The organism is Sphingomonas sp. Ag1 (genome assembly GCF_000980895.1).
Taxonomy (GTDB): Bacteria; Pseudomonadota; Alphaproteobacteria; order Sphingomonadales; family Sphingomonadaceae; genus Sphingomonas; species Sphingomonas panaciterrae.
Genome location: NZ_LAZX01000084.1, coordinates 57,456 through 104,003 on the forward strand (window position 1 = coordinate 57,456; position 46,548 = coordinate 104,003).

A 46,548-nucleotide genomic window follows, 5' to 3' on the forward strand; every position below is an offset into this window, starting at 1 on the left:
GCGGCCGAGGGCAAGACCGGCGGTGCTGCGCGCGCGATGGCCGAGGAGCGCCGGGTGCGGCTCGACCCCGGCGCGCGCGCCGACCGGTTCGTGGAGAGCTGGCGGGGCCTGGCGCGCGAGCGGGCAGGCGGGGACCAGGCGCGGGCGGAAAAGGCCACCACGCGCATGGGCGCGATGGCCGAGAGCCTACGCCGCGACCCCGAGCTGGCAAAGGCGCTGGAGTGCCGCGCGCCCGAGCTGGAGCTGGAGCTGAAGCTGGAGCGCGGCCGGAGCATCGAGAAATCGCTGGAGCAGTCGATCGGGATCGGTCGCGAGCGTGACAGGGGCATGAGCCGATAAGAGGAAGACGTGATGGCGGATGACGAAGGGCCGAGTGAAGCCGCGCAGGCGTTCGAGGAGCTGCGCGCCGAGGTGACGCTGATGCGCCGCGCCGTCGAACGTCTGACGGCCGAGCGCATGGAGGTGACCGAGCCGCCCGACTATTCCGAGACGCTGGGCGTCATCGCTAACAACATCACCGCCACCGCGCAGCGCGTCGATATGCTGGTCAAAAGCCCTATGCTGGCGATGACGCCCGAACAGTTGGCGGGACGGATTACCGCGGCGGCGAGCACGGCGCGCCAGGAAGACCGGCAGACGATCGCTACGGCGCGCACCGGCCTGGAGGACGTGACCCGCCAGCTTCACGGTTATGTCGTATCGGCGCGGCGTGGTGACGAGCAGAACCGCTGGCTGATGTGGACCGCGATCGGCGGGATCGTGGTCGGCATGATCCTATGGGCGGTGTTCGCTGGCATTGTCGCGCGCGCCGTGCCCGCGAGCTGGCAATGGCCGGAGAAGATGGCGGCCCGCTCGCTCGACCTGCCGATGTGGGAAGGTGGTCAGCGTCTCATGCGGACCAGCGCGCCTGACGCTTTCGCCAGTATCGCGGCGGGAGATCGGATCGTTACCGCAAACCGGAAGGCGTTCGAGGCGTGTCAGAAGCGCGCGGTGAAGGCCGACACTGCTGTGGCATGCACGATAAAGGTTGGGAGATGAGAGCGCCAGCTACCAGGATCACATCACCCTAGCCGTTCAGGTGGGGCTTGGCTTGCATCACAAGCTTGCAGTCAGATGCAACGACGATCATCATGGCTGCTGAGCGCAGCTGCCAGACCCTATGCGTGCTGGTAAGCCTTGAGATCAGCGCGGTTCTGCTGCGATCACATAATCCGCGCCTGACGCCAGCGCGCCTTCCGCCTCGATCAGCGCCAGCGCTTCTGTCCGCAGCACCGCGGCGTGTGCCTCCAGCGCTGCGGCGAGCGTGCGGTCTGCGAGCCGGGTAATGCGCGGGGCGCACATCGCGATCTGCGCCTCCACGAAGCGTGCGCCGAAGCGGATCGGGAAGCGCTCTGCCGCGATCGGCTCGAAGCCCGAGCGGCGCAGATTGTCGATCACCCATTCGGCAGGATATTCACGGTATGGGCGCTCGCCGGCGAGCAGCAGGCAGGAATCGCGCAGTCGCCCGATCCGCCATACGATACGCGCCGGCGCCTCGGTGGGTTCGTCCGCGGGCACGTAGGGGTCGAGCCCGACCACATAGAGCCGCCCGCCCGTTAGCGGCCGCAGCCGCGCGAACAGGCGTTCCTGGAAAGCGCCGCCTACGGAGACGGTGGAGGTGTCGTTGTACGAGCCATGCACGCGATCCTCGCCAAAGGCAGAGGGCACGCGGTAATCGTCGCTCTCGCGGTGAACGCCCTCGACGCGCAGCGCGAAATTGCCCGCGCCCGCGGTGATCCCCCCGACGAGCGAGCGTTCGTCGTCAGCGGTGCCGAGCCGGCCTTCCGCCACGCCCTCGATCCCGTTCACCGGGATGGCGGTGGGGATCTTGGAATCGAGCAGATTGACCGCGCCGCCAATCGCGCCGCCACAATACAGCAGCGTTGCGGGGCCACGCAGGACCTCGATCCCGCGCAGCAGCAGCGGCTCGGTGACCACCGCATGGTCGGGCGAGACGCGCGAGGCGTCGGCGATTTCCGATGCGTCGGACAGGATCTGCACGCGCGGCGCCGTCTGGCCGCGGATCACCGGACGGCTGGCGCCACCTCCGAAATTGTCGAAATTGACGCCCGGTTGCCCCGCTAGCGTCTCACCCAGGGTGGCGGTGCGGCGATGCACCAGCTCGTCGCCGGTCAGTGTCACCACCGGCGTCACCGTCTCGTCGGCGCGCTGGCGCAGCGGCGATGCGGTGACGAGGATGTCGTCGGCGCGATGCGCGCCATCGGTGCGCGCTGTGTCGGCCTGTGCGTGCGCGGGCAGCGCCGCCAGCGTGCCCAGCGCCATCGTCGTCGCCGCACCCGTCAGCAGAATGGTTTCCGTGATCATATAAGCCCTTCCCCGGAACAGCGAGGGGTTATGTCACAAGATATCATTACGCTCAATGCCGGCGAGGTAACGAGATCTAAAACAACAAAGGGGGCCGCAGCCCCCTTTGCGAGCGTCGATGCGCTCAATCATCTGGTACCGCCCTCGTTGTGACGCGGACGATACCAATGAGTCTTAGTTGCTGTCCGCGTCGTCGTCGCTGTCAGCGATCACGACGATGCCGGCGATAACCGCGGCAGCGGCGAGAACGGCGATGATGACGCCGCCGCCAGCTGCCTTGTCCGCCTTCGCGGAGGTGGAAGCCACACGAGCCGACTTGGTGACCGAGAGCGACGACGCGGAGTTGGCAGGAGCAGCTGCAACCGGAGCCGCGACGAGAGCAGTGGCAGCGACTGCTGCGAGGTACTTGGAGATCATGGAAGGCCTTTCCAAAAATGAGGCGCCGCAATGGATCAACGCACGACCAATGTCGATCCGTTTCGTGGGTGTGTCGGGTCGATGTGAACTATATCACAGAGCCTTAGGGAAGCGTGCGGTGCTTCGTCCGCAGCGGCCCCGTTGTGAGCGCCGCGCTCTTCAAAGGGAGCTCGAAACAGGCGCAGCGCTCACGATCGACCCAAGCTGTTACTAGGTGCCGGCGGTGCCTGTTCGGCCAATTACCCGAGTAACACAAGAAACATTTCAGAAGGCAACGGATCGGCGTGGCTGCTCGCCGCGCGGCCGAAGCCCGCGCACGATGTTCTGCGTGGCAAATGATTTTCCTCTTTCGTTCTGCCGCCGATTGACTCAGAATCATGGCCATGCCGATCCGCCCCGACCATCGCTGGCTGTATCCGATCGACTGGCGCGAGCTCTCGCACTTCGTCCGCTTCCAGCGTGCCAAGGGGCGGTGCGAGCATTGCGGGCGGCCGCATGGCGCACGGGTGCGGCATCTCGGCGACGGGCGCTGGTATGACGAGGAGCGGCGCTGCTGGCGCGACGATCGCGGGCGGCGCGTGCGCGGGCTGGTTTCCCCGGAGCGCATGCCGCGGCAGCTGCGCCTCGCGGAGCTGGCCGGCGAGCCGGCGCTGCCGTCCACCCGTGTCGTGCTGGCCAGCGCGCACCTCGACCATGATCCCGGCAACAACCATCAGCGTAACCTGGCGGCGCTATGCCAGCGCTGCCACCTGGCGCACGACCGCCCCGAGCACCGTCGCCGCCGCTGGGCCACCTTGTTTCGCCGCCGTGCGCTGGGGGATCTTTTCCTCGGCATCTATCGCTAGAGGCGTCGATCTGTATGCGTGTCGACATGTTCGCGCGGCCCTAAGATTATCGGAGCTGCCGCCGAGCGATGCACTTTATCCCCTTGATGCGTGTTATGCCGAACGAGACAACAAAGGGGAGTTTCTTCATGCGCTCAACGATGCTTGTTCCGCTTGCCGCCTGTGTGCTGCTCGCCGCCTGCGGCAAGGGCGAGGACAGCGTTTCCATGACCAATGCATCGCTGGAGGATGTCGCCAAGGCGCAGACCGCCAAGCTCCAGCCCGGCCAGTGGGAAATGCGGATAGAGCAGGTCAGCAGCGAGACCAGCGGTGGATCGGGCAACCTGCCCCAAATGCCGAAGGTTCCCGCCAGCAGCACCAAGGTCTGCTTGACCGAGGAGCAGGTGAACAATCCGCAGGGCATCCTGGGCGGGGCATCGCCGATGCAGAAGAACTGCGTCTATGACAGCTTCACCATGGCGGGCGGCAAGATCGACGCGAAGATGCGTTGCACCATGGGCGACATCAAGGTCGAGGGAACGAACAGCGGCACGTTCAGCGCAACCGAGATCGCCTCGGAATCGCACACCACCGTCACCGGCCTGCCGGGCGGGATGACAAGCAAGTCGCATCTCAAGATGAACGGCAAGCGGCTGGGCGAGTGCCAACCGGGCGACCTGAAGGCCGGTGACACCAAGGCACCCACCGCGACAAGCTGAGGCGGCGCAGTCCCGCGCGGCATGGAGATAGGCAGCCCGGCCGGGGCGATCTGTTCCAGGGCGTCCATCGATCGGTGGACACCAGGCGGAGGTCGCCGCATCCTGTACGATCGTGGCGACCAGCGGATCGGCAAATCGTTCATGTACCGTTCTTCGTTCCTCGATCGGCTCGTTCGGCGTTTGCGGGCCAACCGGCGCCCGCATCCCCCGGCGTCACCCACGCGCGAGTTGATGCCGCAGCCCGCCGACGATGCCGCGCCGCATCGCCTGCCGGCCCCGGACCCGACCCCGCTTCTGCCACTGGTCCGGCGGTTTGCGGCTCCCGGCTTCAGCTTCGGAACGTGGCAGGGTGGGGAGACGCGCGACGGGGTGATGCAGATGTCCTTTTTCGCGCTGTCGCCGGACGGAGAGGCATTCGTGACCGCCGCTTATCAGGGGCATTGGGTCCGGCCGGAGATCGACTGGTCGGGCTGGGCGTCCGGACCAGCCTACAAGAGCTTGCGAGGCGATGCCAATGCGCTGGCCGGGGCCAGCACCGACAAGATCGCGCATTTGCTGATCACGCTGATCCGCGGTGATCGCTGCAACGAGGGGATGCTTGCCACCGCGTTCGACTAGGGGCTGCTGATCCGCATCCTGGAGCGGTTTGCCGTGCTGGCGCGTGAGGGCGCAGCCGGGACGTTCACCCGGGAGCAGTGACGCTGGCGGCTATTGTGATACGTCACAGGTCGCTTGTCAGATGTGTCAACATGTAGGTTTGTCGGCACGTCTATACGTCAGGTTCCGTTCCGTCCGACTCCGCGATCGCTTCGACGTCCTCAAACACTTCCAGTGCGACGTTGACGAAATTCTCCGCTTCCAGTTGGATCAGCGGGATCGGGGCGTGCGCGGCATCGATCCGCTCGACCTTGTCGGCGGAGATGCGCACGAGGAACCGGTCGCAGTTACTCAGCACCAGCATGCGGATCGCGCGATTGTCATCGAGCGCGATATTCTCGACGATCCCTTCGTATGCGACGTTGGCTCCCTCATGCTCGAGCGTGGTGACGACATAGGCGATGATGAAGCTGTTCGCTGGGCGCGCCAGATCGACCCAGTGCTTGAGCCAGCCGAAGCTCGCCGCCTCGCGCAGGTCGCGCACCCAGCGCCAGCCGCTCGCACGATAGGCGACCAGTGCGACGATCAGCGCCGGCAGCAGCAGCGCCACGAACCAGGCGAGGAATGCGCCATCCCCTGGCACGCCGGCCGAGCGGCCGTTGGTCAGGATGACGCGATAGACGTTGGGATCGAAGGCGAGCGCCAGGCACTGGCCGCTCCACCGGCACAGCCCCGCCTGCACTACGAACAGCGCGGACAGCAGGATATGCCCCAGCAGCGCGCCGAAGACGATAACCAGCAGGCTGAAGGTCGATCCCGGCTTCTCGGGCGCCTGCGAAATGAGGTCGGAACGTTCGCCGGCGCGCAGGCCAGCCCATAATCCGAGACCCGGTGCTAGCAGCAGCAGCGCCAGGAACAGGGTGTAGCTGAAGCTCACGTGGACGGCGGTCTAGGCCGTCTTGGTCGCGGCCTCGGCGTCGTTCACGGCGTATCGGCCATCCACGGCGCTGCGCACCACGAACTTCCCGCCCTCAAAGGTCGCCGCATCCTTGGCCGCCTTCCAACTGCCGAAGCGAGCGCGGACGATATTGGCGGTCTCGATCGACTTCTCGGTGTTGACGCGCATGCGGGCCTCCGAGGAGCAACATAAGCGGTCCGGTCACCCGCGGCAATGCGCGCGTCGCCGTGCATGGTTTCACGGCATTCACTTGGGATCGAACGGCGTGATCCTCGCTCCTTCCACCTTCCACATGCGCCCCTCGCGGGTGGAAACCAGCACCGGCATGCGCATGCTGTAGGAGGTGAAGACGTGGATCTCGGTCGGCGCCGGGTCGAGCAGGTGGTTCACTGTCACCCCGACCGGCGTCGCGCCCGCGGGAAGTTTGGGCCGGGTGATGTTGAGGCAGCCGACGCTATAGGGGCGCGATGTCACCACGGTGCCGTCCGGGCCGACGATCACCCGGTAATGGCCGCCCACCGGATAGCTGTCGGCATCCTGCCGGGCCGACAGGAGGTATACCGCCACGGGTCTGGCACCGCGGGGCGGCAGCACCACGGTGTTGAAGGGCAAGGGCGTACACGGCTTGTACGCCCGCTCCGCCGCGTGCCGCGCCGCGATCTCGCGTGCGCGGGCCAGCACCATCTGGGCGTCCGTCAGGGCCACGGGGGTGGCGAGCACGTCCTGCCGGACGACCTTGCCGTCGCGCACGTCCGCCACGAAGAACGCCCGCGCTTCGGCCGCCGTGCCGCGATAATAAGTGACGCGCAGGATCTGCGGATCGGCCGCTTCGACCACATAGCCGCCCAGCGCGCCCAGCCGGTCCTTTGCGATCGCGGCGGTCAGCGCGTCGCTGCTCACCCAGGCTGCGCGATCGAAGGCATGAAGCATGGCGCCGATCGCCGATGCCTGCGCCATGCGCTGCTCAACGGTGGGAGCATTGGCCGCAGCAGGCGGGGCGGCTTCCCCGGCCTGTGCGGCGACCGAGGCGAGCAGGATTGGTGTCAGCAGCATGAAGCGTCTTCCTGTTCGCGCGTGAACGATATGGTTTGCGGCATGGCAGTTCCCTGTCGCGCGAGCCATAGCTGTAGCCGCTCGCAGACATAGCGGCGTCTGCGCGTCATCGGGGCGATTTATTGGTCACGCTACACCTGGCGGGACGGCCTCGACAGGTCGGTTGTGACACGATGGTCACGCTGAACCTGAGCAGCGAGGCTGTCGGTAAGACGATCGCCCCAAAAGCACGGCTGAGGCGTTGACCCACCTGAACGGGGGAGGGACGCCGATGTGTGCTGGTGACGACGAGAAGTGGATGCGGATGGCGATCGACGTCGCCCGCTCGAAGGGCTCGGACCCGTCCACCTCTCCCCTCGGGTGCGTGATCGTCCTGGATGGCAAGGTGATCGCGGCGGAACGCAACCAGACCCAAGAGCTGCCCGACGCCACCGCGCATGCCGAGATGATGGCGATCCGTCGAGCCCGCGAGGGCACCGGCGAACTGGAGTTGCGCGGTGCGACGCTCTACTCGACGCTGCAACCGTGCGGGATGTGCACGATGGCATCGATCTGGTCCAAGGTCGGCCGCGTGGTCTACGGTGCAGGGCGCGACGACGTTCACGCCATGTATTTCGAGGCCAGGCACGTCGATACACTGTCGTTCATCGGCGATGCTTATCGCGACGATATCGAGATCGAAGGCGGGTGCCTGCGCGAGGAGTGCGCCGAACTCTACTACGGTCCCGCTGCCGATCTACCCGAGGAGGAGCAGGCCAACCTATGAGCGATGTCGTCAACGTGAAGACCGCCAGCGCCGATGAACTGGATGCAGTTCCGGGCTTGCAAGGTCACGGGTTCGAGATCGTCCGCTACCGCGGCGAACGAGGGCGTTTCACCGATCTGCGTCAGCTAGAGGAGGTGCCGGGCCTGGCGGGAAAGGTCGATGGCAGCCGTGCCGCGCTCAGCGTCGGTGAAGGCTAACCTTCAACTGCTATCACAGCGGGGCGATCGCCAGAAACGTCGTGACGACGGTCCTGTCATCGACTGGCTTGTGCAGCACCCGCATCGCCGGCGAGCGGGGCTGAAAGCTGCGGGGCTCCCCCGTCAAATCTCATGGCTGATGGATCGTTCGGCGAAGAACTTGCGCAAGCAACCTTCGCCCAGAGAAGACAGGCGCAATACATACAACTTGACGCACCCTGCAGGTGCGCCGCGAATTGTATGCGGCGCCTCTGGCGAGGCGCTTGGATCGTCGCTGCGCGCCGAGTGTGGCACCGCTCACGCGGGTGCCAGCGCTATCGCGGGGGTCGCGGCTTCGCCGCCCTCGTGGCGGGCGTGGGCGGCCCTTTACGCTTCGCGATAGTCCTGCAGCGCGAACGGGTTGAGGAACTGGCGCCCGCGCATCAGGTCGCGATCGACCACTGACAGTCCGGCCTCGTCGCAGACCGCGTCATAGCGCGCCGCGATGACCGCGATCTGCCGGTCGATGATCGCGTCCGCCTGCGCGCGATCGAGCAGGAAGACGCCAGCGGCATCGACGCACAGCGCAAGGTGGCTGTCGCGCCGATTGCCCCGGATCAGCATGGCCTGACTGGCCTCGCCGCCCGCCCGCGCCTGCGGGCAGATGTCATAGGCCGGGGTCAGCGTCAGCGCTTGTCCGTCCCAGAAGGCCGAATGGTTGCGGGCATGATCGTCGGTGTTGCCGCACAGGATGTTAAACACCAGCCGACCGAACAGCTCATGCAGCGTCTCGCGAGGCGCGGCGAAGCGGTGCCGGACGATCTCCGCCAGAACCTCGTAGCTGGCATAGCGGGCCATCAGCTCGTCGAGTTCGAGCAGGGTCAGCGCCGACACCATTGCGCGGCGCGTCCAATCTCCTTCGGTTGCAATCCGGTCGAAGCGTTCGACCAGCAGCACATCCTTGCCCTGCGCGCGCACCAGCCGCACCGGAGCGACATCCAGCCCGATCTCGCCGGCGAGCCGCATGGCGACGAACTCCGCCTTCACCACGTCCTGCACGTCGCCGATCGCCGGGAACTTGGCGACATATTTGGTCGTGCCGTCGGTCAGGAACGCCTTGGGCCGCGCGCCGCCCAACGAGCTGCCGTGGTGCAGCGCCAGATCGAGGTCTGGGGTCAGCGGCACTCCGGCCTCCACCCGCTCGGCAGAGCGGATCAGCTCCTCCAGCGTCGCGGCGGTCGAGGATCGCGCGACATAGTCGGTCGGCGAGGCCTGGAAATCCAGCGCGCCGGTGCGGTCCGAACCGCTTTCGAGCAGATAGCTGAGCTCATCGATTCGATCGACGTCGCCGTCCCGCGCCTGCCGCCCGAGCAGCCGGTTGAGAATGACGCGGCGTCCCCAAGCGTCGGGTGCGGCGTCGCGCAGGCTGCTGGGCATCGAGAGGCCGGGCAGCGGCGTGATCACGCCTGTGACGAGCGGGAGTTCGGGCAGGAAGAGCGGGATCGCGTCGTCCCGCGCGAGGTAGCTGCGGCCGTAGTTGAACAGGAGCCGCTGGCGATCGCGGAAGATGCGGCCGGCGACCACCGGCTCGATGCGTTCGGGCAGCCAGACCCAGACATAGGCCTGATCTGCGGCCTGATTCGCCATCAGAAATCGTCGTCCACCGCCGCACGACGGTTGTGGACGGCCCCGGGCAGCAGCGCAAGCCGGTCGGCTACGCGATGCGCCTCCTGCGCCAGCCCGTTCTCCTCGAAGCCGAACAACGGCACCTTCAGGATCGCGGCCAGCTCGAACACCGTCCCGATCGCACAGCCTGGTTCGCCCCGCTCCACCCGGCCGAGCAAGGCGCGCGAGATGCCGGCACGTGCGGCAAGATCAGCCTGCGAGATGCGCTGCTCCGTTCGCGCCATGCGGATGGTGTTGGCCATTAGGTTCAATGCCTGTTCGGCGTAACGAGAGTGAGCTGTCATTCTCGGTAGTATGCCTCATATATGCAACATATCAAACGGAATGAAACTAATATGCTACATACGGTGCCGATCGCCTATGGTTATTTTGGTGAAGTGAAGGATCTGAAAGATGGAAGGTCGGCAGTCGCCGGCTGAACCCTCGGTAAGCGCCTTCTTCACCACCGGCCATGGCCGGTCATTCCCCAGCATCTGCGTCCGTCAGCCGACCGCATCAGCGGCGCGGCATGACGGCGCACGCATGGAGTTCATCATGCTACCGACACCCACCATCACGACGTTGAGCATCGCCCGGCTTGACATAGGCTACCGGCTCGGCCTCGGTGTTATTGGCGGCGTGTCGGCCGTCCGCAGCGCTGCGGACGACGAACTTTCCGCTTTCAAAGCTCGCCGCGTCCTTGGCGGCCTTCCAGCTGCCGAAGCGGGCCCGGACGACATAGGCGGTCTTGATCGACTTCGCAGTGTTCACGCGCAAGCGGACCTCCACGGGTCAACATAGGCGCTACTGCCACTGGCGGCAATGATACGGACGGGTGATGGGTGCCAATTCTCAAGGTACGTCGATCCGTATGCATGTCGACAGCCTGCTGCGCTCCATCTCTCCTGCACGCCTATGAGCCGGGCTCGCAGGGGCGTAATCAAGATCACAGCAAAGCGTGCCCTGTGATATGGTAAGCGCGAGAAGAGAAATCGGCACGGCGGTTATCGCCGGTTGTGACGTAACAAGGGGGCATGATGGTCCGAAAGGCGGCCGAGCGGATCTGCTGGCAGAGGTCATCGAGATCGCGCATAGTCATGCCGCATCTCGCCCGCACTCGCCAGCCGATCCGCCCGGCTTGTCATTCAGCTTTACGAACCTAGTGCCTCACGGGCAGCCGCGAGTGCGGCCTTGCCGCCCTTGCGCGTCGTCTTAACTGCAACATCAATGGCGTGCTCGACCGTATGTCCCGCTTTGCGGCCGAGCCCGATCTTCTTTGCCGCCTCGCGGCGGGCTTCCGAATAATTTTCCGCGACCATCGGGTAATCAGGCCTGAGATTGTAGCGCTGACGGTACTGATCCGGGGTGAGCCCGCAACTCGACAAGTGCCGGCGCAGCGTCTTGTAGGGTTTTCCGTCTATCATCGATATAATGTATTCCTTAGATGCCAAAGACTTGCGCGCCGAAACGGCCGGCACATACTTCCGAGAGGCTTCTTGAGCTATGGGTTCCGCAGACGCTCCACTAAGCCCAGAAACAGCCGCGTGCATCGAGGCAAGGAATGCCGGCACATCGTCGACGGTGGTACGGGTATTGGGATTGCTCAGCCAGGCGATGGTGAGTTCGGTCGCTAGAGTCACGTTATCGATGTCGTCGCTCATAATTACTCCGAAAAAAGGGGTACTGGTTTTGATACGTTGTCGGTCTACAGAGGCGGCGGTGTCGGCTCCGTCACCATTCAGCGCAATACCGGTAGCCTCCTGGTCGAGCGCTTCCGCGTCGAATGAGCGTCGCTGCGGTGTTTCCAGACGCCAGCGTGTTAGGCGTCGTCGTCGCGCCGCGCTGACCAGCCTTACACACGAACAGCAATTATAGGATCCCCAACAAAAGTTGCAAAAACACGGTTAATAGCGTTTAATATGAGTGAGCTGCCAAAGAGTATGCAGAGAGGATCAAACTGGTCATGGAAAAGATAGTTGCCTACGGTTTGATCGCATTAATTCTGATTGTCGGTCTGCCGATCGGTGCGCGGACTTGGCAGCGTCGCCGCCGTCTCCAGCTGCGTCGTAGAGGTATCAAGCGTCACGGGCACTGAGTGAATTTGCCTGTTTGTGATTGAGTACGCCGGTGACCATCGTCGGATGGCGGCACTGTTCGTGGAATGACTGCGTGGAAGCGGGCGATTAACGTGACGTGCTTCCGCCATGCCCCCTCAGCGACGAGGCTCGTGCCGTTTCGGGACTCGTCCCTCCGCGTTCCTCAAGCTCTTTCCCCGAAATCTAGTTAGCACATTCTTATTAACTTTCGGGACGTGGCTGTGAAACGATTCGCCTTCGCATTGATTGCCGGTCTAGCGCTTGGCACTGCTCCAGCGACAGCATCAACGATAGTCCGTGGAGCTTGCGCGTCAGTGAGTGACTCTGCCGGCTGCCTGTTCAAGGGTAATATCAATTCGAACAGCGGCGGAAATGCCAATAGCTACGTTACCGCTCAGAACCTGTACAATGCATTGGTCACTGCCGATCGAAGCATAAGCCTTAATCCTCTGGGTTCGACTGATGACGATAACTTCAGGTCTATCGGATCGCTCACAGGTTCAGGAACGTCATCGGGCACTTGGACACTCGATGGTTACCTCGTCGACTTCATAGCGGTGAAGGCGTCCAATTCCTTTGTGCTATACCAATTGGACAAACCGGCCAGCAGCGGCAGTTGGGATACCTTTGACATCCCCTTTCGCAAAAACGCGTTGGACCTGTCGCACATCGTGTTTTTCGGCGATGTGGTCACCGCGGTTCCCGAGCCAGGCACTTGGGCGCTGATGCTCGTAGGTTTCGGCTTTGTTGGCCATGCCATGCGCCGGAAGAAAGCAAAGATGCCGCACGCGCAAGCTGCCTGACGGATCGGGGCCGGTAGATAGACTCGTACAGCGATCCGGCTTCCTGCGACTGGCGGGGTAGTTCGCGTGCCTCTAGTTCAAGCGCCAACCGCCAGCCTGCGGGTATCGGCCGAATAGCGCTGGGGCACTAGCGCTGAATAACGCGTACTCCGCGCCTTTCATACCGCTACCAAGAAGAGGCAAAGTACGTTCGATGGTTAGCCCAATCGAATAGCTCTCGATCTTAGAGTACGATTGATCTAGCAGGCTCACCCTCGCGCCACGGGTGAGCAGTAGGAGGCGATCGAAGAAGTCGGTTTAAAATCGACCGCGCTCGCTGACGATTGCCAGGAGCGCGTCAGGAGAGGATGCTTCTCATCATGACCGAAGACGACGCCGTGCGGCTGCTGAATGAACGTGTCAGCCTTTTCGCACGTGAGATTGCTGCGCTGTCGGCGCCGCCACGATATTGAACCGCGCCGGGTTTGTCGGAGGCCCCAACTCCTGAGAGGAAGGGGCTATGACGAGCAAGACGACGAACAAGTTCTCACCTGAGGTACGCGCCCGGGCGGTGCGGATGGTGCTGGACCACGAGAAGGATCATCCGTCGCGCTGGGCGGCTGTGGTGTCGATCGCGGCGAAGATCGGGTGCGCGGGCCAGACGCTGCACGAGTGGGTGAAGAAGGCCGAGGTCGACAGCGGCACGCGCGCCGGGGTGCCGAGCGACGTCGCCGACCGGATGAAGGCGCTGGAGCGGGAGAACCGCGAACTGCGCCAGGCCAACGAGATCCTGCGCAAGGCGTCCGCATATTTTGCGATGGCGGAGCTCGACCGCCGAGCGAGGTGATGGTGTCGTTCATCGACGCGCATCGCAAGGTGTACGGGGTCGAGCCGATCTGCCGGGTTCTGCCGATCGCCCCGTCGACCTATCATGCTCACACAGCCAGAAGGATTGAGCCGACCAAGAGGTCGGCTCGGGCTCGGCGTGATGATGCGCTTGGGCCGGAGGTGCGCCGCGTATTCGAGGAGAACTTCCGCGTCTACGGCGTGCGCAAGGTCTGGCGGCAGCTGCGGCGCGAAGGGCTCGACGTCGCCCGCTGCACCGTTGCCCGCCTGATGCGGGCGATGGGCCTGGCCGGCGTGATCCGCGGCAAGCCGGTCCGCACCACCATCAGCGACAGAGCAGCGCCATGCCCGCTCGACCGGGTGAACCGGCAGTTCCGTGCGCCGGCGCCGAACAGGCTCTGGGTATCGGACTTCACCTACGTCGCAACCTGGGCGGGGTTCGTCTACGTGGCGTTCGTCATCGACACCTACGCTCGCCGGATCGTTGGCTGGCGAGCCAGCAGGACGACGCATGCCAGCTTCGTCCTGGATGCGCTCGAGCAGGCGCTCCATGACCGCCGACCGGTTCATCGCGGTGGCCTGGTCCATCATAGCGACCGCGGGTCGCAATACGTATCGATCAAGTACACCGAGCGCCTGGCCGAGGCCGGGATCGAGCCCTCGGTCGGCAGCGTCGGCGACAGCTATGACAACGCTTTGGCCGAGACGATCAACGGCCTCTACAAGGCCGAGGTGATCCACCGGCGCGGACCGTGGCGCAGCTTCGAAGCCGTCGAGTACGCTACCCTCGAGTGGGTGGACTGGTTCAACCATCGCCGGCTGCTCGAACCCATCGGCAACATCCCGCCTGCCGAAGCCGAAGAGCTGTATTATGCTGCCGCGGACAACATCGATATGGCAGCGTGACTCACATCCAACGGCCTCCGGCAAACCCGGCGCGGTTCATCCTCCTATGCCGCGCACCAATCAGCGATCGCCCGCATTATACGCACCAGTCTGTCAGATGAGGATGTGTGTGTCAGGAATTCTGCCCACGGTTAATCTCGTTGGCGCTTCAGATTTTGACGCTGATCGCGGATATTATGCCAGTCTGATTAGTTTATTTAGTGCTGAAGGTAGCGGCCCGCCCCGGCAGTCGTCTTCCGCGAACTCAAACTGCCCGGCGGTTACCCCTTTGCCGCCGGGCAATTTCGTTTGGCCACCCGTTCGTATCAGCTAGCGGGATAGGAGCTACCAGTTGCATCGCCTCTCCGATCGGCGCCGATAGTCAGCGCTCCTCATTTTCGCGCGGCAGCGCCGGCTTGTCGGCCACCTTGTAAATCCGCTCAACCGGCGCCTTGTGCGGAAAGCTTTAGGCATGCCAACTCGGTTCCACTCACCGCCAGCCTCGCGCAGGATATGGGCAGGGCGTGTCCGGGAACCTCTCCGACTTCAGGGTACGAGGTAGAGATGCCGTACCAAGCGGCTGGCTCGGCCTGCCGGTCGGGCATTCGGCACCGACTGCAGGCTGCAGCTCCCTCCGCGCTTCCAGGCTAGCTGGGAGGTGGCACGGATCCGCTCGATGCGGAAGTGCTCGTCGCGCGCCGCGATATGCGCGAAGTGCGCACCGTCGAAATACACAAGTTCTGGGTACATTTGGTTCGATTCAGAAATGAATAAGCGGCCAAACCTAGATCATACCTGCAGGTTCCCCAATCTGCGACGAGTCGAGGTGATGATGCGGTGGGTCAGATTGCGCCCAGCTAGTTGTCAAATGTCCTCGCTGCCCATATCGACAGCCGATCAACATCGAAGCGGCAATCTTGTCGAGCAACCCGCAAGCGCAATCATGTATTTGCTGTACTCCTGTCGGTGACCTCAATCGGTACCAATGGCTCGGCTTTGTACGTCAGCCGCTCAGCGGGCGGCGTCACTACTACGGCCCGCGGCTTGCTGCTAGCGCATGTGCTCAAGCGCGCTGCAGACAGCAGGGCCCGCGCCAGCCCTATTGTCCGCATCACGAGCCGCATCGACCAATTCCTCATGGCTGTTCCGGAACGCGTCGTCGCATTTGACCTGGTTGGTAGTCGCCGCTCGCTCGGCGAGCATGCCGCGATCGTACTCTTCGGCAGCAGCTTTCCACCGATCGAGGAAGACGGCCTACTCGGCGAGGTGTTGGGCCGAGAGCACGCCGCAGGGGGGGGGGAAGCGCGATCGCCCGAGGATCAGCAACACGACAGCTGCCGTGAGGATCGCCAGCGGGGCAGGGGCGTTACTCCTTTATCTTACCGACGTGTGCGCTCCAACGCAGTAAAGCCGGACTGATAGAGCGCCGCCTCAACCGCCCATCGGCGCACGAGCCCGTTTGAAACCCGCCCGCCGGTGCGCTTCCGGTCTGCGAACGCCGCTGGACTGGCAGCCCCTTCTTTTGCCCTGGTAGCCCCACACGCAGCCCTATCTCGATGTTGCAGGCGAGCGAAGCCATTGCGCCGGTGTTGTCGGTGCGTGCGGGCAATACCCGCACTGGACGGGCGCGGTCTCTCTTCAGCACTGCGGCGAACACGTCGTCTGCCTGCACCGGCGTGATCCGGTCGCCAACGCGCACGCGCTGACCGTCAAGATGGTAGGTGTTGCCTGGGCGATGGCCTGCTCGGTCGGGCTGAAGTCGGGACTATAGGGCGGGAGGAAGATCAGGCTGGCGATCGAACAGCATCGCATCCGTCGCAATGGCAGGGTCGGCTTTGTCGAGCAGCGCATCGTCAGGGCGCGCGGCACTCACAATCGAGGCGGGCGGGGCGACGCCGGTGAGCTCAGTACCGCCGGTGCCGGCAGTGCGAGGCGGAACGCTCCTCGACTGGTCACGGGCGTGGATCCCGCTGCGACGGCTCGAGCCGCAAGGATTACTTCGTCCATCGATTTCTCCGGAGAAAAGGCAAGCGCCCGCATTTGGAGGATGCAAATCGATCGGGGTTGAGCGAGGTTGATTGTGCGACCCAAGCGAGTCGCGACGCAAGAACCTGCCCGGCGAGCGTATTGAACTCCGCTCGCCGGGGCTTTCATCCGCCAAGATACAGCCTCACAGGGCGCCGCGATCCGCCAGGTCTTCAGCCATTACGACCACAGCCCTTGCTGCAGCGACCGGGTATGCTCATTGCCGGCCGCAACCTTATGCCGGTACGTCTCACCCATCCTCCCACCAGCCCAGAACCACGAGCCGAGCAGCACGTCGCGATTGGCCTTGGCAAAGGCGAAATATTCTTGCTGCAGCTGCTTGCCGTCTTTGCCCTTACCCTCGTAAGCTGGCATTGGACCTTGTGGCGTGATGCCGCCGCCGATCTCGCCCATGACTGCCGTAGCGCCGATGGCACGGAGCGCGTCGATCGCAGGGCCATATCGCTTGGCAATGTCGATCTCGCCATCAACATAGGGCGACTGATCGTTGCCGGTCCTCGCCGGGTCGCTGTGTTTGCCCCAATAATCGTGCATGGTAAAGATCGTACGCTTCAGCGGATCAAGCGCCTTCATCCCGCCAATCTTCCGCACCTCCGCCATCGCGCGGACGGTCTGCCGAGCGTTGTTCCAATCGCCCCAACCGGCGAAGATATAACCTTTGTAACCGGCATTGCGGATAAGGACTATGGTTGCTGCCAAAGACGGCGCCCACACGTCCCAGTCCTTTGCACCCTTGGCCGGCTCGTTCTGTAGCTCGATGCCGAATAACGGGTTTGGTCCACCAATCCCTTTCTCGATCGCAGGCGCGAAGGCAGTCCAGAAGCGTGCGATATCTGGATTCGTGAATGGGCTGTACTTGTGGTCGTCAATAACGAACGCCACGCCCTTGCCGATGCAATATCTGGCCGCGCTAATCAGGTTGTCCAGCACCCAAGTGTTGATCGACCCGTCAGCCTCGAAGCAGAAGTCCCGCTTAAGCGGCAGGCGAATGGCCCGCATGCCAAGGTCGATCATCGGCTGCAAATCTTTGGCGCGGTTGGGCCAGCCCTGTCCCTTGATCCCCTTGCCAAGCGATGCGCCGAACCACGCCGCGCCATCCGCCGGCCTGCCATTGTTGAACGGGGCGAGTGGCTTGACGTCTCGCGCCGCCACGGGGGGAGCTTCGAGCGCTGGGCCGCTATCTTCGGCCGGCGCCTGATGTTCTGGCGCTGCCGGCCCGAGAGCAGGGGGCTTGATTGTTTCGGCCTCGGCTCCGATGCCCCATCGCTCCGCCAGAACAAGCGTGATGGTCGATACGGCAGACACAAACTCGCGTCGGGATACAGTCATGCGCTTGATCCTTTCCGGGCTGTTCTGTCACTCTTCGGGTGGTGCCGACCAGGCAACTTCGGTGTCAAAGCTCACTATGTCGAGCATGCGGAAGGCATCTCGGGGTGCTTCGAACGCGTCATCGTAGATCATTCGCTCAGGCGGCGCATATCTGCCCTTGCAGGAACCGCTTCAATCAGAAGCGGATAAAGCGGGTTTCGTCTTTGATAGTCTCTTCGCGGGTTGATGTCACAGTCTGAGCGCGGACCACCGCCGTCGAGGCGAGGCCGGGCAGCGTCTGTGACACCGCGCCCGCGCGAACCACGCTGCCGCTGTCAAGCAGTGCCGGGGTGATCGCCACCGGCCCTCGTTCCACGATTGTAGGCCTGTGTACGACACTGCTCGCGGCGATGGCCGGGGTGACGATCGGCAACGCGGGCGCAAGCGCTACAACTGGCGCGGTGACGATGCTGTCCGGCAAAGTAGCCCGCGCCTCGATCCCGGCCGGCTTCGCTTCGATCCTCAGCGAGACAATCCTGGTATGGCCGGTGATCAAGTCGAGCGCCACGATGGCAGCCGCTGTTGGCGCAGGCTCGTCGGCCGCGGATCGCGGCGTGGTCGCCGGCGGGCTCACCAGGTGGTTGTCGACCGGCAGCGGCAGCGGCAAAGTCAGCAGCACGGGCAACCAGTGCGCCCGTGGTGGCAATTTTCGCACGATCCCGACCTGCGTGACCTCGATGCCGCGGATGGATCGTGCCGGTGGTGACCTGACCCTCGGTGATGGTGATCGGACCCGGATCGCCGAAGATGCCACCATCTTCAATCCATCCGATGTGGCGTTGCATGATCGTTCTACCCATGGTCCGCATGAAGGCAGTCTGAGCCCTGTCGCGGCAGAACCGAAACTCCATGACCCAAGGCGCGTTTGATAAATGGCGGACGTCTATCAAACGCAGCGGAAGGAGCACGGCCGATGTTTTGGCCTTTCACACGCCGTCGGGCGCTGCCTAGACAGTATTTGCCATACGCATCAGATGAGTTCTGGCGTGTCGGCGATATCGCCGAGTGCTGTTACGATGACGACTGGCACGATCCCGACGGGCACCCGTCCACCGGCCCGCGTCTCGGTGACCGCCATCTGGTTCGCGCCGTCGTGCTGCACTCGATCAATCATGCGCAGATGCTAGTATTTGTCGGAGTTGATCGAATGTTTGCGGCGTCCGCGTTCCGGAAGCTTGTTGACGTTGACGTTCATGAGCCGCGCCGTTCTGTGTCTCCAGTCCCACAAAAAGCAGAATGATTTATAAGACCGTGAGGCAGTGTCGTCCCGTCACGTCAACCCGGGCCGTGGCAGGAGCATACTGACGATGACGCAGCCGGAAAAGATTGGTAAATCAGCGTACCGGAGGGGTGGGCACAGTGAAGCTGGCTGAATCACTAAAGGGCGCGGGGATCGACGTAAAGGTGCCCGACCGGGAGCGTTGATCGCTGACTGATGCGCGGCGATAAGGGTACGACGCCGCATGACGCACCAATCGTGCCCCGGTTCGTGTGTGCGCGCGGCGTTGTTGCCGGGCATCTTTCGCGTGATGACGGATCTGCTGTCACCGCGTTCAGCGTTCTCGCTGTTTCGCTATCGGTGAGCCTAGTTACCGTGCCCGCTACGCCCAACATAGGCGCTTTGGAAGATATCTGAAGATTGCCTAGATTTCGATGTCTGATAGCTGCGCGACGGCCTTGCCCGACATAGGCACGGCGAAATTGATGCCGATCACTCCGTTCCGTGACCATGCCACCCATCCTTGCGCGATTATCGAAGGGGTGAACACCACCTCCAAAAACGCTCCGGTGTAGATGTTTGTCGAAACGGAGATGCGGCACCCCGCTTCAGAGATGTCCGTTGCACAACCTCGACAGCGCATCACTGTGGGGCCGCTTACCGTAACACTGCGCAGCATCGGCCGCCTAGGTGGTACTCGTTCAATCATGAACGAGCGGTTCTTGCTTGCATCGGTCATTTTATGCTGTTTAGCACGGGCAAATGCTGGAATGGTTAACGGCGCAAATTCTGGCTGGTTTATAGTTCCAGGTTGATCGACTTATCCTCGGTTGGTCTGCCTCCAGCCGCGTACGGCACCTGCAGCATCTGTTGCAAACGAGATGTGGTCGATGGGCTCCGCCTCGGAAGCGTTGTTCGACGGCCGATGGTTAAGAAGGCTGACGTTAGTCCACGCGTTTACCAGCGAGGCGCTGGCGATCAATGTCGACCAAGTGACGTAATGGGATAAACAACCCCTGCACCAGCGTAGTTGTACCAGAGCAGCCGCTGGCGCCAAGGGTGCCAAGCCGCGGCGGGCGTTGTCAACGGACCAGCTTTTCCTTCTTACCATCCTTGACAATCCTAGCTTCCGGCCGATCACCTTCAATCGCTTCAAAAACTTCCAATCTTACATTATCTAGACCGTTATCATCTAGATGCTGCCGAATCGAAGACCTTATTTTATCGAGTTTGTTCGTGCTGCATATATCACCGCTCAAATTTAACAGTTCAGAGCTTTCCACTAAAGTGACGTGCACGGCAAGAGTCTCAAAGTCTCTCTTTTCGAACTGAATACGTTTTACACCACTGAGGTCAACACCATCATCAAAGAATACCGTACGGAACTTGCGCTCGTCCCCATTGCCGGTGTCAAATGTGATCAATTCTTGAGATCGCCCGATCGATTCCGAGACGACCCTAAAAGGCATTCTCGGGTTTTGTACATTGACGGGGACCAGGATGTCATCAAAACGGTACCGTATCAGCGGCATAGTCTTGTTGAACAGGTTGGTGACGCAGGTCGATTCAGAGCCGAGCTCGAAGATCAAATCGTCTTCGAAGAGGTAGATGCCTTCCCAGTCATTGAGTGCAACGCCCATAAGATTAACTTCGGACGATCCGTATGAATTTGCGATCTCACATTGAAACGTTGATCTCAATATTTCACGCTCCTGAGGAAATAGCGGTTCGCCCCCGGACTCAAGAAGGACTGGTCTGATATTCAATCGTCCGGCGCGCGCTTCGTCCGCCAAAGCCATTAGATAATGTTTGTATGCGCTTATGATCTTTGGCTGATGCTTATTCAGTCCAGCAATAACTTCCGGCCAAGGGGCGGAGATGTCAAAATTGCGCGTGTTGAAAAGCAGTCTTTGGGGCCAATCATCCATCAAGCCCATCACTGCCGCGCCCATGTCATGAGTATCGAGCGGGCCTAGAAACGACGTACGCGTCCATGGTTTGATTTGCCGGTGCAGCGCACCATAGCTCATTCCATTGATCACTTCATCGGTCGTGTGAACGTAGATGCCGGGAATGCCGGTTGAGCCCGATGATAGGACAACATTGTATCGTCCTAAGTACAAATCCTTGGAAGATGGAGAATCTCTGACGAAAGAATCAAGGCCCTTACTTGTAATGGCACGATCTGTGACAATTTCGTCGAAATTTTCTCTAAGCATCGCCGATGTCAAAACAGGAAAATCCTCTGGTCGGCACCTCGCAGGATCAATGCGGTTCTGATCTATGACACGGCGATACCAAGGCGACGTTTCCTGGACGAAAGCGACAAGCTCCCTGAAGCGGGCTAGATTGCGAATATCCCTTGCCTCTGGCGTGAGCTTGAGAGTGTCTCGGCGCCTTTTGATTGCCTGCGCAAGTTTCCAGAGAATCATTTCCGCCCTCTTCGATGCATGTGGCCTCGCGCCTGATGTGCCCCTGGCGGGTGCAGCGACCCAGAGTGATTAGGGGGACGTCGCTATAAACGGCTGGTGCAGCCTGGAATTTAGCGGAACGCGGGCAGGCCACCTTCCTTAGGGAGCGGCTGGCTCTTTACCAAGCGCATTTTGCCTTCATCATGCATCCCCGATATCAGTGCTGCCAGTCGAACGCAAACCGCTGCCTGTACGATGCTGCCCTGCTACCCGTCTTTGCGGCATACCTCGCTGACGATCGAGCTATCCTCTACTTCAACACGAACGCGATCTGCGCCTCGCTGTACATCGACCTCTTCATCAATGGCTGGCCCCTCATCACTGGAATTTCTCAGATCAGAACGATTCAGGAACGGGCGGCAGGTCACGTAGCTGCCTCTCGGAAGTTGCGCATAGAGCGTTTCGCCAAGTCACTTCCATTGGCGCAGCTAATCCTGATCGGAGCGGCTCTCGCCTCGGTATGCGGCCGATAGGTCCCTATACGAGCGCGAGTTCAGCGCGATCAGTGCGGTGACAACACCTACAACGCCAGCAAGGGTGAACATCACTGCCATCCCGCGCTCTGGCCCGGTACCGTACCAACTCCCGATCGCCCGGGCGCCGCCACCTGTCGTCATAAACGGGATGACGACGAACTCTGTCAGTGGACCGACGATGAATGCAGTCATCGGTGCGGCAATCTGCTCCACCGACTGAGCAAAACCGAATACCCGGCCTTGGCGCTCGTAGGGCACGAGCTTCTGGAGCGCCGTCTGCTCGGCGGCTTCGACGATAGGGTACAGGAACAAGTAGATGAAACAGCCTATGCCGAGCGCGATCACCGATGATTGGAGCGTGAACACCGATGCGACCGACCAGACGATCGCATTGACAATAAGCAGCGTTCGCACCGGGTTGCCAAGTCCCGTGCGCGAAATCACGAAGCCGCTAAGGACCAATCCGAGGGACGCCAATGCCCACAGCAAGCCCCATTCCTGGACGTTCATCAGCGACAATCCATAGGCATCGATCAAGGCCATGAACACGCCGCCCAGGAGGTTGTTGAAGGACGCGAACATGATCAGCGCAAACAAGCCCGGCACCATTGAGATGGTCGCTATCGTCTCGTGAAATCCTAGCCACTTGCGTTTGCCATCAACTTGGGCTGCAGGCGATGGCTCTTCTAGAGTTACTGTCCATAAGTGGGCGAAGGCGAGTGCCGTCAGGCCAGTGGCGAACAACAAGGCTGTTTGCATGCCGCCCCAGGCAACAAGAAAGCCGCTGATCGCGGATGTCACCACCAGGCCGGCCCCGTTGACGATACCGACCAGGCCATTGGCCTTGGCTCGCTTTGGTTCCGGTACCAAAGCGGTCACCAGCGTCGGAAGGGCTATCATCCGCACGTTGCCCGCGACAACGCCGGTCATTACCAGCATGATAAACACCCACAGTGGCCAGTCGGCTTCGTTGCCCATCCGCGCTTCGGGCAGCGCCAGCCGCGCGGCATATGCAACGCTGTAGAGCATCAGCGAGGCGGCGCTTGAGGCGAGCATGACCCGCTTCTTACGATGATGATCTACCAGATTGCCGAACCAGATCGCGAGGCTGGCTGTGAACACCATGTAGACTCCGCCGACGACCCCCGTCACGAAGACCGATTGCGTCTCAAGGAATGCCCAGAACAGGAGCGCGAACCAGACTGTGAAGTTGGTTACGTTCTGGATCAGACTGTTGCCGAGGATAAGGTCGAAGGGCCGCATGGGCTGCCCTTAAAGTTTGCAGCCCTACCTCGCTACATGCAATTACCAGCGACATGAACGGCGAGCACCACACAACGGCGATCAAACGCTAGTTAATAGAAATTAACTTTTCCGATCTGCGAATTAGAAGGATTCTTAGTTTAGGCCGTGAAGGTCGGCAGCTGAGTTGCCGTCATCATCGGCTCCTGGATCCTCACACATGAAGAAGTCTTCTACCTACCGATACTCGGCATTGACTGCAGTAGGAGGAGTGGCGTTCATCGGCATCGCCGCGGCCGCCTCAAACATGTCCTCCTCGATCACGCGTCCGTCGTCTGGCATTGTTGTGGTTGAAGTAGGTGCTGTATCTCCAGCAACCGCTTCTACCCAGAAGGTCACTGCGCCTGAGTCAGTAGCATCGCCTTCCAGTGTGTCACCCGTGCAGAAGACCCGCGTTCTTGCCGGCGTCAACATTGCAGGCGGTGAGTTCGGCAAGGTTCCCGGCCGGATGAACCATCAATATATTTATCCCAGTTTGGCCGAAATCGACTATTACGAGGCGTCGGGCCTCAAGTTGTTGCGTATTCCATTCCGTTGGGAGCGGCTGCAGCCCGATCTCTATGGTCCGCTCGCTCCGGCAGACCGAGCAGAGCTTCGCAAGATTACGGAGTATGCCACTTCCAAGGGGATGGTTGTCGTCTTGGATATGCACGATTACGCTCGACGACGCGCGAGGCCAGGAGCAGAAACGACATCGATAATTGGCACGGCTGATGTCCCGGCGTCTGCTCTGGCCGATGCCTGGACAAAGATCGTCGAAGACTATCGTCACAGTTCGAACGTCTGGCTTGGTCTGATGAACGAGCCAAACGGTGTCGGAGCGAGCGATTGGTGGCGCACTGTGCAGCAACTGGTGAACGACCTGCGTAGCCAGCATGTTACCAACAAGCTCTTGGTTCCTGGTGTGAGCTGGACAGGTGCTCATTCTTGGCTGAAGTCCGGCAATGCCGATCAAGCAGCCCGCTTCAAAGATCCAGGCAATAACTTTGCGTTCGAAGTTCACCAGTATCTCGACAAGGACTCCAGTGGTACGAAAGGAACTTGTTGGTCTGGCTCTGCCCAGCGTGTTGATAACGTTCTATCATGGGCTAAACAGTCAAATGTGAAATTGTTCTTCGGCGAAATCGCAGCGGGCCCCGATGCGGTTTGCCAGACGGAATATGGCAGCATGCTTAAAAAGCTGAACACAAGCCCGGCGGTGGTCGGATGGGCGGCATGGGGCGCCGGACGCTGGTGGGCGGAATCATACATGTTCCGACTGGCGCCGTTGAACGGCGCCACCACGCCGCACATGGCAATGCTACGCAACAACCTGCCGTCCTGATCTATGACTGGAGGATGAAGCCAGCGACACTGGCTTCATCCTCCGTGTCGGTCAGCTACTTGTAGTAGCTACGATACCAGTCGACGAAGCGGCCGAGCCCTTCCTCGAGCATCACCTTGGGTTGATAGCCGGTCAGCGCGTGAAGTCGCCCGACGTCCGCATATGTTGCGGTGACGTCACCTTGTTGCATCGGGCGCATGACCTTCTCGGCAGTTCGGCCAAGTGCCCGCTCCAGCGTCTCAATCATGTCCATCAGCCCAACTGGATGGCTGTCACCGATGTTCAGCACGCGATGGCCGCCATTTGTGGGCGGATTGTCGAGTGCACCGAGCACTCCATCGACAATATCATCAATAAAGGTGAAATCGCGGGCCATACGGCCTTCTCCAAACACCTCGATCGGCTCTCCAGCCAGTATTTTCCGGGTGAAGGAAAAATACGCCATGTCGGGCCGCCCCCATGGACCATATACGGTGAAAAAGCGCAGTCCGGTCTGAGGCATGCCGTACAGCGTCGAGTATGACTGGCTCATCAGCTCGCACGACCGCTTGGTAGCGGCATAGAGCGAGACGGGCATCATCGCTGGTTCTTCCTCGGTGAAACCTTTTCCGCCCATTGGCTTGTCGCCGTACACGGACGATGACGAGGCATAGACGAGGTGTTCCAGCCCGGCCATATGGCGACATGCCTCCATCACCGACAGGTGGCCGAGGAGGTTTGACCGCTGATAGGCAAAGGGGTTGTCGATACTGTAGCGAACCCCTGCCTGCGCCGCGAGGTGGACGACGCGTGTGATCCGCTCCTCGCGCATCAGGTTGGCAATCGCTTCGGCGTCGGCAATGTCCATCCGAACGAAACGGAAGCCTGGCCTGCCTTCAAATGTGGCGAGCCGCGCCTGCTTCAGTGCCGGATCGTAATAATCATTGACGATGTCGATGCCGATCACTGCTTCGCCGCGATCCAGCAGCCGATGAGACGTGGCATGACCGACGAAACCGGCAGCACCGGTAACGAGGACGGGCGCAGCCACTTCAGCGGCCCACTGCGGTATAGGTGAAGCCGGCCGCCTCCACCTGTTCGCGCGGGTAGATGTTCCGCAAATCGACCAGCACAGGCTGAGAGAGGAGTTCCTTTGCGCGCTTCAGGTCCAGGGCCCGAAATACGTCCCACTCGGTAATGATGACCAGAGCGTCCGCACCTTTCATCGCGTCGTATGCATCCTCGCAATATTCGATGTTCTCTAGCATCTTGCGCGCCTGCTCCTGTCCTTCAGGATCGAAAGCACGGATGGTGGCGCCTGCATCCTGCAGCGTCTGCACCACCGCAATGGCGGGGCTGTCGCGCATGTCGTCCGTATTCGGCTTGAACGTCAATCCGAGCACCGCAACAGTGCGCCCGCGCACATCGCCTCCCATTGCCGTGATCACTTTGCGGCCCATGGCGCGCTTGCGCGTATCATTGACCGCCACCACCGCCTCAATGATCCGTTGTGGCGCTTCATAGTCTTGGGCGGTCTTCAACAAAGCCAACGTGTCTTTCGGGAAGCAAGAACCGCCATAGCCCGGGCCGGCATGAAGAAATTTCGAGCCGATCCGTCCATCCAGACCAATTCCTCGTGCAACGTCCTGAACGTCGGCGCCCACTTTCTCACAGAGGTCAGCAATTTCGTTAATGAAGGTGATTTTCGTGGCCAAGAACGCGTTACCTGCATACTTCGTCAACTCGGCCGCGCGCCGGCTCATTTCGATAATCGGGGAACGATTAATATAAAGTGGCCGATAAATGTCGCGCATGACAGAGAGAGAACGTGGATCATCGCTGCCGATGACCACCCGATCTGGACGCTTGAAATCGTCGATTGCTGCGCCTTCACGGAGGAATTCGGGGTTTGATACCACGCCAAAGTCGGCGTCAGGGTTAACCTCACGAATGATCCGTTCAACCTCATCGCCAGTCCCGACCGGCACTGTTGATTTGTCAACGATCACGGTGAAACCGTCCAGCACTCGGCCAATCTCTGCTGCGGCAGTGTGAACGTAACTGAGATCAGCGTGACCGTCACCGCGTCGCGATGGAGTGCCAACGGCGATGAATACGGCGTCGGCGCCACGCACTGCATCGCTCAAGTCTGTTGTAAAGCTCAGCCTGCCGGCCGCCATATTTCGAGCGACCAAGTCTTCAAGCCCTGGCTCGAAGATAGGCATTACGTGTTGTAGAAGGAGATCAATCTTGTTCTGATCTTTGTCGACGCACTTCACGTCATGACCAAAATCAGCAAAGCATGCACCGGACACCAGACCGACATAGCCGGTACCAACCATCGTGATCTTCATCGATTACCTTTCAGATGGAGCGCGCTGAGAACTGAATGCGGCACACTGCGCGGACGCAGGATACATCAAGAAAACCACCCATGGGAGAAACAAGCTACGCATTACCTGCACACGTACGTCGCGCTTGACATGATCATAACTTCCCGTGCCCCCGTGGCGGCTCTCGACACACCGTTAGCCCTGCGCGCCCAAGAACAGGCGCGATCAACGGCTACGCTGCCTCTAGCTAAGACGTAGGACGCCGTCCAATCGGGAAGCGGATCACCTGTCCAGAGTTGTAACATTCGCAGTGTTGTTCGGTTAGCGAGGCGTAAAGATAGGGCTGGAGCTCATTGCGACGACTGGAAGACAAGCAGGTCGGAGTGCCACGGCTGAAAGGTAAGCGTTCGCCTCAGGTCGTGTGGCTTAACAACATGGGGCGATCGTACATGATCTCGATGGGGCGAGGCACCAGTACCGGTTTTCGACATACATAGCCGACTTTTGCGATAACTTTCGGCTGAGGTGTTTGGGACCAGTTATTGATGGGGCAACAGCCAAGGTCGCGCGAAAAGAAGCGCCATGGGCCAGGTTCTACCCGGGGAAAGCTGCAAAGACATGGGGCGTTTGTCGAGCGATACAGCACAATAAAAGCTGCCGCAGGGCATCGGCCAAGCGCCACGGCAGCGATTGAAAACGATGCCAAGTGGCGCATGGGCTCTCCAACGGTCGATCTCCGGACCAGGCCAAGGGATCCAAGATCGACGACGCTAACCATTGAGAAAAAGGAGCTATAGCGGGTTCATCCGGCGCCATATCCCTCGAGCCGGTGGATGTGTCTCGACGTGCAACAGGGGGCGGTTTCGCATCTGACGCGCTCCTCTCCCTAGGTCGCTGCTTGCAACCTCATGGGATTCTCTACCGGCTGCTCGATGTCGACGGCGACAAGCGGGCAGGGCGACGCTCAAGGCATCCCTGATCGGCTACTTGCACGTCAATTTGCACGAGGTGCGAACTGAGCAGGGCGAGCTTCACCTGCTGGTGGCAAATGATCGGACGTCCTGGTTCGCCTGCGCGGCACGGAACGGCAACGCGCCGGATCGCTGGCCCCTTCCTGCGGCACTTGGTTGCAGCCATGTCGAACCTGAGCCACTCGGTGCTGACGGATCATGCAACGCACTTCACCGACACGGGCGAGGACAGCCGGAGCCCGAAAGGCATCAGGAGCGCGCCAAGAAGCTGGCAACCCTATGCTGCGCCCTTGAGGCGACCTGCGCCGATGTTTGCGTCGAACACCGCCTCCCGAGCCGCGTTACTCGTGAGGAACGGCTGGCACCGACGGCCAGCAGTCAGCGGTGAAGCATCGTGCTGAGCGTCGGCGGCGATCAGGAAATTGCTTGTTGGCTCAGACGTTCAGCGGATTGATACACGTTTGTGTTGAGGCTTGCCGTAGCTCGTGGCGTGAATAGCTTCTGCCATTCCATTGCTCTGCTGCTGACTGGTCCGGCAGGCGGGTAAACGGCCGCTGTCCGATCAATCTTCCAAAGAGACCATCCTCTTCCTTTGGCGAGAAGAAGTATGCATAGAGCGATCTCCGGGACCGCGCATCATTGCTGTTTTTATGATTATCGACGCGCCGGCGAATGTCTGAAACGCTGAGCCAAAGAAGCTGCGATGGCGCAGACACGGCATCGTTCATCTTCAAATCTCCGACGCGCGTAAAACCAAGCATAATCTCGTAAAACCTAACATGCCTGGGATTAACTTCTATAAACAAGTCGGTGCAGGCGAAAACACGCTGTCCGTATATAAAAATAAGGTGAAACAACGTAGCCAGCATTGGCTTGGAAGGTTTGTTGGTGTCGAAAGCAAACCGGGTCAACTCACACACGCGCGTGCCAGGTACCGATCGAAACTGATCAACCTCTTCTTTAAAGAGCTTGTCGACTCCCAATCCGCCCGCTGAATCAACAGCGAGCGTGATTGTACCCAGCATCTCGCGGGCGTTCGAAGCGGTGAATGTCGTGTGGGTCGGTTTATCGCTGATGGCGTGATGATCGCCATAGCCGCGCCATGCATACATGCGGTTCAATAACAGGGTCGCCGCATTCCGCTGACCTTTAGTGTCCGCTAAGCGAACAGTGATTTGTCCTTCTTCCGCACAAGGAATAGATACTCCGCCTGATCCACACTTTTGTGGAAGAGAGACGGTGATCTGATCATGGCGAACAGACCCATCGATTCGAAAAGCGTCAAGGAACATGCCCTAGTCCCACCCAATTCGCCAAAGCAACCCCCACGATTGCTCGGCGCGATATAGCAACCCCCGCGATTGCTCGGCGTAGTTCCCTAGCGCCAAGGTATTTAGAAACCATTGCCGAAAAATGCCAAAATAACCAGTTCCGCTACAGGGCGATGATTAACGACGAGTTAACCAGCCCAATATTTATGCGGCACCACGTACTGGATCTAACTTTCTCTAAAATCTCGTACTCCGTTAACCGCGCGGTAACCATAGTGCTCGGCGGGAAGCGGGACGAACCGTTCTTGGCAGCAGATAAGAGGCCGAAGCCTTGGCTTCCTATCACGGTGCTGTGACTGGATCAGCTATCTGGGGGTGGACGCTTGCTGATCCAGCGCCGAGCTATAGATCATTGACGATGCCATAACTGTGCTATCGTGGCCTGTAAGGAGGTGTCATCACGAGAGGTGCAGACACTTCGGTCGGCGTTACGGAGCCGGGCGTGTGCCGCGAGCTAAATATCAAGTGGAGAAGGGAAATGTTCTCCGAGCAAGTTCCGTCGAGAAGATCCTAGAGTTCCTTAATCTTTGAAATTAACGAAAAGGCCGCCAGCATACGCTGACGGCCTCCTCTTTTGTCGATGTCACCCAAGCTTAGGCAAAAGCGACCTTGGCCGAGCGGCGGCGGACCCGCAGCGCTGATCCGGCGAACGCAAAGCCGAGGATCATCATGCCCCAAGTTCCCAGTTCGGGAATGGCTGCAACCGGGGTAAACGTGAGCTGGCCACCATAAGAACCAGCACCGCGCGAGTTCCCACTCACGGTAAGCGTGTTTTCCTGACCAGATACGATGTTGATGCCTTTGGCAAATGCAACTTCGAACAGTCCCTGTGCCGTGCGGGTGATCGCGGCTTCAACGCCGTTGAACGAGACGGACGTAAGGTCAAGATCGGTGACGTCTCGGAAGATCGTCGCGCTGGTGCTGATCGAGCCGCTGCCCAAGCCGTTCTGGTCGATGATGAAAAAGAAGTTGTCGGTGAAATCCCCGAGTCCAATCCCGGAGCGGCCTACGTTGGCGGTCACCGGACCGGAATTGATATCACCGGAAACTTCGAAACCCGTGTCGCCTGGCTCGAAATCCACAGCGTGGGCGGCTGGAGTGAAGGCAACCAACGCGGCAGCGCCGTACAAGGCCATCAATGATTTGCGCATCTTTTAGCATCCCTACTTCATAGGGCGAATCAGCGCCCCGCACCTCGCCCCTGTTGCGAGGCGGGGATCTCTTAACCCCTTTTTAACCTTACGTCCATTGACTCCGGAGTGAATGAATTCCGTGCAAACAGCGGATAAAGGCAGCAGCGGAAACAAGAAAAGTCCGTCATGTGAGTGGCTTAAGAATCCCGAAATGGGACTTGGTCTACGCCATCATGATGTTCGCACGCAGTAATGCGCGCTTTCAATCTGAAGATGGTCGAAGATGAGATCTGATTCGTTGCCGACCTGACGTAATCGGTCAGGTGTCAGCCAGGCGCAGAAGCGTCCACCCTGAGACGCGAATGCACCCAGGAACAGCTCGAAAGCGCATCGGCAGTCTACCCGGTGCCTTCCCTCCGTCCGAGGGCAAGAACTGTCTTGCCGGTGCACAGGTTATTGCATCAGCGCAATCTCATCGCGCTTTTAAGGCGTTCTTTATGCCCGCTCGCCGACGATTGGCTACAGCTAGGAGCGCGCATCGGGGGGCGTGAATCTACCCTCATGGGGGCGGGCGCGGAACGTATTCGCTAAGAAACTTGGATTGCCGATTAGGTAACGTCGCGCCAGCCGGCGTGGCTCCAGCATAAGGCGCCAAACCCACTCCAACTTGTTGCGCCGTACCCACATCGGTGCTCGACGTGCCTTGCCGGCATAGAAGTCAAGAAGCGCTCCTACGCATAAAACCGGAATGCCGAGCGCTTCGATCTGCGCGGCGGCCCATAACTCCTGACGCGGATTTCCCATGGCTGCGAGCACGAGATCGGCGCCAGACGCGCGGATCTGCTTGCTTACCTCTCCATCTTTCGCTTCCGCGAAAAATCCGTGGTGTGTGCCTGCAATGATCAGATGAGGGTGTCGCTCCAGGATTGCATCACTGGCGCGTTCGGCGGCGCCGGTCGGCCCACCCAGGAGAAATATCGAGGTTCCCGGAGGTAAACCTTGCAGCAGGTCTGGGGTAAAATCGGTTCCGTTCAGATTGTCGGGAAAAGGTTGTCGGTATAGCCAGCGGCTGGCTAGCTCAACGCCGATGCCGTCATTCAGCACGAGCGCGGAATCTAGTGCTTTGACGAAACGCTCGTTCTGCCGAGCGATATTGACAGTATGTGCGTTGGCAAAACAGACCAGCCATGGACGTTTGCCGGTGATTGCCGAAGTGACCAACGATAGCGCCGTTGCGCGGTCTAATACAGCTACGTCGACGCGGCCGATCCTTCGAGTGTTGATCGAAGTCGTCACGCTTAGCTCCACCGCACTGAGGACGGCGTCAATCACCGCCGGTCAGTGCAAGACCAGAAAGCGCCAGGCGTGTCTAGGGTCATGATCCGATAACTGGCTGCGGAACGGGGCGCTGGGCTTCATCGCGGGCGTGCTTGGCGGAGCATCATCTACGCCGTCGAGCGACTTCCAAGATTGGTGCTGCAATAGCATCAGCAATATCTGCTTGGTAGGCCGGATCAAGCAACCGTGTTGCGTCGTCGTTGTTGGATATAAAACCGGTTTCGATCAGAATTGATGGTATTCCCGCCGACTTCAACATCGCGAAATTAGCCGTTCTCGGCCTGCGGGCATAAGTGTCACTGGCACCCAGAGAACGGTGAATGTCGGCGGCCAGAGATGCCGCGAAGTTGACCGACGCTCGCTGTTCCAGATGTGCCAGTAGGTAGGTCAAATCCTCATCGTCGCTGCTATTCGTCCCTCGGCCCGCGAGGCGGCCAACCACGACGGCTTCACCAGTTTCGTTCAACACGTACACGGAAGCGCCCCGGGCACTCGGTGGTCCGCTGTCGGCATGAACTGATACAGCAAGGTTTGGCTTGCATGACGTGATTATCTTTCGGCGTTCCGTAAGGCTAAGGAAACGATCATCGCCGCGAGTTAAAGTGACCGACACATTCCTTTTACTAGCGAGGCGATTTGCCAGCAGTTTCGATATTGAGAGCGCCACTTCCTTTTCATACCTACCTCGAATACCAGCGGGTGCCCCAACGTCTCGTCCGCCGTGTCCGGGATCAATGACAATCGAAAAGTGTGCGCGCGGAAGTGATGTTCCGCACATCCCAATAGACAGCGCCATTAGAAACGAAGTAAGGATTACCCACACTCCTTGAACTGGTTGGTCAGCCCTTGTTGTCTTCCATTCGCAGTGCTGTTACCGTCCAAAGTGACTCTGTCGCTATAGCCCGCGTAGAAAACCTCGGAAAGGGGCTATGGCGAGATGGCGTCACGATTAAGTCATCGCGGTACAGGCCACCAAATTGCATGCTATGTTGCAGGCGTGGATGTCCCAGCATTTCTCATCGCGGCGCCAGATGTGATAACGGGATTGCGACCTGGATAGCTCGGTTAAGTTCCTGTTGTCAGTTTCGCAGTACGCTGTCGTCAATCTGGATCCACGGCGCGCGCGTACCCACGGCGGGTGCTGGCGCAGCGCGGGTAGCCGGTGCGCGCGTGCCGACTGCCGGCGCCGCTGTTGCCCGCTGCCGCGAGGCTGCAACAGGCGCGCCAGCGGTGGCGACCAGTGTTGCAACAGCGGTTGGGGCAACCGCCTGCGTACCGACTGACGCTGACGTACTGTCGGGTTGGAGCACAGCAGCTGGGCGCAGCGCCGATGTGGGTGTCGCCAAGGTGTTTGGCGGCCCCGCTCCTGCCGCAAGGGGGCGGGGCACGGGTGCGGCGAGGGCGATTACTGGGCGCGGCGCCAGCATCTCGGCAAATGGAGCGTCCAGCCGGGGCAGTACGGCGCCAGCGAACGCCTGCAGCTCATCGGGCATCAATCGCTCGCTTTCTGTCAGGGTCGCCGCCGCAGCGTTGCAGAATGCATCGCGCACCTGTGCCTGCGAGAAGAAATTGTACAGCCTGGTCATCGCATCATCGTAGCGGTCCTGCCAGTCGCCGCCGCTTGCGCGGTACTGGCCCTCCAGTGCGATCGCAGCGCTTGCTAGCGTGGCTTTGTGCGTCGCAAGCATCCTATTGTAGCGCTGTACGATCGCTGCCTCCTGTCCACCGCGACAGGCGAGCGCGGCGACGTTAAGTGCGACGCGCATGTGCCACACCGTCGCGGCCGGCGAGAGGCCACGGTTAATAGGGGTAATCGGCGGGGTGGCATAGACGGGCACTGGTGCCGGCGCCTGCTGCGGTACTGCGACCGCCACCTCCCTGGGCCGGAAGGCACAGGCAGCCATTGCGGTAATGGCGGCAACGGCGACGATGGCTTGTGCAACGCGTAACATGGCACCTCCTATTTCCCCCCGATTTCAACGTAAGAAACCTATTTCGTCAGCCGGACGACTGTCGAACGTGCTGCCCGCTTCCGCCTTGGTGCGCAGCGATCTGGCAGCGTCTCGGGCATCACTGTCTGGAAAGGGCCGCCTGAATCATCGTTAGTAAGCTTCCAATCACGTAGGGCTTGTTGCACTTGGGAACATCAGGATACCGGTCACGCGTAACGGCCTCGTCGTACCCGGTTACGAAAATGAACGGTATCCTGCGGGCAATTAGAGCATCGGCTACCGGAAAGGAGAACTCGCCGTTCAAGTTAACGTCTAGCACGGCCACGTCTATCCTGTGCTCGCGCTCGACCCGATCAAGAGCGGTCTTGATGGAAGAATCGGGACCAAGCACGATAGCGTCTAACTCTTCAAGTGCACGACTGAGACCTCGGGCGAGAATGAACTCGTCCTCGACAACTAAGATGCGATGCTGATCAAGGCTGCCCATGCGTACGAATTTTCTTTAGGCCAAGGCGGACATAGGAAGTGCTATGGAGCACCTGACCCCGTCTGGCGTCAAAGCGAAGGTTGTGCGAGCATTGAACTGGTATGGCAGCGCTTCTTCAATCAGGATGCGTCCTTGTCCGGTGCCAAGAGGTTCGCCGCCAGGATTTGGCATTATCACGTCCGTCTCCTGCCAATCGACACGTAGCCATGGACCGGTGTCATCAATCGCCTGATCAATTGCCCATGCGATCTTCAGCTTGCTAGCAGACTGTTTCAACGCTCCGTACTTCACGGCATTGGTAGTGAGTTCGTGAAGCACCATTGCAAAAGCCTGCAAGGCGGCGGGGCGCAGGGCCACGCCGTCTGGTCCCTGAAGGCTTACACGTTGTTCTCCATTGTCCAAAGCGCCCACCGCAGCCAGTTCATTTCGGATCAGCTCATCGAAGAAAACGTGGTCACCCTCGTTCAAGCGCGATAGGAGCCGTTGAACGCGGGCAAGTGCACCCAGTCTATCTCGAAGTTTGATCTCGAAGTCATGCAGGCTGTCGCTTGATCTAACTGCCTCATCAACCATGTCGCGTATGATACTGATGAGATTGAAGGTTCGGTGCTGGAGTTCTGTTACCAATACACGCTGACGAGCCTGTAGGGTGTGCAGCGCGTCGATGTCAGTAGATGTCCCAAGCCACTCAACGACCACTCCATTATCGTCCCGAACCGGAGTCGCGCGGGTCTTGAACCAGCGATAGCTTTGACTTGCCGCGTGGCGGATGCGATACTCGACTTCGAAGCCACCCGAATGGATTGCTGTGGACCATGCTTGTCTCGCGATCCCAACATCGTCAGGATGCAGTGACCTGAGCCAATTGGAGCCGTGGCTGTCAGATTCTTCCTGGCCGGTGAACTCAGTCCATTGCGGACTGGCCCAAGTCCATTCTCCCTTGCCCACGGCGCGCCACACGAGTTGCGGAATGCCTTCTACCAACGTCCGGAGCCGCAACTCTGTCTCGCGAAGCTCGGTCAAATCATGACCAACTCCACCGAACACCGTGATTTCGCCTGACACATTGGTGATTGGGAAGTCAGTGTCGCGAAGCCACCGAATGGCTCCATCAACTGGACGTTGAATGCGGTAGTCAAAGGTCGTGCGGTCACCGCGGAGAACCCGTTGCACAGCCTCTTGCGCTATCGGTCGGTCTTCGGGGACTATTAGTTGCAGCCAGCTGCTATAATTATCTCCGGTCAAGGCATCTTCACGATTAATCCCGTATATAGCCTCAAAAGCTGGTGTCAGGTAAAGCCATTGTAGTGTTCGCGCATCGCGTAGCCACAAGACATCCTGTGACGCTTCACCAAATTGTTGCAGGCGCTGCTCGCTCTCACGCACCTTTTCATTTATATGCATTCTATCGAGCAAGTCGGCCGCCAGCCGGGCCAGTACATCAAAGAATCTATAGCTATCTGCAGATAAGTGATGGCGTTCACGCCAGTAAGTGGACAGTACACCTACTATTTGTCCGTTGAACGAAATCAGAGGCGTTGCCTGGAGCGACAGGATGTTGGAAAGGTGGGTCGCCTCGACATACATCCGATCGCCCTCCAGTTTGTCGATGTCGGGCACGGTGACTCGCTCGCCGGTGCGCAGCGCCCGTTCAGGAGGGCTGTCTGTGTTTGTCTGCACCGACCGCCAGGCCTCCGCCGTTTTTTCATGTAGGCCCTGCGAGGCGAGTAGCCCCAGCTTACAAGAAGAGGTAGCTGGCGCTTGGATGCTGGCCGCATCGGACTGCATAAGCGCGGAAGCGGCTTCCACGATGCGCTGGTAGAGGGCCCGCGGTTCGTGCTCACCGACGAGTTCACTACTGACACTTTGCAGCTCTTCCATGGCGTTCAGATCTGCTGAACGCTTGCGCTCAATCCCAAGCTGTTTGGCTGTCAGATCAAGCCGGTCAACCATCATTCCGATAAAGAGGGCTATGACTCGCAGGAATTGAATGTCATCCGGATCGAACTCACGCGGATCGTCGCTGTCGACCTGAATGCTTCCATAATGGCGCGCACCAGCCGCGAATATCGGGGCGCTTGCAAATGCCTTAAGGTTCGCAGCTTGCAGGTAGGCGGACGTGTCGAAGCGATCATCGGAGTCAACGTTGCAGGCAAGTACAGGCCCGTCTGACTTCGCAAAAAACGTCTCGTACGAAGGATCATCCACAGGAACACGGAGAGTGCCGCTGGAATCGTGCGGCCATCCGAAACTGGCGCGTAGCAGTAGCTCGTTACCGCCTTCCTGTTTTTCCAGCACGCTGGCACGACCGGTGCCAAGCGCTTCTCCGACAACCCGGCAAGCCTCAAAGAGCGCGCCATTGAGGTTTTCGGAGCGGCGAGCGAACTCGCCAAAGTCAGACAGGATCTGCGGCCGCGCCCTCTTCTTATGACGATCCGGCATTGCAAATCTCTCCTGCGCGCAGATGCATCGCCGAAATTAATGGTAAACAGAACATTTACGTCAAGTCCAGCGTTATGAAAGCCCGAAATCGCCGGAGCCTTATAATGCTTCGTTCGTGGTAATATTTCTGCGGCGGCGAAAGCGCTCTCTTCACCTTTCGGCTTTTCGCGGGGCCACAAGACTTAAGGCCTAGGACTCAAAATCAACCAGCGGACTGGGGCGGAGCGGCTCGCCTGATCCACTGCGGCGTGGATCATGGGAGGTATGGCATGACGCTGTTATGGTTGTTGGACGAGGCGTGGGCGACGATCGAGCCGCACTTGCCCAAGAACCAGCCCCGGCGCCCGGCGCGTGGACGACCGGCGGGTGATCTCCGGCATCCTGTATGTGCTCAAGGTTGGCTGTTGCTGGTGCGACTGCCCGGCCGACTACGGCCCGTCGACGACGGTGTACAACCGGTTCAACCGCTGGTCGCACCGGGGCTTCTGGCTGAAGCTGCTGAACGCGCTGGTCGATGCCGACGCGGTAACGAGGAGCACCGCGATCGACAGCACCTACGTGAAGGCGCAACGCGCCGCCTTTGGCGCAAAAAGGGGCGGCGGTACAAGCACGCGGTGGCTGGACGACCAAGGTCCACGCGCTCGCGACGTCGTCGGCCGCCCCTATGCGCTGATGCTCACCGCCGGCATCGTCAGCGACATCAAGGCCGCTCCCGCACTTCTCCAACGCGCCGGGCGCATGCGCTATCTGCTTGCCGACAAGGGCTACGATGCTAACCAGTTGCGGCGCTCACTGCGAGACGCTGGCCCGTCCAGGTCATCCCTGGCCGAGGTAACCGCAAGCGGATCACTCGCTACGACAAGGGGCACTACCGCGGTCGCCACCTGGTCGAGAATGCCTTCTGCCGCCTCAGGGACTTCCGTCGGGTCACCACACGCTACGACAAGCCCGCCGCCAACTTCCTCGCGGGCGTTGCCCCCGCAACGGCTCTCGCCTTCTGGCTGTGAATGAGTCATCGTGTAATTTGTGGCTGCTTCCCCGGGCCGGCTGAGCGGCGCACCTTCTGGTTGTCGGACCTGAAGGAAGGAAGCAGCCATGAAGCACTATGCCGGAATCGACTTGTCGATGGAAACATCGCACGTCTGCATCGTCGACGCCGATGGGCGCAAGATTGCGGCCCAATGCGTGAACAGCACGCCGGAGGCAATTGCGGCGCTGCTGGAGCATCACGGACCGGTGGAGCGCGCCGTGATCGAGACTGGCCGGATGACGCCGTGGATCGCGCGGGGCCTGCAAGAGCTGGGTGTCCCTATCGTCTGTATCGATGCACGGCAGGCCCATCAGAGCCTGAAGGCGATGAAGGCGAACAAGACCGATCCACATGATGCCGCTGGCTTGGCTCAGCTGGCGCGAACGGGCTTCTTCAAGGAGGTGCATGTTAAGTCGCCGACTGCGCACGGCGTACGTTCGGTGATCACCGCTCGCTCGCACCTCGTCGAGGCGCGCGTCCGGCTCGACAACACCATCCGGGGTCTCTGTGCCACTTTCGGGATCAGGCCGGGAGCTGGCCAAGGCGAGCGTTTCCTCGCGCGCGTGCAGGCTGCCGTTGCCATCCCGGGCCTCGGCGAAGCGATAGCCTCGTTGCTCCGGGCGCGGATCGGGCTGGTTGACGAGATCCGCCGCATGGATCGCGAGCTCAAGGCGATCAGCGCCGCGTCTCCGTCATGCCAGGCGCTCATGAGCATCCCGGGTGTCGGTGTGCAGACCTCCGCCGCCTTTGCAGCAGCAGTTGATGAGGCAGACCGTTTCAAGCGGTCGCGCACAGCAGGCGCCTACTTCGGCCTCGTCCCACGTCGGCACCAGTCGGGCGAGCTCGACTGGACGGGCCGGATAACCAAGCAGGGCGACGGAACCGTCCGCAAGCTCCTCTACGAAGCCGCCAATTCGATCCTGACCCGCACCAAGCAGCCGTTCGCGCTGAAGACCTGGGCGCTCAAGATCGCGAAACGGCGAGGGCTCAAGAAGGCCCGCGTCGCGCTTGCCCGTCGTCTCGCCGTCATCATGCACGCCATGCTGCGTGACGGCACTTTGTTCGAAGCCTGAGATACGGTAGAACCAGTTCGCCAGCGGTGACGCTCTCAAGCTGACCCGATGGCGGTGTCCCGAGAGGGAACGCAGGGACGGACGATCTGCGAAGGTTATCAGATGGGCCTTCAAGCCCGCTTCGAGTCAATGCAACGTCCGGCCTTGTGAGACCCGATACAGCACCACCGACCCCCAGGCCGGCGAGTGCGGACAGATCCTTGAGACCCTCAAGGGACAACCGCCGAGCGACTGCAAATTACAGATCTGAGCCCTAGCACTATAAGGTCCACAGCTAGATGTTTGGTCCCAGTGATTGCTGGTGCGGATTTGAGATAAACCGGCTGGGGTCATCGGTCCATGCTTTGCAGATGGCTTGGTAAGGTGTGAGGCCCCGGAGCGTCTTTAACCGCCGGGCGAAGTTGTAGGCCGCAACGAAATCGGCGAGGTTGAGTAGCCCCCCCCGGGTAGTCCGGTTTCATAGTTAGTGCATTGTTGTCTCCGCCGCCATTGCCGGTTGGAGGTGGAGCGAAGCGGAACCGGAGGCCGGCAATGGCGGTGTCGCCGCTTCCGGGGCGGGTGGCCGGTAGCCGAGGCTGCTGTGGGGACGGACAGTGTTGTAATGACGGCGCCACGCCTCGATCAGCACCCTGGCCTCGGCGAGGCTGTAGAAGATTTCGCCGTTGAGCAGTTCGTCGCGAAGCGAGCCGTTGAGGCTCTCGTTGTATCCGTTTTCCCATGGCGAGCCCGGCGCGATGTAGAGCGTCTTTACGCCGACCTGGCCGAGCCATTTCTGGACTGCGGTAGTGATGCTGAACTTGGGCGCCGGCTGTTAGGAAACCCGATTCCCTTGCGTTGGTAGGTGCGGCGTTTACGCGTTAGCGGTGGTGTTGCACTGTCCGATTGGCAGCGAACAGGTTGATCGGGTTCTTTTTTGATTCGGCGTGGCAAGGGCAAGACAGCATGAGATTTCTGATCGGCACGGCGCATTTTTTCGCGCCCACCTACCGCGATGCAGGAATGCACCGCTTCGCCAAAGCGCTTGCCGCCAAAGGGCATCATGTCGACTTCGTCACCTTCGGGCAGAGCTGGCTCAAGCAGCGGATCAAGGGCGATACGCGTCGCTACGTCCAGTCGGCAAACTCCGCGGCTCGGGATAGTGTGAACCCGCCGAACATCCACGCGCACGTTCATCGTGAAGCGTTTCATCCCCTCAGCGGCTCGCCGATCGCGGAGCGGCTGACGCAGCCACTCGAGCGGCTGTATGGGCGCCGTGTTGACGGTTGGACGCAAGCCGCTGCACGAGCCGCAGAGGTGATCATCCTGGAGTGCGGATACGCCCCGTATTTCTTCGATGTGCTCAAGCAGCTCAATCCGCAGGCGCACTTCATCGCCTTTTACAATGATCGGCTCGATCTGGTCGGGTTTCGACGAGAGACGCTGGCGCTAAACAATCGCGTGCTACCCCGCTTCGACCTTGTACGGACCAATGCGGAGGCGTTGCTCGCCTATTTGCCCGCGGGCGCTAATGGCTGCTACGTGCCTCAAGGCGTCGACAAGGAGAAGATACGCTTCGACCTGCCCTCCCCTTACGTGGCGGGGACGCGCAACATCGTGTCAGTCGGCAACATGTTGTTCGACGACGCTGCCGTGCGCGAGATCGCGGCCGCGGCGGCTAAAAAGGGTGCCACCATCCACGTGATCGGCGCGGCCATGACCGACCCGCCCGCTAACGTCATCGTGCATGGCGAACTGCCCTTTGAACGGACGCTGCCGTTCATCGTTCACGCCGATGTTGGCCTTGCGCCTTATCGGGCGGTTGAAGGGGCGGACTACCTCGTCCAGTCCAGCCTCAAGATCCAGCAGTACAGTTACTGCGGGCTGCCAATCCTGCTCGCGCGTCAGCTCGGCATCGATGGCGAAAACTTCGTCCTATACAATCGCGACCGCCCCGGTGACGTTGCCAAGGCGGCCGCACTCGCGTTCGCAAAGGGCAAATCGCGCGAGTACGGACGATCTATTCGCGGATGGGACGAAGTTGCCGACCTACTGATCGAGGCAATCGCCTCCGCTCCGCGACGCTGACCTGGCCCCAAGTGATCAAGGAGCAGAGAGCCTGTGTAGCCAGGATAGAAGCTGTCGATGTAGCCATCCGATTCCCGATATCCGTGTAGTGAAGGCGGGTATTTGCAAGGATTGCTGACGGCCCGCCATCCCTCTGATTGCCAGTAATCTCCGATGGTCATATGTAGGTTGGGGGCCTTCCAGTGTGGCAGGCAGCAGCTTGAAGGGGGGAGCTGAAAAAATGTCGTGCGTCACGCTGCATCGTGAGCTTACCCTTTTTGGTCCGCTTTGCTGGCGGAATGCTGCCCACGTCTTGATCGTGATCGGTTCCGTTTTTGCTGGCTGTGCGGAGGCGCAGACGGTCATTGCTCAGCATTCTGAGGCAAGTCCGGCAGTTGGCCAAGTCTCACTCAGCGGATCGCCGCTGAGCCAAGCTTCGGCAGACAACCAGCCACGCTTTACGATCGTACCCAGTGTTAGGACTGTCTACGATAGTAACGTGCTACGCTCCTTTGACGTAGGCGATGCGGGCGATAATGTGCGCGTTACGCCGGGGATCGATTTCCGTATTCGCCGCGCGTTCGGGCGTGTAGCTCTGACCGCGGACGGGTCGGCCGGCTATGACTTCAATAGCCGCTATCGTTTTCTAAACCGCAGCCGGATCGACTTTGGCGGCACTGCCCGCGCGCCAGTCGGTGCGATCTGCTCTGCTGGGCTTGATGTACAATTCCGACAATTCCAGTTTGAATTGGATGACACTCAAGAGACAGTTGGATCTAGTACGCGGAACCAGTCTTATTCGTTAACCGGTAGTTGCCCAAGAGCAGCAGGCTTCTCGCCAATCGGTTCGCTATCCTACAGCTCGAACCGAAGCAATGGGTTAAGTATTTTTGATTCCTACCAGTTTAGAGAGCAAATTGGTGTAAGCTATGCCAAGCCTGGCTTGGGAACGCTTGCATTAGTCGCAACCGCTCAACAGCTTCGCCGACCAAACATTGCCGATCTGATTGGTTTCGAAGATGGAACAGATATTCGTAGCCTGTTGCTTGGGCTAACCAGGGCGGTATCACCGCGAATTCGGTTCAATCTCGCAGCCGGCATCACGGAAGCCAATCCCACGCGCGTGGGAGTCGAAAATTTTGTCGGCGCCTCTTACGATGGGAAAGTTGAGTGGTTGATCACGCCGCGCTTTGTAGTCAGCGGAACGGCCGCGCGCGCGGTGAGCAGTCAGAATGGCATTGGCGCCACCTACGTGATTCGCGAAGACTATGGCGCCGCTGTGGATTGGCAAGTTAGCGGTGCGAGCCGCGTCGGCATTGCGGCGCGGCAGACGAAACGCGACTTCCGCGGCGAGGATCTTAACCTAGAGCGGCAGCCGATTGGCAGCGACGAGGTCACCGCCCTTAGCGCCAACTACAGCTATGCGGCTAGTCGCAGTCTTCGCTTAGGATTTGGGCTGAGTCATCGCTGGCGGGACGCAGAAAACTCGTTTTATGATTATGAGGCAACGGTGCTGTCGAGTTCGATTGGCACGCAGTTCTGAGTGAGAAGGGATAAGTCATGAGCTTACGCGCTCTTATTGCCGCCGCTGCGTTGCCGCTCCTGGCGAACGCACCTTTGCAGACCTCGGAGCCTCCCACGGTGCAGGCTAGCCCGATGCAACCGGCTGACGGTTATCTACTCGGCGTCAACGACGAGGTTGAAGTAACGATCTACGGCTCTGGTCAGAATCAGGTTGTGCGCACCCGGATTAAGGAGGATGGCACCATTACACTGCCTTTCCTGGGTACGGTCGCCGCGCGCGATCGGACGGCGCGCCAACTCGCAGCGCAGATTACTGAGCAGTTGCGTTCCGGTGGCATCTTCACCAAGCCATCGGTCAACGTCGAAATCACTCAGTTCGTCAGCAATTCCATAACCATGTTCGGCCAAGTCGCGACGCCTGGCGTCTACCCGATCGACCGACCGCTGACCGTTGCGATGGCCGTTGCGCGCGCCGGGGGCGGTCAAGCGAACGGCGCCGATTACGTGATTTTGCGCCGTCGTGGCGATGACGTCGAGCACCGCATCTCGTTCGATAAGCTGACTGGCGAGTGGAGCACCGCGACTCCCATCCAGTCGGGCGACATTCTGTTCGTGCCGACCGCGCCGGTGGTGTTCGTATATGGCCAGGTTAATGCTCCGGGATCGTTCACCATCCGCAGTGGAATGACGCTGCGACAGGTCATCGCCCGTGCGGGCGGCCCAACCTTGGCAGGAACACAGCGGCGCATCTCGATCTATCGCGGTGATCAGGAGATCAAGCGTGTCGACCTGAACAGCACAGTCCAGCCGAACGACACGATCTTCGTACACGAACGCTTCCTCTGATCTTGTAGCGGGGCAGCGGAGCCGATCGTCACCGGCGCCTCGTCTTTCGAGCGAGGCGCTTGGGGATCGGCTACGTCTTGAGACGATTTCCATGGGGTGGTCTTGTTCCAATCCGATGTCGAAGGCGGATCGATCGCGCTGTTCGCCCTCATAGCAATCGCGATTGCCATCGGGGTGCGTGCTTGGATCGACCGATCTCGGCTCGTTGCGCATTGGTCGCTGGCGATGATGGTGGCGGCTGCTTATGCCGCCTTGAGCGAAACAGCTGAACACGCGGTGGCGGGTCTGCTATGGATCAGCGCTGGGTTGATCGGTTTAGGTGGGTTGGCCAAGCCAGCTTCCGGCTCGGATAAGGCCAGAGCGTATGCGATCGGCATTGCATGCCTCGTCGTGTTCGCCCTGCCGATCCTGGTACCACCTCTTCAGCTCGCCATCGCGCAGACAGGATCGCCAGCTGTCCTTGCTGTCGCGATCAGCTGTTGCATGACAGCAACGCCGCCGCGCTCAATGGGGTGGCGGATCACTGTGATTGTGGCGACGCTCGTAAGCGTGATCGTCGCCATGCTTCCGCTGCGCGTGACGGGAGGTGAGCAATTTCTCTTACTTGCTGGCATATGCCTCCTGGCTGGTGCAGGACAGCAGCGTGTGACGATGCTGCAGCGTCTCGCTCTAACGGATGAGTTGACCGGTCTTGCCAATTTGCGCGCTTTTCGAGAATCGGGCGCGCGGGCGCTCGCCCAGGTAAAGCGTGCGCGCGAGGCACCCGGTGTTACGCCTTTACTCATCCTCGCCGACTTAGATGGGTTCAAGTTGATCAACGACCGTGAAGGTCATGAGGCTGGTAACCGGGTCCTCTCCGCCTTTGCAACCATGCTGCGCGATGAGCTTCGCGAAGGCGATCTGGTCGCTCGTATCGGCGGTGATGAATTCGGCATGCTCTTGGCTGGCGTGGAGGCGCAGACATCCGCTGGATTGATAGGCCGGCTTACACGGGCAACCACCGCGCTTCGCGTGCCGGGAGTCGCCTCCCGCTTGACGGCCACGTTTGCGACGGCAGAGCTTTTGGCAGAGGACAAGTCGATCCACGACGTCCTACGGCGCGCTGACATAGACTTGTACGCGCGCAAGACAGCGAGAGCCTAGGCGTTTGCTCTCGCGTGGTCAGCAGACCCACTGCCCCGATCCGGTTCTCTGCCATCAATGTGTATCGCTTGATCTGGGCTGCAGGGCCAGAACTTGAATGAGCCTTGGGAATGTCGTGAGGTCCTCGCGATGATATCCGAAATCGTGGTAAGTCGTCTGCATCAGGAGATCATGGCTCATGCCCGATTCGACGATTGCGCTGACCTTCAGGATGGGCTGGCTGAACTGGTCGCTCCCGCTGACGCCGGAGGAAAGTTTTGGGCTCCGTGGGCGTATCACCAAGCGCGACCCAGCCACGACGAGCGAGTTCCTCAAAACAATAAGGGATTGGCTGCCCTCTGCGGCGGTCAGGCGCGCCTTGAAGAGCTTGATGATGGAACGCGGCCTCTTGCTGAATTTAGTACCCGGCTTAGAGTTGCCGGCGCAAATGAGAAGGCATTTGACCGGTTTCGACATCACCGCATCCGGCGCCACGATGTCTCTGCACGAGTAAGCCACCCATGTGGTCTGAGCCAGGACTCGGACTACGTGCAGGTGTCCACCGAGCGTCCTGCTGCCGAATGCTCAGCTCGTGCCGATAAGGGGGTGCGGACACACGTCCATTCTCGATGGCGGTCCCGAAAACCCGTCCGCTGGCCCTCCTTCGGTCAAGCTGATAAGGCATCAGCTTGACCTTAGCCGAAAGGCACGCTGATGTTCGATTTGCCCACACACTCTATCGGCGAAGATGTTCCGCGACACCTTCATCAGACCTTTCCGACCATGAATGTTCCAGAAAACTTTGGCAGGCAGATTGCGGCACTTAGAGCACGCAATCCTGACTGGAATTATACTCTCTACGACAATGAGGCGGTCGAAAATTACATCGCAGCCGCGTACGGTCAGGAAGTGCTCGCTCTTTATCACAAGATTAATCCGGGCTATGGTGCTGCTCGCGCCGATCTATTCCGGTATCTCCTCATGTATCGAGAAGGCGGTATCTATCTGGACATTAAGAGCGGAGCGGATCGCCCGTTGAACGAGATCGTATCGAACAGCGCAGGGTTCTTGCTGACGCAATGGACTCGTGGGCTAGGGCGCGAGACTTTTGGCGTGCATCCCGAGCTAGCGCACTGTCCCGGCGGCGAGTATCAGCAGTGGCAGATCACGACGGTGCGGGGGCATCCATTCCTGCGTGCGGTGATCGAACACGTGTTGAATAACATCGCTCATTACTCTCCTTGGCGGAATGGTACTGGTGGTAATGGAACTTACCGCGTGACCGGTCCCATCGCATACACACTTGCCATTCAGCCGTTGCTCTCGTTGTACGACCATAGGATCGCCACGGATGCTGAGGCCGGCTTAATATACAACGCTACGGCATCATCTCATAAGCCGTCTTTCTCCGGGCACTATTTGAAGCGCACCGATGCGATCGTGAGCCCGCGCAATTTGACCTCGCGGCTATCAGCGGGAGCATACACTGCTCTGCAGATTACTCGTCGCGTCCTGCGTGATTAGAGTATCCGTGATGGTCAAGCGAGAGGTGGCAAAGAACGACTGGGCCGGACATCCAAGATGGGCAAACGCACATTGCGACGCTTGCTTATCATTGGGGCACGCGCAGTCGCTGGCTGGGCGTCACGTAAGGGTGCAAAGCCGCGATCGTGGCTGGCCAGCATGATGGCGCGCAAGCCGCCGATGCTGGTGCGGGTGGCACTCGCCAACAAAATGGCCCGAACGGTCTGGGCGCTGCTCGCCCATGGCGGGGTCTACCGAGCTCCGGCCGTGGCGGCGTAAGCCGTCAGGGTCGTAGGGTGCCGTGGAGCAGGCTGAGGGCGAAGGAGAGTATGGCGCAACGGTCGTGAGACGGGGTGGGGAAAACCAGATCATGGACAAGCGCTATCCAAGCGCGCCAGGTTGTTTTGGACCCGATCCTCGAACTCCCATACGGGTCCGCGGCATGTCATGGCCGCATAAAGGCCGGACACATGTCAGCACCCGATCCGCGCGCCATTGGCTATCCCAAGATTCAGCTTGCTCCAACGGGGGCGTCCACACATGTCCATGATCACCACGTCGCAGGGGCTCAGCTCGGGCATGAGCACCTGGTCGACATAGGCGCAGAAGGCGCCCTGGGTGATTGGCCCGTCTAGTACCATGGGTGCCACATGCCGTGAGGGTCCCCCGGTTTCTCGTCCAGGCTGAGGGTGAGTTTGCGGTGTTCATTCAGCGGCGATCTTGGCCGCGGCAGCAGCATATTCGACCGGCGTCAGCCAGCCAAGCGATGTGTGAGGACGGCTCTCGTTATAGTCCCGCCGCCAAGCCTCGATCTTTGCTCGGGCATCCGCCAGCCACAGGAACCAGTGGGCGTTGAGGCATTCGTCGCGCAGGCGGCCGTTGAAGCTCTCGACGAAGCATTGTCGGTCGGTTCGCCTGGCCGGCTGAAATCGAGCGTGACGCTGTTCTCGTACCCCTCCGCAGCCTTCCAACGATGCTTCGCATCGTCGGAGCCTGGGGCTGCTCCGCCCAGCGGTCGAGCGCCTTCGAAATGAACTCCGGGCCATAGCACATTGGGAAGCGCTGG

Annotated in this window: 43 protein-coding genes, 5 pseudogenes and 1 other annotated feature (1 of these 49 cut by a window edge); of the genes and pseudogenes, 20 read left to right on the forward strand and 28 right to left on the reverse strand. The window is 60.4% G+C overall.

Annotated elements, in window-relative coordinates:
- Both traA and XM50_RS05695 read left to right on the forward strand, forming a co-directional pair.
- A protein-coding gene (gene traA, locus XM50_RS05690) for a Ti-type conjugative transfer relaxase TraA (protein ID WP_046408097.1) crosses the window boundary here: on the forward strand, positions 1 to 339 show its final stretch. It extends 2,580 nt beyond the left edge of the window; 339 of the gene's 2,919 nt are visible here — the last part of the coding sequence; its start codon lies beyond the left edge, outside the window; its stop codon occupies positions 337 to 339.
- Between the two features lie 12 nt (positions 340 to 351).
- The gene (locus tag XM50_RS05695; RefSeq protein WP_197075411.1) at positions 352 to 1,038 is read left to right on the forward strand and encodes a DUF6118 family protein; all 687 of its coding nucleotides are present in this window, start codon (positions 352 to 354) and stop codon (positions 1,036 to 1,038) included.
- 144 nt (positions 1,039 to 1,182) lie between these two features.
- Here the strand turns inward: XM50_RS05695 and XM50_RS05700 are convergent, their stop codons facing one another.
- Both XM50_RS05700 and XM50_RS05705 read right to left on the reverse strand, forming a co-directional pair.
- Complete coding sequence (locus tag XM50_RS05700; protein ID WP_046408099.1) at positions 1,183 to 2,364, reverse strand: TonB-dependent receptor plug domain-containing protein; 1,182 nt, start codon at positions 2,362 to 2,364, stop codon at positions 1,183 to 1,185.
- A 174-nt stretch (positions 2,365 to 2,538) separates the two neighbouring features.
- Positions 2,539 to 2,781, reverse strand: a complete 243-nt coding sequence (locus XM50_RS05705; RefSeq protein ID WP_046408100.1) for a hypothetical protein — start codon at positions 2,779 to 2,781, stop codon at positions 2,539 to 2,541.
- Between the two features lie 383 nt (positions 2,782 to 3,164).
- Between XM50_RS05705 and XM50_RS05710 the strand changes: the two genes are divergently transcribed.
- The 3 genes from XM50_RS05710 (at position 3,165) to XM50_RS05720 (ending at position 4,942) form a co-directional block, all read left to right on the forward strand.
- A complete protein-coding gene (locus XM50_RS05710) occupies positions 3,165 to 3,626 on the forward strand; it encodes a hypothetical protein (protein WP_046408164.1) in 462 nt (153 codons plus the stop codon).
- A gap of 128 nt (positions 3,627 to 3,754) precedes the next feature.
- Positions 3,755 to 4,324, forward strand: coding sequence for a DUF3617 domain-containing protein (locus XM50_RS05715; protein WP_197075413.1), 570 nt, complete (start codon positions 3,755 to 3,757; stop codon positions 4,322 to 4,324).
- 231 nt (positions 4,325 to 4,555) lie between these two features.
- On the forward strand, positions 4,556 to 4,942 hold the full coding sequence (locus XM50_RS05720) for a DUF6508 domain-containing protein (protein WP_156167165.1): 387 nt from the start codon (positions 4,556 to 4,558) through the stop codon (positions 4,940 to 4,942).
- A 151-nt stretch (positions 4,943 to 5,093) separates the two neighbouring features.
- Here XM50_RS05720 and XM50_RS05725 read toward each other — a convergent pair whose 3' ends face one another.
- From XM50_RS05725 to XM50_RS05730, 3 genes are all read right to left on the reverse strand, one after another.
- Positions 5,094 to 5,858: a hypothetical protein gene (locus XM50_RS05725; RefSeq protein WP_046408102.1), complete on the reverse strand. Its 765-nt coding sequence runs from the start codon at positions 5,856 to 5,858 to the stop codon at positions 5,094 to 5,096.
- 12 nt (positions 5,859 to 5,870) lie between these two features.
- The gene (locus XM50_RS19995; RefSeq protein WP_156167167.1) at positions 5,871 to 6,047 is read right to left on the reverse strand and encodes a hypothetical protein; all 177 of its coding nucleotides are present in this window, start codon (positions 6,045 to 6,047) and stop codon (positions 5,871 to 5,873) included.
- Positions 6,048 to 6,125: 78 nt separating this feature from the next.
- On the reverse strand, positions 6,126 to 6,932 hold the full coding sequence (locus tag XM50_RS05730; protein WP_046408103.1) for a hypothetical protein: 807 nt from the start codon (positions 6,930 to 6,932) through the stop codon (positions 6,126 to 6,128).
- Positions 6,933 to 7,203: 271 nt separating this feature from the next.
- Here XM50_RS05730 and XM50_RS05735 point away from each other — a divergent pair, with 271 nt between their 5' ends.
- Both XM50_RS05735 and XM50_RS05740 read left to right on the forward strand, forming a co-directional pair.
- Positions 7,204 to 7,698 (forward strand): nucleoside deaminase, encoded by a 495-nt coding sequence (locus XM50_RS05735; RefSeq protein ID WP_046408105.1) that lies wholly within the window; start codon positions 7,204 to 7,206, stop codon positions 7,696 to 7,698.
- Positions 7,695 to 7,895: a helix-hairpin-helix domain-containing protein gene (locus XM50_RS05740; protein WP_046408106.1), complete on the forward strand. Its 201-nt coding sequence runs from the start codon at positions 7,695 to 7,697 to the stop codon at positions 7,893 to 7,895. The genes XM50_RS05735 and XM50_RS05740 overlap by 4 nt, the downstream gene beginning before the upstream one ends.
- 366 nt (positions 7,896 to 8,261) lie before the next feature.
- On the opposite strand, the gene XM50_RS05745 is transcribed toward XM50_RS05740, so the two are convergent.
- The 4 genes from XM50_RS05745 to XM50_RS05760 form a co-directional block, all read right to left on the reverse strand.
- Positions 8,262 to 9,521: a type II toxin-antitoxin system HipA family toxin gene (locus XM50_RS05745; protein ID WP_082102754.1), complete on the reverse strand. Its 1,260-nt coding sequence runs from the start codon at positions 9,519 to 9,521 to the stop codon at positions 8,262 to 8,264.
- Positions 9,521 to 9,802 carry a helix-turn-helix transcriptional regulator gene (locus XM50_RS05750; RefSeq protein WP_231621869.1) on the reverse strand — a complete coding sequence of 94 codons (282 nt, stop codon included), beginning with the start codon at positions 9,800 to 9,802 and terminating at the stop codon, positions 9,521 to 9,523. Before XM50_RS05750 ends, XM50_RS05745 begins: the two co-directional genes overlap by 1 nt.
- 295 nt (positions 9,803 to 10,097) lie before the next feature.
- Positions 10,098 to 10,316, reverse strand: coding sequence for a hypothetical protein (locus XM50_RS05755; protein WP_156167169.1), 219 nt, complete (start codon positions 10,314 to 10,316; stop codon positions 10,098 to 10,100).
- A gap of 374 nt (positions 10,317 to 10,690) precedes the next feature.
- Positions 10,691 to 11,200, reverse strand: a complete 510-nt coding sequence (locus XM50_RS05760; protein WP_046408113.1) for a MucR family transcriptional regulator — start codon at positions 11,198 to 11,200, stop codon at positions 10,691 to 10,693.
- Between the two features lie 749 nt (positions 11,201 to 11,949).
- Here XM50_RS05760 and XM50_RS20000 point away from each other — a divergent pair.
- Complete coding sequence (locus tag XM50_RS20000) at positions 11,950 to 12,438, forward strand: PEPxxWA-CTERM sorting domain-containing protein (protein WP_231621870.1); 489 nt, start codon at positions 11,950 to 11,952, stop codon at positions 12,436 to 12,438.
- A gap of 499 nt (positions 12,439 to 12,937) precedes the next feature.
- Positions 12,938 to 14,169, forward strand: a protein-coding gene (locus tag XM50_RS05775) for an IS3 family transposase (protein ID WP_156167171.1) whose coding sequence is annotated in 2 segments (ribosomal slippage) — positions 12,938 to 13,229 and positions 13,229 to 14,169 — 1,233 coding nt in all. Because the reading frame shifts where the segments join, the coding sequence is not laid out codon by codon here.
- Positions 13,222 to 13,338, forward strand: a sequence feature (AL1L pseudoknot). (Overlaps the previous gene by 117 nt.)
- A gap of 2,184 nt (positions 14,170 to 16,353) precedes the next feature.
- Here XM50_RS05775 and XM50_RS05780 read toward each other — a convergent pair.
- Positions 16,354 to 17,523, reverse strand: coding sequence for a cellulase family glycosylhydrolase (locus XM50_RS05780; RefSeq protein ID WP_082102755.1), 1,170 nt, complete (start codon positions 17,521 to 17,523; stop codon positions 16,354 to 16,356).
- A 175-nt stretch (positions 17,524 to 17,698) separates the two neighbouring features.
- Complete coding sequence (locus XM50_RS20005; RefSeq protein WP_156167173.1) at positions 17,699 to 17,863, reverse strand: hypothetical protein; 165 nt, start codon at positions 17,861 to 17,863, stop codon at positions 17,699 to 17,701.
- Here XM50_RS20005 and XM50_RS05785 point away from each other — a divergent pair.
- Positions 17,853 to 18,431, forward strand: a complete 579-nt coding sequence (locus XM50_RS05785) for a hypothetical protein (protein ID WP_156167175.1) — start codon at positions 17,853 to 17,855, stop codon at positions 18,429 to 18,431. The two genes, XM50_RS20005 and XM50_RS05785, sit on opposite strands and share 11 nt — an antisense overlap.
- Positions 18,432 to 18,532: 101 nt before the next feature.
- On the opposite strand, the gene XM50_RS20010 is transcribed toward XM50_RS05785, so the two are convergent.
- The 4 genes from XM50_RS20010 to XM50_RS05795 all read right to left on the reverse strand — a co-directional run bounded on the left by XM50_RS20010 (position 18,533) and on the right by XM50_RS05795 (position 22,991).
- Entirely contained in the window at positions 18,533 to 18,676 is a 144-nt protein-coding gene (locus XM50_RS20010) for a hypothetical protein (RefSeq protein ID WP_156167177.1), read from the reverse strand.
- Positions 18,677 to 19,205: 529 nt separating this feature from the next.
- Positions 19,206 to 19,520, reverse strand: coding sequence for a PilZ domain-containing protein (locus XM50_RS19535; protein WP_082102757.1), 315 nt, complete (start codon positions 19,518 to 19,520; stop codon positions 19,206 to 19,208).
- 343 nt (positions 19,521 to 19,863) lie between these two features.
- Positions 19,864 to 21,213 carry a hypothetical protein gene (locus tag XM50_RS20015; RefSeq protein ID WP_156167179.1) on the reverse strand — a complete coding sequence of 450 codons (1,350 nt, stop codon included), beginning with the start codon at positions 21,211 to 21,213 and terminating at the stop codon, positions 19,864 to 19,866.
- A gap of 467 nt (positions 21,214 to 21,680) precedes the next feature.
- Entirely contained in the window at positions 21,681 to 22,991 is a 1,311-nt protein-coding gene (locus XM50_RS05795; RefSeq protein WP_046408124.1) for an MFS transporter, read from the reverse strand.
- Between the two features lie 199 nt (positions 22,992 to 23,190).
- Between XM50_RS05795 and XM50_RS19540 the strand changes: the two genes are divergently transcribed.
- Positions 23,191 to 24,354 carry a glycoside hydrolase family 5 protein gene (locus XM50_RS19540; protein ID WP_046408126.1) on the forward strand — a complete coding sequence of 388 codons (1,164 nt, stop codon included), beginning with the start codon at positions 23,191 to 23,193 and terminating at the stop codon, positions 24,352 to 24,354.
- A gap of 55 nt (positions 24,355 to 24,409) precedes the next feature.
- On the opposite strand, the gene XM50_RS05805 is transcribed toward XM50_RS19540, so the two are convergent.
- From XM50_RS05805 to XM50_RS19155, 9 genes are all read right to left on the reverse strand, one after another.
- On the reverse strand, positions 24,410 to 25,384 hold the full coding sequence (locus XM50_RS05805; protein WP_046408127.1) for an NAD-dependent epimerase/dehydratase family protein: 975 nt from the start codon (positions 25,382 to 25,384) through the stop codon (positions 24,410 to 24,412).
- A gap of 1 nt (position 25,385) precedes the next feature.
- The gene (locus XM50_RS05810; RefSeq protein WP_046408129.1) at positions 25,386 to 26,687 is read right to left on the reverse strand and encodes a UDP-glucose dehydrogenase family protein; all 1,302 of its coding nucleotides are present in this window, start codon (positions 26,685 to 26,687) and stop codon (positions 25,386 to 25,388) included.
- A 1,384-nt stretch (positions 26,688 to 28,071) separates the two neighbouring features.
- On the reverse strand, positions 28,072 to 28,929 hold the full coding sequence (locus XM50_RS20455) for an N-acyl amino acid synthase FeeM domain-containing protein (protein WP_197075415.1): 858 nt from the start codon (positions 28,927 to 28,929) through the stop codon (positions 28,072 to 28,074).
- Between the two features lie 632 nt (positions 28,930 to 29,561).
- Positions 29,562 to 30,119: an FxDxF family PEP-CTERM protein gene (locus XM50_RS05815; RefSeq protein WP_046408131.1), complete on the reverse strand. Its 558-nt coding sequence runs from the start codon at positions 30,117 to 30,119 to the stop codon at positions 29,562 to 29,564.
- A 507-nt stretch (positions 30,120 to 30,626) separates the two neighbouring features.
- Positions 30,627 to 31,397 carry a WecB/TagA/CpsF family glycosyltransferase gene (locus XM50_RS19550; RefSeq protein ID WP_197075417.1) on the reverse strand — a complete coding sequence of 257 codons (771 nt, stop codon included), beginning with the start codon at positions 31,395 to 31,397 and terminating at the stop codon, positions 30,627 to 30,629.
- Between the two features lie 145 nt (positions 31,398 to 31,542).
- Entirely contained in the window at positions 31,543 to 32,235 is a 693-nt protein-coding gene (locus XM50_RS19555; protein ID WP_082102760.1) for an N-acetylmuramoyl-L-alanine amidase family protein, read from the reverse strand.
- Positions 32,236 to 32,518: 283 nt separating this feature from the next.
- The gene (locus tag XM50_RS19150; protein WP_052742450.1) at positions 32,519 to 33,391 is read right to left on the reverse strand and encodes a hypothetical protein; all 873 of its coding nucleotides are present in this window, start codon (positions 33,389 to 33,391) and stop codon (positions 32,519 to 32,521) included.
- Between the two features lie 118 nt (positions 33,392 to 33,509).
- The gene (locus tag XM50_RS05825) at positions 33,510 to 33,878 is read right to left on the reverse strand and encodes a response regulator (protein WP_046408133.1); all 369 of its coding nucleotides are present in this window, start codon (positions 33,876 to 33,878) and stop codon (positions 33,510 to 33,512) included.
- A 15-nt stretch (positions 33,879 to 33,893) separates the two neighbouring features.
- Complete coding sequence (locus tag XM50_RS19155) at positions 33,894 to 36,320, reverse strand: PAS domain-containing protein (RefSeq protein ID WP_052742451.1); 2,427 nt, start codon at positions 36,318 to 36,320, stop codon at positions 33,894 to 33,896.
- A gap of 351 nt (positions 36,321 to 36,671) precedes the next feature.
- Here XM50_RS19155 and XM50_RS19560 point away from each other — a divergent pair, with 351 nt between their 5' ends.
- Entirely contained in the window at positions 36,672 to 37,331 is a 660-nt protein-coding gene (locus XM50_RS19560; protein WP_231621871.1) for an IS5 family transposase, read from the forward strand.
- A gap of 84 nt (positions 37,332 to 37,415) precedes the next feature.
- A complete protein-coding gene (locus XM50_RS05835) occupies positions 37,416 to 38,423 on the forward strand; it encodes an IS110 family transposase (protein WP_046408134.1) in 1,008 nt (335 codons plus the stop codon).
- A 274-nt stretch (positions 38,424 to 38,697) separates the two neighbouring features.
- Here XM50_RS05835 and XM50_RS20020 read toward each other — a convergent pair.
- Positions 38,698 to 38,853 (reverse strand): annotated as a pseudogene (locus tag XM50_RS20020) (IS481 family transposase); the annotation flags it as partial.
- Between the two features lie 33 nt (positions 38,854 to 38,886).
- Positions 38,887 to 39,225 (reverse strand): annotated as a pseudogene (locus XM50_RS19565) (integrase core domain-containing protein); the annotation flags it as partial.
- A gap of 95 nt (positions 39,226 to 39,320) precedes the next feature.
- Here XM50_RS19565 and XM50_RS05840 point away from each other — a divergent pair.
- The 7 genes and pseudogenes from XM50_RS05840 to XM50_RS20780 form a co-directional block, all read left to right on the forward strand.
- Positions 39,321 to 40,487 carry a GumK N-terminal domain-containing glycosyltransferase gene (locus XM50_RS05840; protein WP_156167182.1) on the forward strand — a complete coding sequence of 389 codons (1,167 nt, stop codon included), beginning with the start codon at positions 39,321 to 39,323 and terminating at the stop codon, positions 40,485 to 40,487.
- A 184-nt stretch (positions 40,488 to 40,671) separates the two neighbouring features.
- Entirely contained in the window at positions 40,672 to 42,009 is a 1,338-nt protein-coding gene (locus tag XM50_RS19570; protein WP_156167183.1) for an outer membrane beta-barrel protein, read from the forward strand.
- 17 nt (positions 42,010 to 42,026) lie between these two features.
- Positions 42,027 to 42,836: an SLBB domain-containing protein gene (locus XM50_RS05850; protein WP_082102764.1), complete on the forward strand. Its 810-nt coding sequence runs from the start codon at positions 42,027 to 42,029 to the stop codon at positions 42,834 to 42,836.
- Between the two features lie 102 nt (positions 42,837 to 42,938).
- Complete coding sequence (locus tag XM50_RS19160) at positions 42,939 to 43,979, forward strand: GGDEF domain-containing protein (protein ID WP_156167184.1); 1,041 nt, start codon at positions 42,939 to 42,941, stop codon at positions 43,977 to 43,979.
- Positions 43,980 to 44,157: 178 nt separating this feature from the next.
- Positions 44,158 to 44,472, forward strand: a complete 315-nt coding sequence (locus XM50_RS20460) for a hypothetical protein (RefSeq protein ID WP_046408139.1) — start codon at positions 44,158 to 44,160, stop codon at positions 44,470 to 44,472.
- 200 nt (positions 44,473 to 44,672) lie between these two features.
- Complete coding sequence (locus tag XM50_RS05865) at positions 44,673 to 45,482, forward strand: glycosyltransferase family 32 protein (protein ID WP_046408141.1); 810 nt, start codon at positions 44,673 to 44,675, stop codon at positions 45,480 to 45,482.
- A 24-nt stretch (positions 45,483 to 45,506) separates the two neighbouring features.
- Positions 45,507 to 45,761 (forward strand): annotated as a pseudogene (locus tag XM50_RS20780) (IS110 family transposase); the annotation flags it as partial.
- 263 nt (positions 45,762 to 46,024) lie between these two features.
- On the opposite strand, the pseudogene XM50_RS20465 reads toward XM50_RS20780, so the two are convergent.
- A pseudogene (locus XM50_RS20465) lies at positions 46,025 to 46,132 on the reverse strand (IS630 family transposase); the annotation flags it as partial.
- Positions 46,133 to 46,186: 54 nt separating this feature from the next.
- Positions 46,187 to 46,548 (reverse strand): annotated as a pseudogene (locus tag XM50_RS19580) (integrase core domain-containing protein); the annotation flags it as partial.

What these genes read in the sequence shown, in the direction of transcription:
- XM50_RS05710 (WP_046408164.1), top strand. Translation starts at nt 3,165, where the DNA reads ATGCCGATCCGCCCCGACCATCGCTGGCTGTATCCGATCGACTGGCGC.
- XM50_RS20455 (WP_197075415.1), bottom strand. Translation starts at nt 28,929, where the DNA reads ATGTTCCTTGACGCTTTTCGAATCGATGGGTCTGTTCGCCATGATCAG.
- XM50_RS05815 (WP_046408131.1), bottom strand. Translation starts at nt 30,119, where the DNA reads ATGCGCAAATCATTGATGGCCTTGTACGGCGCTGCCGCGTTGGTTGCC.
- XM50_RS19150 (WP_052742450.1), bottom strand. Translation starts at nt 33,391, where the DNA reads ATGTTACGCGTTGCACAAGCCATCGTCGCCGTTGCCGCCATTACCGCA.
- XM50_RS20010 (WP_156167177.1), bottom strand. Translation starts at nt 18,676, where the DNA reads ATGATTGATCGAGTGCAGCACGACGGCGCGAACCAGATGGCGGTCACC.
- XM50_RS05720 (WP_156167165.1), top strand. Translation starts at nt 4,556, where the DNA reads ATGCCGCAGCCCGCCGACGATGCCGCGCCGCATCGCCTGCCGGCCCCG.
- XM50_RS05715 (WP_197075413.1), top strand. Translation starts at nt 3,755, where the DNA reads ATGCGCTCAACGATGCTTGTTCCGCTTGCCGCCTGTGTGCTGCTCGCC.
- XM50_RS05780 (WP_082102755.1), bottom strand. Translation starts at nt 17,523, where the DNA reads ATGACTGTATCCCGACGCGAGTTTGTGTCTGCCGTATCGACCATCACG.
- XM50_RS05700 (WP_046408099.1), bottom strand. Translation starts at nt 2,364, where the DNA reads ATGATCACGGAAACCATTCTGCTGACGGGTGCGGCGACGACGATGGCG.
- XM50_RS05750 (WP_231621869.1), bottom strand. Translation starts at nt 9,802, where the DNA reads ATGGCCAACACCATCCGCATGGCGCGAACGGAGCAGCGCATCTCGCAG.
- XM50_RS05810 (WP_046408129.1), bottom strand. Translation starts at nt 26,687, where the DNA reads ATGAAGATCACGATGGTTGGTACCGGCTATGTCGGTCTGGTGTCCGGT.
- XM50_RS19155 (WP_052742451.1), bottom strand. Translation starts at nt 36,320, where the DNA reads ATGCCGGATCGTCATAAGAAGAGGGCGCGGCCGCAGATCCTGTCTGAC.
- XM50_RS05740 (WP_046408106.1), top strand. Translation starts at nt 7,695, where the DNA reads ATGAGCGATGTCGTCAACGTGAAGACCGCCAGCGCCGATGAACTGGAT.
- XM50_RS05695 (WP_197075411.1), top strand. Translation starts at nt 352, where the DNA reads ATGGCGGATGACGAAGGGCCGAGTGAAGCCGCGCAGGCGTTCGAGGAG.
- XM50_RS05760 (WP_046408113.1), bottom strand. Translation starts at nt 11,200, where the DNA reads ATGAGCGACGACATCGATAACGTGACTCTAGCGACCGAACTCACCATC.
- XM50_RS05825 (WP_046408133.1), bottom strand. Translation starts at nt 33,878, where the DNA reads ATGGGCAGCCTTGATCAGCATCGCATCTTAGTTGTCGAGGACGAGTTC.
- XM50_RS05835 (WP_046408134.1), top strand. Translation starts at nt 37,416, where the DNA reads ATGAAGCACTATGCCGGAATCGACTTGTCGATGGAAACATCGCACGTC.
- XM50_RS05705 (WP_046408100.1), bottom strand. Translation starts at nt 2,781, where the DNA reads ATGATCTCCAAGTACCTCGCAGCAGTCGCTGCCACTGCTCTCGTCGCG.
- XM50_RS19555 (WP_082102760.1), bottom strand. Translation starts at nt 32,235, where the DNA reads ATGGCGCTGTCTATTGGGATGTGCGGAACATCACTTCCGCGCGCACAC.
- XM50_RS05730 (WP_046408103.1), bottom strand. Translation starts at nt 6,932, where the DNA reads ATGCTGCTGACACCAATCCTGCTCGCCTCGGTCGCCGCACAGGCCGGG.
- XM50_RS19535 (WP_082102757.1), bottom strand. Translation starts at nt 19,520, where the DNA reads ATGACCGATGCAAGCAAGAACCGCTCGTTCATGATTGAACGAGTACCA.
- XM50_RS05735 (WP_046408105.1), top strand. Translation starts at nt 7,204, where the DNA reads ATGTGTGCTGGTGACGACGAGAAGTGGATGCGGATGGCGATCGACGTC.
- XM50_RS19995 (WP_156167167.1), bottom strand. Translation starts at nt 6,047, where the DNA reads ATGCGCGTCAACACCGAGAAGTCGATCGAGACCGCCAATATCGTCCGC.
- XM50_RS20460 (WP_046408139.1), top strand. Translation starts at nt 44,158, where the DNA reads ATGCCCGATTCGACGATTGCGCTGACCTTCAGGATGGGCTGGCTGAAC.
- XM50_RS05795 (WP_046408124.1), bottom strand. Translation starts at nt 22,991, where the DNA reads ATGCGGCCCTTCGACCTTATCCTCGGCAACAGTCTGATCCAGAACGTA.
- XM50_RS05865 (WP_046408141.1), top strand. Translation starts at nt 44,673, where the DNA reads ATGTTCGATTTGCCCACACACTCTATCGGCGAAGATGTTCCGCGACAC.
- XM50_RS20015 (WP_156167179.1), bottom strand. Translation starts at nt 21,213, where the DNA reads ATGATTCTCTGGAAACTTGCGCAGGCAATCAAAAGGCGCCGAGACACT.
- XM50_RS19540 (WP_046408126.1), top strand. Translation starts at nt 23,191, where the DNA reads ATGAAGAAGTCTTCTACCTACCGATACTCGGCATTGACTGCAGTAGGA.
- XM50_RS05745 (WP_082102754.1), bottom strand. Translation starts at nt 9,521, where the DNA reads ATGGCGAATCAGGCCGCAGATCAGGCCTATGTCTGGGTCTGGCTGCCC.
- XM50_RS05850 (WP_082102764.1), top strand. Translation starts at nt 42,027, where the DNA reads ATGAGCTTACGCGCTCTTATTGCCGCCGCTGCGTTGCCGCTCCTGGCG.